43 protein-coding genes and 2 tRNA genes (2 of these 45 cut by a window edge) are annotated in these 57,671 nt (G+C 44.0%); 33 read left to right on the plus strand and 12 right to left on the minus strand.

Annotation, left to right across the window (positions count from 1 at the left end):
* The 7 genes from DW121_RS07710 to DW121_RS07740 all read left to right on the plus strand — a co-directional run.
* Window positions 1-1,115 carry the 3' portion of a fimbrillin family protein gene (locus DW121_RS07710; protein WP_118323448.1) on the plus strand. The gene continues 226 nt to the left of window position 1, outside the view, so 1,115 of the gene's 1,341 nt are visible here — the last part of the coding sequence; its start codon lies beyond the left edge, outside the window; its stop codon occupies window positions 1,113-1,115.
* 53 nt (window positions 1,116-1,168) lie between these two features.
* Entirely contained in the window at window positions 1,169-2,635 is a 1,467-nt protein-coding gene (locus tag DW121_RS07715) for a fimbrillin family protein (RefSeq protein WP_158573919.1), read from the plus strand.
* A 234-nt stretch (window positions 2,636-2,869) separates the two neighbouring features.
* Window positions 2,870-4,267, plus strand: coding sequence for a fimbrillin family protein (locus DW121_RS07720; protein WP_118323450.1), 1,398 nt, complete (start codon window positions 2,870-2,872; stop codon window positions 4,265-4,267).
* A 27-nt stretch (window positions 4,268-4,294) separates the two neighbouring features.
* Entirely contained in the window at window positions 4,295-5,335 is a 1,041-nt protein-coding gene (locus DW121_RS07725; protein WP_118323451.1) for a fimbrillin family protein, read from the plus strand.
* 9 nt (window positions 5,336-5,344) lie between these two features.
* Window positions 5,345-5,920 (plus strand): DUF3575 domain-containing protein, encoded by a 576-nt coding sequence (locus DW121_RS07730; RefSeq protein ID WP_118323452.1) that lies wholly within the window; start codon window positions 5,345-5,347, stop codon window positions 5,918-5,920.
* Window positions 5,921-5,931: 11 nt separating this feature from the next.
* Window positions 5,932-8,238 (plus strand): hypothetical protein, encoded by a 2,307-nt coding sequence (locus tag DW121_RS07735; protein ID WP_233514881.1) that lies wholly within the window; start codon window positions 5,932-5,934, stop codon window positions 8,236-8,238.
* 37 nt (window positions 8,239-8,275) lie between these two features.
* Window positions 8,276-10,108 carry an outer membrane insertion protein gene (locus tag DW121_RS07740; protein ID WP_118323555.1) on the plus strand — a complete coding sequence of 611 codons (1,833 nt, stop codon included), beginning with the start codon at window positions 8,276-8,278 and terminating at the stop codon, window positions 10,106-10,108.
* A gap of 13 nt (window positions 10,109-10,121) precedes the next feature.
* Here the strand turns inward: DW121_RS07740 and DW121_RS07745 are convergent, their stop codons facing one another.
* The gene (locus DW121_RS07745; protein WP_117711448.1) at window positions 10,122-10,655 is read right to left on the minus strand and encodes a TlpA family protein disulfide reductase; all 534 of its coding nucleotides are present in this window, start codon (window positions 10,653-10,655) and stop codon (window positions 10,122-10,124) included.
* 130 nt (window positions 10,656-10,785) lie between these two features.
* Window positions 10,786-12,219 (minus strand): aspartate ammonia-lyase, encoded by a 1,434-nt coding sequence (locus tag DW121_RS07750; protein WP_118323453.1) that lies wholly within the window; start codon window positions 12,217-12,219, stop codon window positions 10,786-10,788.
* Window positions 12,220-12,551: 332 nt separating this feature from the next.
* On the opposite strand from DW121_RS07750, the gene DW121_RS07755 reads away from it, so the two are divergent.
* Genes DW121_RS07755 through DW121_RS07765 form a run of 3 tightly spaced genes read left to right on the plus strand, consistent with a single transcriptional unit; the run spans window position 12,552 to window position 16,168 of the window.
* Window positions 12,552-13,862, plus strand: coding sequence for an anaerobic C4-dicarboxylate transporter family protein (locus DW121_RS07755; RefSeq protein ID WP_117711446.1), 1,311 nt, complete (start codon window positions 12,552-12,554; stop codon window positions 13,860-13,862).
* A 44-nt stretch (window positions 13,863-13,906) separates the two neighbouring features.
* Window positions 13,907-14,968: an L-asparaginase 2 gene (gene ansB, locus DW121_RS07760; protein WP_117711445.1), complete on the plus strand. Its 1,062-nt coding sequence runs from the start codon at window positions 13,907-13,909 to the stop codon at window positions 14,966-14,968.
* A gap of 15 nt (window positions 14,969-14,983) precedes the next feature.
* Window positions 14,984-16,168: a porin gene (locus tag DW121_RS07765; RefSeq protein ID WP_117711482.1), complete on the plus strand. Its 1,185-nt coding sequence runs from the start codon at window positions 14,984-14,986 to the stop codon at window positions 16,166-16,168.
* Window positions 16,169-16,745: 577 nt separating this feature from the next.
* On the opposite strand, the gene DW121_RS07770 is transcribed toward DW121_RS07765, so the two are convergent.
* The 3 genes from DW121_RS07770 to feoB form a co-directional block, all read right to left on the minus strand.
* Window positions 16,746-16,817, minus strand: a tRNA-Cys gene (locus DW121_RS07770).
* Window positions 16,818-16,868: 51 nt separating this feature from the next.
* Complete coding sequence (locus DW121_RS15835; protein WP_117711440.1) at window positions 16,869-17,084, minus strand: hypothetical protein; 216 nt, start codon at window positions 17,082-17,084, stop codon at window positions 16,869-16,871.
* Window positions 17,081-19,552, minus strand: coding sequence for a ferrous iron transport protein B (gene feoB / locus DW121_RS07780; RefSeq protein ID WP_118323454.1), 2,472 nt, complete (start codon window positions 19,550-19,552; stop codon window positions 17,081-17,083). Before feoB ends, DW121_RS15835 begins: the two co-directional genes overlap by 4 nt.
* 164 nt (window positions 19,553-19,716) lie before the next feature.
* On the opposite strand from feoB, the gene tilS reads away from it, so the two are divergent.
* Window positions 19,717-20,997, plus strand: coding sequence for a tRNA lysidine(34) synthetase TilS (tilS, locus tag DW121_RS07785; protein ID WP_117711438.1), 1,281 nt, complete (start codon window positions 19,717-19,719; stop codon window positions 20,995-20,997).
* Here tilS and DW121_RS07790 read toward each other — a convergent pair.
* Window positions 20,992-21,825, minus strand: coding sequence for a 4Fe-4S binding protein (locus tag DW121_RS07790; RefSeq protein ID WP_118323455.1), 834 nt, complete (start codon window positions 21,823-21,825; stop codon window positions 20,992-20,994). The two genes, tilS and DW121_RS07790, sit on opposite strands and share 6 nt — an antisense overlap.
* 236 nt (window positions 21,826-22,061) lie before the next feature.
* Here DW121_RS07790 and rho point away from each other — a divergent pair, with 236 nt between their 5' ends.
* The 8 genes from rho to DW121_RS07830 all read left to right on the plus strand — a co-directional run bounded on the left by rho (window position 22,062) and on the right by DW121_RS07830 (window position 32,885).
* The gene (gene rho / locus DW121_RS07795) at window positions 22,062-24,059 is read left to right on the plus strand and encodes a transcription termination factor Rho (RefSeq protein ID WP_118323456.1); all 1,998 of its coding nucleotides are present in this window, start codon (window positions 22,062-22,064) and stop codon (window positions 24,057-24,059) included.
* A gap of 244 nt (window positions 24,060-24,303) precedes the next feature.
* Entirely contained in the window at window positions 24,304-26,043 is a 1,740-nt protein-coding gene (locus DW121_RS07800; protein WP_118323457.1) for a sensor histidine kinase, read from the plus strand.
* Window positions 26,040-27,998, plus strand: coding sequence for a sensor histidine kinase (locus tag DW121_RS07805; protein ID WP_118323458.1), 1,959 nt, complete (start codon window positions 26,040-26,042; stop codon window positions 27,996-27,998). Before DW121_RS07800 ends, DW121_RS07805 begins: the two co-directional genes overlap by 4 nt.
* Before the next feature lie 95 nt (window positions 27,999-28,093).
* Window positions 28,094-29,416, plus strand: coding sequence for a signal recognition particle protein (ffh, locus tag DW121_RS07810; protein ID WP_118323459.1), 1,323 nt, complete (start codon window positions 28,094-28,096; stop codon window positions 29,414-29,416).
* A 137-nt stretch (window positions 29,417-29,553) separates the two neighbouring features.
* On the plus strand, window positions 29,554-30,435 hold the full coding sequence (gene folD, locus DW121_RS07815) for a bifunctional methylenetetrahydrofolate dehydrogenase/methenyltetrahydrofolate cyclohydrolase FolD (RefSeq protein ID WP_117711481.1): 882 nt from the start codon (window positions 29,554-29,556) through the stop codon (window positions 30,433-30,435).
* Between the two features lie 8 nt (window positions 30,436-30,443).
* Window positions 30,444-31,586, plus strand: a complete 1,143-nt coding sequence (locus DW121_RS07820; protein WP_187120019.1) for a CapA family protein — start codon at window positions 30,444-30,446, stop codon at window positions 31,584-31,586.
* Between the two features lie 90 nt (window positions 31,587-31,676).
* Window positions 31,677-31,753 (plus strand) — tRNA-His (locus DW121_RS07825).
* A gap of 499 nt (window positions 31,754-32,252) precedes the next feature.
* On the plus strand, window positions 32,253-32,885 hold the full coding sequence (locus tag DW121_RS07830) for an HU family DNA-binding protein (RefSeq protein ID WP_118323461.1): 633 nt from the start codon (window positions 32,253-32,255) through the stop codon (window positions 32,883-32,885).
* Window position 32,886: 1 nt separating this feature from the next.
* Here DW121_RS07830 and mfd read toward each other — a convergent pair whose 3' ends face one another.
* Window positions 32,887-36,273 carry a transcription-repair coupling factor gene (mfd, locus tag DW121_RS07835; RefSeq protein WP_118323462.1) on the minus strand — a complete coding sequence of 1,129 codons (3,387 nt, stop codon included), beginning with the start codon at window positions 36,271-36,273 and terminating at the stop codon, window positions 32,887-32,889.
* Window positions 36,274-36,382: 109 nt separating this feature from the next.
* Between mfd and DW121_RS07840 the strand changes: the two genes are divergently transcribed.
* From DW121_RS07840 to DW121_RS07870, 7 genes are all read left to right on the plus strand, one after another.
* The gene (locus tag DW121_RS07840) at window positions 36,383-37,135 is read left to right on the plus strand and encodes a polyprenol monophosphomannose synthase (protein WP_118323463.1); all 753 of its coding nucleotides are present in this window, start codon (window positions 36,383-36,385) and stop codon (window positions 37,133-37,135) included.
* Window positions 37,136-37,139: 4 nt separating this feature from the next.
* Window positions 37,140-38,501, plus strand: a complete 1,362-nt coding sequence (locus tag DW121_RS07845) for a dihydroorotase (RefSeq protein ID WP_118323464.1) — start codon at window positions 37,140-37,142, stop codon at window positions 38,499-38,501.
* Between the two features lies 1 nt (window position 38,502).
* Window positions 38,503-39,438: a vitamin B12 dependent-methionine synthase activation domain-containing protein gene (locus DW121_RS07850; RefSeq protein WP_117711427.1), complete on the plus strand. Its 936-nt coding sequence runs from the start codon at window positions 38,503-38,505 to the stop codon at window positions 39,436-39,438.
* Between the two features lie 69 nt (window positions 39,439-39,507).
* On the plus strand, window positions 39,508-39,993 hold the full coding sequence (locus tag DW121_RS07855) for an RNA polymerase sigma factor (protein WP_118323465.1): 486 nt from the start codon (window positions 39,508-39,510) through the stop codon (window positions 39,991-39,993).
* Between the two features lie 3 nt (window positions 39,994-39,996).
* Complete coding sequence (locus DW121_RS07860) at window positions 39,997-40,623, plus strand: hypothetical protein (RefSeq protein WP_117711425.1); 627 nt, start codon at window positions 39,997-39,999, stop codon at window positions 40,621-40,623.
* On the plus strand, window positions 40,611-41,840 hold the full coding sequence (locus tag DW121_RS07865) for a metallophosphoesterase (protein ID WP_118323466.1): 1,230 nt from the start codon (window positions 40,611-40,613) through the stop codon (window positions 41,838-41,840). Before DW121_RS07860 ends, DW121_RS07865 begins: the two co-directional genes overlap by 13 nt.
* A gap of 47 nt (window positions 41,841-41,887) precedes the next feature.
* Entirely contained in the window at window positions 41,888-42,646 is a 759-nt protein-coding gene (locus DW121_RS07870) for a lysophospholipid acyltransferase family protein (RefSeq protein WP_118323467.1), read from the plus strand.
* Between the two features lie 28 nt (window positions 42,647-42,674).
* On the opposite strand, the gene DW121_RS07875 is transcribed toward DW121_RS07870, so the two are convergent.
* Complete coding sequence (locus DW121_RS07875) at window positions 42,675-43,427, minus strand: DUF4369 domain-containing protein (protein ID WP_118323468.1); 753 nt, start codon at window positions 43,425-43,427, stop codon at window positions 42,675-42,677.
* A gap of 133 nt (window positions 43,428-43,560) precedes the next feature.
* Here DW121_RS07875 and DW121_RS07880 point away from each other — a divergent pair, with 133 nt between their 5' ends.
* The 5 genes from DW121_RS07880 (at window position 43,561) to DW121_RS07900 (ending at window position 50,008) form a co-directional block, all read left to right on the plus strand.
* On the plus strand, window positions 43,561-44,793 hold the full coding sequence (locus tag DW121_RS07880) for an anaerobic sulfatase-maturation protein (RefSeq protein WP_118323469.1): 1,233 nt from the start codon (window positions 43,561-43,563) through the stop codon (window positions 44,791-44,793).
* A 34-nt stretch (window positions 44,794-44,827) separates the two neighbouring features.
* Window positions 44,828-46,987, plus strand: a complete 2,160-nt coding sequence (locus tag DW121_RS07885) for a S46 family peptidase (RefSeq protein ID WP_118323470.1) — start codon at window positions 44,828-44,830, stop codon at window positions 46,985-46,987.
* A 17-nt stretch (window positions 46,988-47,004) separates the two neighbouring features.
* Window positions 47,005-49,167 carry a S46 family peptidase gene (locus tag DW121_RS07890; protein ID WP_118323471.1) on the plus strand — a complete coding sequence of 721 codons (2,163 nt, stop codon included), beginning with the start codon at window positions 47,005-47,007 and terminating at the stop codon, window positions 49,165-49,167.
* A gap of 64 nt (window positions 49,168-49,231) precedes the next feature.
* Window positions 49,232-49,528 carry a thioredoxin gene (gene trxA / locus DW121_RS07895; RefSeq protein WP_118323472.1) on the plus strand — a complete coding sequence of 99 codons (297 nt, stop codon included), beginning with the start codon at window positions 49,232-49,234 and terminating at the stop codon, window positions 49,526-49,528.
* 9 nt (window positions 49,529-49,537) lie between these two features.
* On the plus strand, window positions 49,538-50,008 hold the full coding sequence (locus DW121_RS07900) for a thioredoxin family protein (RefSeq protein ID WP_117711417.1): 471 nt from the start codon (window positions 49,538-49,540) through the stop codon (window positions 50,006-50,008).
* A gap of 37 nt (window positions 50,009-50,045) precedes the next feature.
* Here the strand turns inward: DW121_RS07900 and DW121_RS07905 are convergent, their stop codons facing one another.
* The 4 genes from DW121_RS07905 to DW121_RS07920 all read right to left on the minus strand — a co-directional run bounded on the left by DW121_RS07905 (window position 50,046) and on the right by DW121_RS07920 (window position 55,177).
* Window positions 50,046-50,897 (minus strand): histidinol-phosphatase, encoded by an 852-nt coding sequence (locus DW121_RS07905; RefSeq protein ID WP_117711416.1) that lies wholly within the window; start codon window positions 50,895-50,897, stop codon window positions 50,046-50,048.
* A gap of 36 nt (window positions 50,898-50,933) precedes the next feature.
* Entirely contained in the window at window positions 50,934-52,823 is a 1,890-nt protein-coding gene (locus DW121_RS07910; RefSeq protein WP_117711415.1) for an ABC-F family ATP-binding cassette domain-containing protein, read from the minus strand.
* A 63-nt stretch (window positions 52,824-52,886) separates the two neighbouring features.
* Window positions 52,887-53,696 (minus strand): DUF3805 domain-containing protein, encoded by an 810-nt coding sequence (locus DW121_RS07915; RefSeq protein WP_117711414.1) that lies wholly within the window; start codon window positions 53,694-53,696, stop codon window positions 52,887-52,889.
* A gap of 278 nt (window positions 53,697-53,974) precedes the next feature.
* Window positions 53,975-55,177, minus strand: a complete 1,203-nt coding sequence (locus DW121_RS07920) for a hypothetical protein (protein WP_117711413.1) — start codon at window positions 55,175-55,177, stop codon at window positions 53,975-53,977.
* Between the two features lie 539 nt (window positions 55,178-55,716).
* Between DW121_RS07920 and DW121_RS07925 the strand changes: the two genes are divergently transcribed.
* Window positions 55,717-56,406: a response regulator transcription factor gene (locus tag DW121_RS07925; RefSeq protein ID WP_117711412.1), complete on the plus strand. Its 690-nt coding sequence runs from the start codon at window positions 55,717-55,719 to the stop codon at window positions 56,404-56,406.
* Window positions 56,381-57,671: the 5' portion of an ATP-binding protein gene (locus DW121_RS07930; RefSeq protein WP_117711411.1), read on the plus strand. Its footprint extends 506 nt past the window's final position; the window shows 1,291 of its 1,797 coding nt (coding positions 1-1,291); the start codon lies at window positions 56,381-56,383; its stop codon lies off the right edge, out of view. The genes DW121_RS07925 and DW121_RS07930 overlap by 26 nt, the downstream gene beginning before the upstream one ends.

Consider the following 57,671-nt stretch of genomic DNA (forward strand, 5'->3'; position numbering starts at 1 on the left):
CCCCTGATGACGAAGGCTATCTGGAGAAATTGGAGAATGCCGACTTCCATGTTTATGCATTCCGTTCTGACACTCCCAAAGGAGGCATGAATTATGGTATTACACGAGAGAGTGACAAAGAGATTTGCCTCATAGACGGAAGTACGGGTATACAAGGACAAGATGCCAGCCTTAATATGCACGGGAAAAAAGCCAGCTATACAAGCGTCACCTCATTTGCCCAATGGCAGGATGAGAATGACCAACCTATGTACAGCCAATTGTCAACGGTGACACCTTTCGACTTTTTCGCATATTACATAGATGACCTTAAACAAGCCGCAAGCAACAGTGATGCAGATTTCTTACCCGGAACCTACCGTAACTTTACCCGCAATGAACAAGGTATCAGTTTTGAAGTGGCGGTAGATGGTTCACAAGACTTAATATCTGCTGTTGCAGAACTGACGGAAGACGAGAAAACCAATATAGCCGCCATGCCGGAGGAGGAAAGGAATAATGTAATGAAATACTATTACAGTACTTACACAGCTCGTCGTAACATCACTCCCGTATTCAACCTGCGTCATCAACTTGCACACGTACGATTTAACATTAAGGCTAACATGAGACAGGATGTCATGATAAAGAGTATCGGTATCGAAAGCATTTACAAAGGAAAATTCACCGTTGCCGGACATGACTTCTCGCAAATAGGCGTCAGCTTCAATGAAAAGGCGGGAACGCACCGGCTCGAACTAAAAGAAGCAGACGGCAGCCGGTTCGAGCCACGAGAATTGAAAATAGGAATGACCGAAATTATACCATCACTGAAAGGAACTTCACTACTTGTACCGCCATCCAACAGTGCAGTACTTATCGTCGAAGCCGAAGCACGTACGAAGATACTGGATAATCCGGAGGTATGGGATGACCATTATCCCTATACACTCACTTATCCGCTAAAAGATATGGTCAAAAACAGCTCCCAATCTTCTTATGGATTCCTGGCGGGTTGGAGATATACCATAAATATCACTATTTCCGGTCCGGAAGAAATGGAAATCAAAGTCGAAATAGAGGGCTGGGAGAACGGTGGCGATATTGAAGTAGATGGAGAAGATATGTTTGAATGAAACTATAAAAAGAGAATTATATAAATTGATTTATTAATTAAAATTTAATGATTATGAAAAAGCAATTTTTCTATGCAACATTGGCCATCGCATTGATGAGCAGCTGTTCAAAAGACAATGATCCGGGGACAACAACCGATCCGACTGATCCGACCGTTCCGGAAGTAATTGATGACACAACTCCGGCAGCAATCCAATTAGGAATTGGAAACCCGACCATTATTGCAACAAGAGGTACAGGTAGCGTAGGTGACATAACAGGAAGTAATGGCAACGTATGGAATGGACAAGAGCTTTCCATCTATATGTTTCCCAAAGGAACAGTAGCCGAGTATGCAGATAGCCCATTAGCGGGTTTAACGTTTAATGCTCCTGCTAATGCAGCTACCGGTGCAATCACTAACTCCACTCATGCGGTAAAATATTATCCTATGCAGGGAGCGTTTGATTTCTATGGTTATCATATGGATACAAAAAATAATGAAACGCCATCCACACCTACCGAAGATTGGACTACAGCCAATACTTTAAAAGTAAATGCTACGATTGATGGAACAAACGATGTTATGGCAGCGAAAGCCGATTTGACGATAGCTGACAAAGTAGTACTCATCAACAAAAAATTGGGAACAGATACATACAAAGCAAGTGATGATGGAACAAAAGTAGTAGCTGTCGCTAATGGCACAACAGAAATAGCTGGAGAAGATCTGGTTACATTAAATGCAGAAATAGCAAAAGCATTCAGTTCTTACGCCGCTCGTAGAACAATACAACCGAATTTAATCTTTAAGCACTTATTATCTCGCTTGAAATTCAATGTCATTGCAGGTGAAGAACAAGCTGCAATAGACCAATATGGTGCTGGCAAAAAATTCCCCGCAGTCCCCGGACATAAATTTGACTCCAATAATGCTAATGAAGCTGAAATGACTGACGGAGCCGTATACATCAAAAAAATTGCTTTAACAGACCCTAAGAGCAATGTAAGCATTGTTTTCACTCCAAACAACTTCACCTTAGAAGCTGCCGCAGCAACTCAGGGTACATCATTCGTATTGAAACAACGCGCAGCGGCAAATACTCCTGCAGCGGAATTGGAAGCATTATCACCTGTTGCACCTGCCAAATTTATTGCAAATGCCAGTAGAACAGATGAGAATAAAACGGATTGGCAGACTCCCGTTGGCGAGAGTATGATGGTTGTTCCCGGAGAAACCACTCTCAAACTTGAAATCGAAGTTGCGCAGTACAAGATAACAACAGAAGCGCATGATGGGCAAGAAGCTCAATACGCATGGATGCAAGAACCCAAGCCTCTTACAGCCACAGTGAAAGCGCCTACAAACACAATAGATGGAGCAACAATAAATACCTTTGAGGCCGGAAAATCATATAATGTCAACATTACAGTATTTGGTTATCAGAAGATCGAGGTTACTGCAACTTTGGAAGGATGGATTAATGGCGGTGACATTGATGTTAATCCTGAAGATGAAGCATTTACCCCTGTAATCTGATAATATTTCTTTCACTTTTTTATCTATGCTTTACCCCAAAGAAGATATAGAGTGAAAGTTAAAATACCCTGTGGAATGAAAGTTTTTTTATTCCACAGGTAATCTTTCTTGTTCACTCGCAAAAACCTATCAGCAAGGTAATGCGGGAAATAATAATAAAACAAATGAAAGATACAAATATACACTTTATGTAGAGATATAATAAATACGTTTTACTAAATACTCATTATAATTATGAAAAAGAATATATGGATTTTGGCATTGGCAGTAACCGCACTTTTTGCCGCCTGCTCTAAAAATGATGATCCTACAACCAATCAAGATTCACAAGAACCGGAACAAACTGTAACTGAAAATGATTTCGAAGGTCCCAACGGAGAAGTCGTTGTACAATTAGGGGCACTTAGTACACCATCGGCAATCATCACTCGCGGTACGGGCGTTATTACCGGTACTGATATCACTGTATTGGATAATTTAGGAATTTTTGCTCTGGCTCAAGGTGCAACCTATACAGCTGATGATATAACCAACTGGGGTACTGAGGCATCAAACAACAACTGCATTCTGATGAATGTAAAAGCTAAAGGTACTGCAACAGATCCGTACGATACAGAAGTACACGGAACTACCGTAAAAAGATTAACCCTTTTTGATCCTAAAGCTACAACTGATGGGGCTGTATACTACTATCCGATGCAAGGTGCGCAAAATTATAATTTCCATGGGTATTTTCCTCGACAAGATGACAGCAAAGTAAAAATCACCAATGGAGAAGTATATGTAGAGTTCAGCGGCCTGATCGGTGATGATGATATTATAACCGGTGTATCAACTCCCGCTCCCGTTATTACCTCATTATATGAAGATGAAAAGAATCTCACTCCTACCACCGGACTGAGTCTGAATGGGTATAATGCCAAATATATCCGTAAGATTAAATACAGCAATTGGATTATAGACCAATCTAATTCTGCAATTGCAAAAGATCAGAAGCACCCGTTTATTCCAAGTATATCATTTGACCATAAGTTAACAAAACTCAACTTTCAGATTATCACAGCACAGAAGCAGGCTGACGGTACAGACATACCATATAACGACCGTGTAGAAGCTGCAAAACTAAGAATCAGTGACATTGTAATGACCGATATTTCCAACCAGGCAAACTTGAAAGTATCTACAGGAGAGTTGGAATGGAATGACGCCAGCACGGCTGCATTAGATATGATTAAAGCTAATCCTGATGCAACATTCACCGTGGATGGTACAACAACCAATCTCTGGGATAAAAAAACAATAGGCGCTACAACCAAAGATGTCATTGCACCACAACTCTACAAGACAAACGAAGAATTAGTACAAACGCCTTACATATCCGCCGGTTATCTGATGGTAAGACCTCAAAACAACTACACCATCACACTGAACATTATAGCAAACTTGGCCGGGGCTACACCTCAAATTCAATCCGTTACTTTACCTATCAAATTAGCGAACAACAATCCTTTCGTTGCAGGAAGCGAATATGATATCCGCATCGGTGTCTATGCTTTACAAGCAATATTTATTGATGCAAGTCTGAAAGATTGGAACAAAAGTGACGAAAATGTAGATGTAGATATTGAATAAAAACATATTCAACAAACATTTATGTAAATGAGCAAACGAGTAAACATATCGTATCTCTTTAGTATCATACTCCTGCTGCTGACAGGGTGTGAACAAGAAAATTCACAGACTCCTTCCCCAAATAACGGGGAGGAGCCGGTGGAGATTCTTTTGAGCGCCAATGTCATGCAAGTAAGCGCCTCTATTATAACCCGAAACGACTTTGTAGACGAGACATCTTTCAAAGACGGTACAAAACAAGTCGGAGTATTTGGTTTACGAACGCAAGACGGTTCTTTCAATAATCAACCTTATGTGGATAATTTTGCCTTTACCAATACCAATGGCAAGTTATCCGGTGACGGACATATCTATTTTCCTCCAGGCTATGGAAAGATTACAGCATACTTGTACGGATATTACCCATATACCGACGACACAGAACTGTACCGTCAAGGCAATGAGGTACTTATCAGAGTGAAAGGCGGACTTAGCGGAACAACAGATGCCAAGTGGGCAAATGCCCAGACAGATCCGCTTCACGCTACAGCTTCGCACACTATTGAAAGAATTGAAGGTGCTACAAACGACCGTTCACAGATAACTCTTGCCTTACCCTTTTACCACAAAATGGCCCAACTGCAAATTACAGTCGAAACCCAAAGTGGCAATGAAGGCAAATATCAACTACAAGAGATTATCACAACTTTCAGTGAACACCAGCATGGATATATGAATGTACGTGACGGAGTGATAATTTCTGCCGATACCGGTAAGACAGAAATATGCACAGAGATACTTCCTAACGGGGGAGAATTCATCGGTGTATCTACAATTGAAAACCCTGTCGCTCCACAAAGCAAACATAGTGTACTGCCCGGCACCAATGCTATCAAGAGAATTCAAATCAAAGTAAACGGGAAAGAGTATGAAGCCTTCAATGCCACTACAGCCGGTAAAGGCATAAACCTGACAGCAGGCTACATTACAGCCATAAAAATTAATTTCAATCCAAGTACCGATGTTCAGGCTACTTTGGACGATACGTGGAACACTAAGGAAGAACATACTTTTGATACTACTAACTAAAAAACACTTATGCTAAGACACTACTATACTATCCCCATACGCGGTGTGCTCCTCTTGCTGCTGCTTTGCAGCCTACCCGCCTTGCACGCCCAACAAGTAGCCGTAAAAACCAATGGACTGATGCTTGCTGCCATGATGCCCAATGTTGGTTGCGAATTTGTCGTAGGCGAACGGAGTAGTATAGACCTTTCCGCTTTCGGTTCAATCAATATCTATGGCAACAAAGCCAAAATGATAGGCTTTCAGCCGGAATACCGTTATTGGTTCAACGGTCGCCCCATGACCCGCGAGTTTATCGGCGTAGCCGCTCTCGGCGCATCCTACGACATCACTTGGGGACGCCACATTTATCAAGGAGACGCAGCCGGAGCAGGTATAACCTTCGGCTATTGCTTCAACCTGAACAAACGTCTCAACATAGAATGTTACGGCGGCTTCGGAGCTGTCTATTTCAGACAAAAACAATATTACGTCAACGATAACTATGAAGACTATCAAGAGAATGGAACCGCACACGCTAACGCCACCGGCTATAAACTGTTACCTATTAAAATAGGAATTTCCATATCATATATTCTCAAATAAAAAACATCGCCATGAGAAGTTTCATCCAGACATTAGCTCTTTGCGCCGCAATGATGTATATGGCTTCCGCACCAGTCATGGCGCAACAAATATCTATCGTATCCGGTAAAGTACTGAACTTGCCGGAAGGAGAAAAAAAAGCACGCCCGTTTCCTGTAACCGAGAAAGTCTATGTTTTTGCTTTCAACACCGTAGCCGCAGCACGCGACGCACTTAAACAACTGGAAGGCGGTGGCGGTACTATGATGTCTGATGCAGATGCTGTGGCCGGTCCGGACGGATATTATGAAATACGAGTAGCAGAAAATGGCGCTCTCATCTTCCGCGTAGCCATGAAAAGCGAACTGCTGGAAGTAAATTATAAACAAACCATCGACCTCTCCATCGATGGCGGCATTGCCTTGGATGAAGTAGAAGTCGTAGCAGAAAGTAAGCGCCCGCAACCCAAGCCGGTAGCCGGAAAAATAGTGGGCAACAAACTCATTGTAGACAACTCCGTCACTATTCCCAACAATTACGGAGCTGCAAACCGCCGGCTCATCATGCAACCCTACGTACTGGACTGTACCACAGAAGATACAGTAAGATATATAGACCCTACTGTAATAGACGGTGTAGAATACGGATTGACGCAAGACAGACGTATGGCATATAACATGAAGAATGATATACTGGCACCTTTCATCAACCAACGACGTGCACTGAATGAGGAACGTTTTGACCTGATAGTTAAAGATTCCGTACCCGTACCCGATCCGCGCCGTATCTACAGTGTACTAACCAAAGTTATTATCGCAGATTATACACATCCCACCTATCAAGACGAATGGAAACTAACCACCTGCAAAATTAAACGCCCTTTGCAGTTTCTGGAATTCTCTTTTCCGGACTTTGCACTGGATCCCAATAAATATAAAGAGACTCCGCGTCGTGAACGACGGAATACAGCCGGAAATATCTCACTCACCTTTCTTGTAGGCAAAGCACAGCTTGATCCAGAAGACCCGAATAACGAGCTGCAGATGAACAAACTAAAAAACAATTTGCTGGAAATCATCAATGGAGAAGGTACTACACTGAAAGAATTCAAGATTACAGGTGTATCATCCCCCGAAGGTCGGTATGCCAGCAATCTCGCATTGGCAAAGGAACGTACGAACTTTGCTCTTCAACAGATAACTTCTGTAATCCCTGCCGAAAAATGGAAGCGTGTATACAAACATCCCACTGAGACGCGTGTAGCAACATGGGACGAAGTGGCAGACTTGCTGGAACAGGATTCTTTATTGAATGAGGCCGAAGAAATACGTGCCGTCACAAAGAAATTTAAAAATCCGGATGCCCAGTTTGCTACCATTTCACGTCTCCCTTACTACGCAACAACCATAAAAGAACGGTTGCCAAGACTACGTACCGTCCAATATGAATATAAACACGAGATTTTCCGGGAATTGAATCCGGATGAAATTCTGGACCGCTACCAAAACGATCCAAACTATCGTGAAGGGAAAAAACAATTCACCCGATACGAATACTGGCACCTTTTCCAAATGGTTAAAGACCCGAAAGAAGCGGAAAAAATATTCCGTCGCGCTTATAAGGAAACAATGGCCTATGATCTGAAAGGGAAAGAAAAGCCCTGGATTTTGGCCGCAAACAACCTTGCCATAGCATTGTTGCGCCGAGATACATTCGATATAGAAGTTTTGAAACCATTGGTAGACATTACACGTAAGGTGAACCTTGTTGATCGTTTCAACGATGGTATCAGTGTTATAGAAACAGAAGTAAATCCCGAAGTTGTCGTAGCCAATCAACTGGCCATGTACATACGCGCCTATAATTTTGATGACGCAAGTATATTGGCCGGGTTATTGCCCGATACGGAACGTTTCCAAATGATAAAGGCTTTTGCCAACTGCCTCGGCGGATATTATGACTACCGAGGTGCAGCTAACGTCAAAGAGTCAGAAGAACGGAAAAAAGTTTTCCAACTGGTAAAATCATCATCTCCCATGAACAACATAGTAATGTGTATGGCTATGGAAACCGACCTTTACAATCGAGAAGCGGAAAAAATTCTAAAAGAAATGCCAGTCAATGCACTGACTAAATACTTAAAACTCGTCCTATTTATACGCGCCAACAAACTATATGAATGGAGTTACGACAATGCGCTGGCATTTGACGAAGCCTGTAAGATGCTTGATGAAATCATAAAAATGGAGACCAAATATCACAAGATTGCCGAAAATGACGGTGAAATCAGCAAAGAATTCATGGAATACTTCGACCAGGGAGATTGGAAACTTTATTAAGGTGAAAGTTGAGAGTTGAAAGTTCAAGTTGAAAATTATGAGAAGACTACTAACAGGATTAATACTACTGACTACGGCATTGACAGCCACAGCACAGCAAAAAGACACAACGAATATTGGATTCGATGCGACAAAACGCGCTTTTGTCAAACGTTACAAACACCCGGATGCCGTTCCCTTTGATTCATTGTGGAAAAACAATGTCTATATTTCCATTTTGGGAGGAATGGACAAAATGATACCGCGCGGCGATGCCGACTTCAATATAGGACCGGTAGGAGGAATTGCCGTCGGTTGGCAATTCGCTCCCTCCCACTCCTTACGAACTACATTACTGGCGGGAAACTTCTCCCGAAAGATAGACAACGAAACGCTGACACGCATCGGCTTGCAAACTGACTATCTGCTAAATGTCACTTCCTTTATCAGTGGATACAATCCCGGAAGAATTTTTGAGTTCTCTACATTAGCTGGGCTTGGTTATCAATGCTCATCATTCGCAGGCACCACCAAACACATAGGCGAACTACATTTGGGTATGCAATTAAAGCTGCATCCGACAAGTCATGTAGATTTTTATATAGAACCACGTTTCACTATCCTGACTGACGGGATAGATCATTCTTTCCAAAAAAATTGGCACAAATATGATATGACTTACGGTGCAGTAGTAGGTATGAACTATCGTTTCAAAGCATGGAAACCTTTTGGCAAAATCCGGACTTTGGAAGGCGACAAATTCATGGATAACACCTTTATCAGTATCGCGGCAGGCGGACAGTTTCAAGCTTCTCGTCTGACTAACGAGATAGGGCTCACCAAATCTATCGGTCCTCATTTCAGCCTGTCAGTAGGTAAATGGCTGATACCGGCATTGGGGTTAAGGTTATCCGGATTCAGGTCTGATGATACATGGCACAAAAAGGAGATTGTCGCAACAGATGACAACCCGGGAGAAGAGTTTTATGAAATGTCCACCTATACAGGCGGGCGTCTGGAAGGTATGCTGGACGCAACTTACTTTTTCAATGGGCATCAACTGCATCCTCGTTTCTCTGCCAACATACTTGCCGGCGGAGAACTGGGTTACATAAAGAAAGAAAACGGATATCATCCAGCCAAAGGCGGGTATACAGGTTTTACAGGTGGAGTTCAACTCAAATATCGGTTCGCCGATGAGATTTCACTATTTATTGAGCCACGTACCACCTTTGCCTCTTACTCTTTAAAGACAAGTGAAAAAGAACAAGGACGAAACGTTGCTAAAAAGTACACAGACAATCTGTTTAATATCAATATAGGTATTGAGATACAGCGTGCCAATGAAGAAAATCGTATGGCTCGCTCCCTGAACCGAGAAGTATTCACACCCTCTTTCTTTGTTAGCGGCGGAATAGGTTTTTCCACTCCGATTCAAGTCAAACGTTATGCCCTTAAACGATACTTCGATTATCAAGCCATAATCACGGCAGGACGTATTTTCACCCCCTTATCCTCACTTCGTTTAGGAATTGATTTCGGTCCTTTCTCCGTAGACTTGAAGGAAGGAGAAGCAAAATATAATATGCCGAGCGGAAGTCTTGATTATATGCTGAACCTAACCAATCTGATGATGGGATATGACCCTGAACGTAAATACGATGTACAGCTATTTGCCGGAATAGTGGCATCTATGCGGCTGAAACAAGAAAATAGTTTCTTCATTGGCGGAGAAGCGGGACTACAAGCCTCTTATCAAGTAAGTCGCCGCTTCAAAGTTTTTCTTGAGCCCAAAATCCGCATTTACGGAAAGGAATTGTTGATGCAAAATAATGTACAGGGAAAAGATATCATGATGTCCCTGCATACCGGAACCTGTTTCTCTTTTTAGTCAGAAAGAAAGTTTATTTCAGAAGTTCATCAATCTTCTTAACCAATGAAGAGAACTCTTCCGGATTGTAAAGACGGGTAAGCATTACAATCTGCCCTTCTTTGTCTATTAAAACATTACGGGTTATACCTGCCTGACGCAACGCATATTTGGCAAAGATATCGGCTCCCGGATCCAATCCCAATGGGTATGTAACACCTGTAGCTTTACCGAAAGCAACAACCTTCTTCAGCGGTTCGTCACGATCGATACCCATTAACACAAAATTCGGATTAGACTTATGTTTCTGCCAAATATCTTTTTCAATAAAAGGCATTTCTTTACGGCATACACCGCACCAACTGGCAGTGAATTGCAGCATTACCACTTTGCCGCGAAGCTCAGAAAGTTTAACTGTCTTACCATCTGTCAACGTTACGGTAAAATCAGGAGCCATCTGTCCTACTTTCACAATATAACCGGCATTGTCCGCCTCCACTTCCTGTGCCATACTTATCATACTGCACAATGCAAACAAGCCGAACACCAATAATCTGAATTGTTTCATTTTCCTCTCATTTTAATAATTCATAAATATACATTTTATCGCAAAAGAAAGGAATTGGACATAACAAAACAAATAGAACATAAACTCTTTGTAAATCTTTAACTCATATTTCTAATAGAATTCCCGTCCCTTAGATATTAGGTTTTATATCCAACTTTACCGGCTTAACCATATTTTCCGGTTTCAGAATCGTATCCAAGTCTTCTTTGGAAAGAATATTGTGTTCCAAGACTAATTCATAAATACCTTTTCCCGTTTCAAGAGCTTCCTTAGCTATCTTGGTAGAATTTTTATAACCGATAACCGGGTTGAGGGCAGTAACTACACCGATACTATCATGTACATATCTGCGGCATACTTCTTCATTAGCGGTAATGCCATCGATACAAAGAGTACGCAAAGTATCGAATCCGTTCATCAACAAATCGGCTGATTCAAAACAACATTGTGCCATAACAGGTTCCATTGCATTCAGTTCCATTTGAGCCGCTTCACCACTCATGGCAACACAAAGATCATTACCTATTACTTTATAATCTATCTGATTCATTACCTCAGGAATAACAGGATTCACTTTGCCCGGCATAATGGAAGACCCCGGCTGCATAGCGGGAAGATTTATCTCTCCCAACCCGCAACGAGGACCGGATGCAAGCAGACGAAGGTCATTACATATCTTATTCATCTTCACAGCGACCCTTCTCATTGCTGAAGAATAACCTACCAAACAAGAAGTATCGGAGGTGGCTCCCACCAAATCATCAGACAGCTTAATATTCCATCCCGTAATCTTCTTTAAAGCCTTCACACATTTCTCAGCATATCCCGGTTCAGCCGTAATGCCTGTACCAATGGCAGTAGCTCCCATATTAACGGTAAGGAAATCCTCGGCTGCAAAATTCAGGTTCTTTATTTCATCGCGCAAAATACTGGCGAATCCATTGAATGTTTGTCCGAGAGTCATAGGTACAGCATCTTCCAACTGGGTGCGCCCCATTTTGATAATATGTTTAAACGCTTCCGCTTTACGCTGGAACGCGTTAATCAATTCCTCAAAATGTTTCACAAGTTTGAGGTGAGTATAATACATACCTATATGTATAGCAGTAGGATAGGCATCATTTGTTGACTGTGAGCGATTTACATGGTCATTCGGAGAACAATATTGATACTCGCCACGGTTATGTCCCATGATTTCAAGAGCACGATTGGCAATTACCTCATTGGCGTTCATGTTGGTAGTCGTTCCGGCTCCTCCTTGAATCATGTCTACCGGAAACTGCTCATGATGCTTTCCTTCAAGGATTTCATTACATGCCTTCAAGATGGCATCAGATTGTTTCTCGGTAAGCAAACCAAGCTCAAAATTAGCCATAGCCGCCCCCATTTTAGTAATAGCAAGAGCGTGGATAAACAAAGGATATTCGTTTAGATGAAATTTGCTAATACGAAAATTCTCAATACCTCTAAAGGTTTGTACTCCATACATAGCAGACTCGGGTATTTCACGACTGCCAATTAAATCACTCTCGACACGAGTTTTTTTGGATAGTTCCTCTTTCATAATATATATTTATTAACTGTTTTCACAGATAGTCATCAAAGGATAACCAAAGATATAACAAATTGTTTTGTAAACGTACCATTCAAATATTTAGTTAACAAACTTTAATAACAGACGATTAATGCACATAACTTTATATATAGTATATCAAAAAGAAACAAATCAATCCAAAATGCAGATGCTCAACAAAAAGTTAATAAATATTTTATTTAGAAAATATAAAGTAATATATACAACTATTCCACCCTTTTTTTGTTATATATAGAATATTTTTAGAAATTAGCCAAATCAAAACTTAGATAACCTTTCTCTAATCTTAAAATAACAAGTGTATGATCTTACAATTATTATTTGTACTGACTGCTATTATCATAGGCGCACGCTTAGGAGGCATAGGTCTCGGAGTAATGGGCGGCGTAGGCTTAGGTATACTAACTTTTGTATTCGGGCTACAACCCACGGCACCTCCAATAGATGTTATGTTAATGATTGCTGCCGTTATTTCCGCAGCATCTTGTATGCAAGCTGCTGGAGGGTTGGACTATATGGTAAAGTTAGCTGAAAAACTCTTGCGCAAAAATCCGTCCCAGGTAACTATCCTTAGCCCTATCGTCACATATTTATTTACTTTTGTAGCCGGAACCGGACATGTTGCTTACTCTGTCCTGCCTGTCATAGCCGAAGTAGCAACTGAAACCAAAATTAGACCCGAACGCCCATTAGGCATCGCAGTAATTGCCTCACAACAAGCCATTACAGCAAGTCCCATTTCGGCAGCCACAGTCGCATTGCTTGGTCTCCTTGCCGGATTTGATATCACTTTATTCGATATATTAAAAATAACAATTCCGGCAACAATTCTCGGTGTACTGGTAGGTGCATTTTGCTCCATGCGTATAGGAAAAGAGCTAATTGACGATCCAGAATATCAAAAACGTATGGCAGAAGGTTACTTTAACGGCAGAAAGGTGAAAATTGATGACGTAAAGAATAAGCGCCACGCCATGCTTTCAGTGCTTATATTTATTCTCGCTACTGCATTCATTGTTCTTTTCGGTTCATTTGAAGGTATGCGCCCCTCATTCCTGATTGATGGAAAAACGGTTACTTTAGGTATGTCCGCTATTATAGAAATCATCATGCTTTCAGCAGCAGCCATTATTCTATTGGTTACTAAGACTGACGGAATCAAAGCGACACAAGGCTCCGTTTTTCCTGCCGGAATGCAAGCTGTAATTGCTATTTTCGGTATCGCTTGGATGGGTGATACATTCTTGAACGGTAATATGTCCCAGCTTACCGCCTCTATTGAAGGCATTGTACGCCAAATGCCCTGGCTGTTCGGTATTGCTCTGTTCGTTATGTCCATTCTGCTATACAGCCAAGCAGCTACAGTACGCGCTTTAGTTCCACTGGGCATTGCTCTGGGGATATCACCATATATGCTGATAGCCATGTTTCCTGCTGTGAACGGATATTTTTTCATCCCGAACTATCCCACCGTAGTCGCGGCTATCAATTTTGATCGCACAGGAACAACCCGCATCGGTAAATATATACTCAATCATTCTTTTATGATGCCGGGGATTGTTTCTACAGTAGTCGCAATTGCCTTAGGATTATTATTCATACAAATTTTCTGATATAATATACTTCAACCTATTTTTTAATTTAAACAATTAAAGTTATGAAAAAATTAGAAAGACTTAGTATGGTAGCCGCTATGCTACTGTTTTCTGTAGTAATGGCTTTTGCACAACAGAAGCCTAACATCCATATCCTCGCCACCGGTGGAACTATTGCCGGAACAGGCACATCTGCAACAGCCACTAACTATACAGCCGGACAAGTAGCAATCGGAACCCTGCTTGATGCCGTACCCGAACTGAAAAACATAGCTAATGTAACAGGTGAGCAAATCGTTAAGATAGGTTCACAAGATATGAACGATGATGTTTGGCTAACCCTTGCAAAAAAAATCAACCAACTACTGAAACGCTCTGATATTGACGGGATTGTAATAACTCACGGAACTGATACAATGGAAGAAACAGCCTATTTTCTTAATCTGACGGTTAAAAGCGACAAACCGGTAGTTTTAGTCGGAGCCATGCGTCCTTCTACTGCCATCAGCGCTGATGGACCTCTCAACTTATACAATGCCGTTGTAGTGGCCGGAGCAAAAGAGTCTAAAGGGAAGGGTGTCTTAGTGGCAATGAACGGAAGTATACTTGGTGCGACAAGTGTATTGAAGATGAATACCGTTGACGTACAAACATTTCAGGCTCCCAATGCCGGTGCACTCGGATACATTCTGAATGGTAAAGTTACCTATAATATGTCATCGGTAAAGAAACATACAATCCTGTCTGTATTTGATGTTACCAACTTGAATGCACTTCCCAAAGTAGGAATCGTTTACAGCTATTCGAATATTGAAGCTGACATGGTAACTCCAATGCTGAATAACGGATATAAAGGTATTATCCACGCAGGAGTAGGCAACGGAAACATCCACAAAAATATATTCCCCGTATTAATGGATGCACGTAAGAAGGGTATCCTTGTAGTGCGCTCATCAAGAGTGCCAACTGGCCCCACCTCCCTTGACGCAGAAGTAAACGATGCACAATACCAGTTTATCGCATCACAAGAATTGAATCCCCAAAAATCACGCGTTCTTTTAATGCTTGCATTAACCAAAACCAATGATTGGAAACAAATTCAGGAATACTTCAACGAATACTAAAAACAGATAGAAATGATAAAGAAACTAACATTTATACTCTTGATAGCGGGCTGTGTACAAAATACGTATGCTCAAGATGCGAAGAAGAGTGAGAAGTTCCTTGAGAATAAAACTCTGTTTGAAGAACTCACCAACGTAAAGAAAAAGCAGGATAAATTCAACTTATTCCTCAATATGCAAGGTAGTTTCGACGCAAATTTCCGCGACGGCTTTGAAGAAGGAGCTTTTAAAATGAAGCAACTTCGCATTGAAGCCAAAGGAAATATCAATCATTGGCTTTCATACCGGTACAGGCAACGGTTAAACCGCTCGAATGACAGCAGCGGTAATATAGATAACCTACCTACTTCGATTGATATTGCAGGAATTGGTGTAAAACTTGGAAAAGGATTTTCCATCTTCGCCGGCAAACAATGTACCGCATACGGTGGTATCGAATTCGACTTGAATCCTATCGAAATATATGAATATAGCGATATGATTGAGAACATGAGCAACTTCATGACCGGCTTGAACATCGGCTATGACATTAATGCCCATCAACAGTTGAATCTGCAAATTCTGGATAGCCGTAACGGTTCTTTCAACAAAACATATGGAGTTGAGACAGAAGAAGGTGAACTCCCCACAATAGAAACCGGTAAACTTCCGCTTGTATACACACTGAACTGGAATGGTAACTTTAATGACGTCTTCAAGACACGCTGGTCTGCCTCCATTATGAATGAAGCAAAGGACAAGTATCTTTATTATTACGCATTCGGTAATGAATTAAATTTAAACAAGTTCAATATGTTCCTCGACTTCATGTATTCCAAAGAAAGCATTGACCGCAAAGGAATCATGACGGGAATAACAGGCAGTATGGAGGGACACAACGCTTCCGATGTCGGCTATTTTTCGATGGTAACCAAGTTGAACTATCGCTTCCTGCCGAAATGGAATGCTTTTGTAAAAGGAATGTACGAAACGGCTTCGCTCTCCAAACAACAAGGAGATTTAGAAAAAGGTAAATACCGCACTGCATGGGGTTACTTTGCCGGTGTAGAGTTTTATCCTATGGATACAAACTTACACTTCTTCCTTACTTATGTAGGACGCTCATATGATTTCACAGCTCGTGCCAAAGCACTTGGACAAAACAATTACTCTACAAGCAGGGTATCGGTAGGGTTCATCTATCAGTTACCGATGTTCTAAACGGGCTCAATAGAAATTTAGCGGGGATAAGCATATATACATTCTGTGCAAGAAGTATTCAGCCGGCAAAGAGCTGTTTTTGATGTATATCATAATTCATTTTGACGTGTATCAAAATGAATTATGATATACATCAAAACAGAGAATATTCTTGGATTTCAATCTGCATCTGTACCCCTTCCACCCTTCCGAACCCTCCTGTTTATAAGGGATAGCGGGTGGAACCTGCTTTTTACTCCCCCAATGACGCATCTCGGCTTCCCAAACCTCACACCTCAGTTCCCTTAACCACGGACGTTTGTCCTGCAAACCACAGGCATTTGAGGAGCTAAGGTGTGAGGTTTGGGAAGTTGAGGTGCGTCATTGGAATTACCGGAATTATAGTCTGCGATATGGGGTTCCACCCGCTATCCCTTATAAACAGGAGGGTTCGGAAGGGTGGAAGGAGCACAAGTACAAACTGTATTATTACATCAAACAAAATCTCCACGGATTTTCTACTGCTCCTGCATCCCCTTTACATTATTAGAAATAGAAAACTCCGAAATATCAAAGTAGATATTTCGGAGTTTCTTCGAGGTTCCTGGCGGATTCGAACCGCCGTACACGGTTTTGCAGACCGCTGACTAAGCCACTCATCCAAGGAACCAATCTTTCTCGTTTGCGGATGCAAAGGTAGTACATTTTTTGGAACTACCAACTATCCGCAACATTTTTTCTTTATTTCTTTTCTCTCAACGCTGCACTCAGAACGCTTCTTTTCGTACAATTGCTTTAATTCACAACCAGTTGCACAGTTCTCACAAGGATTACGCTTCTCCTTCACTTTACGAAAAAAAACATAAATACTCTGCCCTATACGGACAATGCACAGCAATAAAATGAGAGCTACCGCCCAATTCTGCCAATTATTCATCCAAACAGTCCTCCAATCTGATAAATAGCAAAGGACACTACCCAAGCAAGTGCAGTAGTGTACACTGCCGTAAACAAAGCCCACTTCCAACTACCCGACTCCCCCCTAATGGCTGCCAGCGTAGCAATACATGGAAAATATATCAGTACAAACACCATATAGCCAAAAGCTACCAAGGGCGTAATTGGAATACGTTCACCCAAACTCACAGCATCGGCTTCGGCATCATCAGCATATAGTACTCCAAGCGTACTTACCACCAATTCTTTAGCGCCTACTCCGGAGAGAATGCCGATACCCAACTTCCAGTCAAAGCCCAACGGTTCTATCACAGGCTCTACAGCCTTACCTATCCTACCAATATAAGAATTTTCCTGTTGTTCCGCCACATCTTGATACATGTCATGGTTAGGATAATACCCCAATGCCCATATTACAACGGAAGCTATCATAATGATACCACCCATTTTACGCAAATACTGCGCGCCTTTTTCCCATGTATGACGGAAAATGGATTTAGATGTCGGTATACGGTAAGGGGGAAGTTCCATTACAAACGGCGTATCGTCTCCTTTCACCAGAAAACGACAAAAAAGACGTGCCATAACTACTGCCAACAAGATTCCGATAACATAGATTGCTAACAATACCAAACTGGCATTGTTCGGAAAAAACGCCCCCACCAACAACAAATAGATAGGCAAACGCGCACTACATGACATCAACGGATTGATAAGCATGGTTACCAACCGGCTTTTACGATTTTCAATAGTACGTGAAGCCATAATAGCCGGCACATTACAACCGAATCCCATAATCAGAGGAATAAAGGATTTACCATGCAACCCCATTTTATGCATTATCTTATCCATAATGAAAGCTGCACGTGCCATATATCCGGAATCCTCCATTAACGATATGAAAAAATATAAAATCAATATATTAGGCAGAAAAACAATCACCCCGCCTACACCACCGATAATGCCATCGACCAGCAAATCTTTCAACGGACCTTCGGACATATTATTACGTACCAAATCGCCCAATACTCCTACCAACCATTCAATACCTTGCATCGGATAGTCTCCCAGTATGAATGTTCCTTCAAACATCAGATACAAGAACAGAAAAAAGATAGGATATCCCCATACACGATGTGTCACAATAGAGTCTATCACGCGTGTCGTACGTGCCGTATCTTCATGGTTGTCCACATAAGTTTCGCGAAGCGCACCCGAAATAAAACCATATTTGGCATCCGTAATAGCTTGTTCACTATCCTCGTTTATTACATTGCGCAAGCGTTGCTCCTCACGGTTGCGAACTTCAATAACATCCTTTCCATTAGGAAATTCCTGTACTGTATTCTCCAAATCATCATCATTTTCCAGCAGCTTGATGGCCAAAAAACGGGTAGAGTATTTATACCGTATATTCTCGTTGACACTGATAATGCGCTTCACTTCTTCAATACTCCGCTCCAGTTCCGGTCCATGATTGATGTGAATATGGCGATAAAAGCCCACAGGATGCTCTTTTTCCTCTTTATGAGTGCCAAAGTCATGGTCGGGCACATATTCCTTATGCCAGTTGCGTAAATCATTCAAGATTTCAGTACGTACCTTACCTTTTTTATCCAAAAAGTCACCGCCTTCATAAATATCAATAATAACATGGAAAAGCTGTTCAATTCCTTTTCCGGTACGGCTGATAGTAGGCAGCATCGGCACACCGAATAACTGGCCAAGTTTTACATAATCCAACGTATTTCCGCTCGCTTCCAGTTCATCATACATATTAAGCGCAATAACCATACGCACATTCATGTCAATCAGCTGGGTGGTGAGATACAGATTACGTTCCAGATTAGAAGAGTCCACTACATTGATAATGATGTCCGGAGTTTCGTTGATGATGTGGTGACGGACATAAATTTCTTCAGGAGAATAAGCAGAAAGCGAATAAGTACCCGGCAAGTCCACGATGCGAAAATGATAGCCCTGAAAATCGAAATAGCCTTCTTTGGCATCTACAGTTACACCACTGTAATTTCCCACATGCTCATGTGAACCCGAAGCAATATTGAAAAGAGATGTTTTACCGCAATTAGGATTTCCTACCAAGGCAACATTAATGGTACGACGTTTCCCCAAAGCAATGCGTTTCAGTTCTTCTTCACCCAAACACATATCTTCACTTAATCCTTTATGATAATCGAGCTGCACAGACTCCCGGTGCATTTCCTTTTCACCGACAATTTCAATCATATCAGCTTCTTGACGCCGCAAAGAGATCTCATACCCCATTACCTTATATTTAATAGGATCTTTCAGAGGAGCATTTAACAGTACCTCTACGGTCTTCCCCTTGATAAAGCCCATTTCTACAATTCGCTTACGGAAACCGCCGTGCCCCAGTACCTTAACGATTACACCTTTTTCACCGGTTTTCAATTCGGACAAACGCATAGTCTTCTGCCTTTCATTATTTTTGTCGCAAAGATAAAAGATAAGTTCATATCGCACAAATAATTTAGAATGTTTTTAAATAAGAGAGGTTAAGGAAACAAACGTCGGGCAACGTTTTCACGCAGAAATGACAGAAATCAAGAAGAAATATGTATATTTGCCCTATGGAAAAAGAAAAAGTAGCACAATATATTAACCAAAAGCAACTCTTTGTGCCAACAGACAAAGTACTCGTTGCCTTGAGTGGCGGTGCAGACTCCGTTGCTCTATTGTGCTTACTGAAAGATTTAGGCTATGATTGCGAAGCAGCGCACTGTAATTTCCACCTTCGCGGTGAAGAATCTGACAGGGATGAAGCATTTGTCCGCCAACTATGCGCAAAGCAGCAAATACGACTACACACCATCCATTTCGATACTATACGTACAGCCGAAGAACGGCACATCTCCATTGAAATGGCAGCTCGGGAATTGCGTTATGAATGGTTTGAAAAAATACGACAGGAAAGCAATGCCGACATCATTGCCGTAGCCCATCATCAGGACGATAGCGTAGAAACCCTTCTATTAAATTTAATCCGCGGTACAGGAATCAACGGATTACGGGGAATACGCCCCAAGAATGGGTACATCGTACGCCCTCTGCTCTGTTTGGACCGTAAAGAAATCACTAACTACCTGAACCGCATAGGACAAGATTACGTGATAGACAGCACCAATCTGCAAGACGAATATACCCGTAACAAAATACGCCTGAACTTACTTCCTATGATGCAGGATATCAACCCTTCCGTCAAAGAAAGTATTCTCAATACCGCTGAACATCTGAACGAAGCATCTGTCATATACCAACGGGGCATAGATGAAGGAATAAAACGGGTGCAAACCCCCAAAGGCATACTTATTGATGCCCTGATGCAAGAACCTGCTCCTGAAACATTATTGTTTGAAATTTTACACCCGCTTGGTTTCAATGCAGCCCAAGTCAAAGACATATACCGAACCTTAAACGGACAGTCGGGAAAAGCCTTTTCATCAAAACATTGGCGTGTTGTAAAAGACCGTAAATATTTGCTGATTGAAGCATATCAACAAGTAGCAGAACCCGTACTGACAATGAAAGAATATGCCTTTACCCCCGATTTTATTATCCCTCGTGATAAGGGAACCGCCTGCTTCGATGCAGACAAGCTTCTACATCCTCTATCTCTGCGACTCTGGCAACAAGGAGATTCTTTTATCCCATTCGGCATGAAAGGCAGAAAGAAAGTAAGCGATTACATGACCGACCGAAAATTTTCCCTTTTACGCAAAGAGCAACAATGGGTATTGTGTTGTGGCAAAGAAATCATTTGGCTGGTAGGCGAAAGAACAGACAACCGTTTCCGCATCGACTCCTCCACACGCCGCATACTCACAATCCATCTTCTCTCCCCCCTGTCATAAAATGACCCTGTTTTCCTTCTGTCTTTTAAAGCAATCGGCAAGTAAAACAGCAAATGGCGTATCAAAGGTACGGGCTTTCTGCGGACACCCCTTTACACAAGCACAACAACGGATGCACTTTTCTATATCAGTACTGCACTCATCACCTTTCCCAATAGCTCCTGCGGGACAATGTGTCGCACAATATCCACAGTGATTGCAAAGTTCCACATCAACTGCCGGAATACGAGGCATGGGCACACCACTTTTACGTAGCTTCACCACTTTTCGCAAAAAGCGGAATAACGGGAAAAATGCCTGATGAGGACGTTGAATACGATTAACATCAACAGTATACAACCTATCCATACCAGCGGCAGTTTCAATCTTAGTACGTATTTTTGCACCAAAATTTTCTGCAAACCGCAAATCATCTGCATCCGGCCGACCTACAGCTATAGGATTCTTATCTGTACTATATGAATGTTCTCCTACAAATGTAGCCCCTGCAATCACTTTAAAACCTCTTTCCGATATAAAAGCGTCCAGTTCTGCCAATGCTTTTTCATAAGCACGGTTTCCATAAACCACAGCCAGCACCACCGGAGCACCAGAAGTATGGATACACTTCATCCGCTCCAATGCCAGAGGTGCGACTTTTCCTCCATACACAGGAACTGTAACCACCACTAATGTAGTTTCGGGAATTTCCAACTTTTCAGCCGGATGCAAAGTCAAATCCGTTTTTGTGATTTCCGAAAGACCTGTACCGCGAACAATTGCCTCACCCACTTGTTTAGAAGTGCGGGTAGGTGAAAAAGTAATCAAATGAACTGCATATATATTCATAAATCTATTTCTTGATGATAATGAAGCAAAGATAAACTTTTAAAATTAAAAAAAAGACGATTTATTTATGAAACCAAAAATAATTATTACCTTTGCACCGTTGAAACATTCTGTCACTCTTTACTGAGGTAAGGTTTGTTAGTCAGATTTCCGGTTCAATAATAAATATCCCTATTAAATCATAATTTACAAGGTAGACTTACCAAATAAGTAAAAACCATTCACACATATACTGTATGTATAATATTATTCAATTAAACGACAAGAATTTGTCGGAATTGCAAGCTATTGCCCAAGAGTTGGGTATCAAAAAAACTGATTCTCTCAAAAAAGAAGAGCTCGTTTATAAAATACTTGACGAGCAAGCTATTGCAGGAGCAACCAAGAAAGTAGCAGCCGACAAATTAAAAGAAGAGCGTAAGGGAGACAAACAAAAACGTTCTCGCGTAACGGTCAAGAAAGAAGGAGCCGACAAGGTGTTCACAACCAACAAAAATGGAGACCTTACAAAAGGAAAAAACGAAGAAACGCCGGTCTCACAAGCTGCTGTACAAGCTGCAGAAGCCGCAAAAGAACCGGTTGCTGCTGCTCCTGTAGCAGAAGCTGAAACTCCCAAACGCAAACCGGGACGTCCTCGTAAAATAAAACAAGAAGCAGTTCCAGCTACCGAAGCGTCCAAGACGCCTAAAACCGTTCAGACAGAAGCTAAAGCAGAAATCACAGAGCCCCAAAAGGCAGAACTCAAAAAAGTTGCTGCAATCCCCCAACCCCAACCCACACCGGATGAAAGTCCTATCTTATCGGAAGTAGAAGACGATTTTATCCCTATAGAGGACCTGCCTACGGAAAAAATAGAATTACCATCAGAACTCATCGGAAAATTTGAAGCTACTAAAGCAGAAACTCCCGTTCCTGCTGCAGAACAACCGCAACAACAGCGTCCCCGTCTCCGTCCCCGCGAAAGCAATACTCCATATAACAATAATCGTAACAACAATAACAGTCAACGTCCTGCACAGCAGCAACAGCGTCCCACCCAGCAACAAAACAATAATGAAAATAATGTTGCTCCCGAACGCAAACCTGCAATAGAACGTGAAAAGGCATACGAATTCGACGATATACTTACCGGAACCGGTGTATTGGAAATCATGCAAGACGGCTATGGTTTTCTGCGTTCATCCGATTACAATTACCTTTCTTCTCCCGACGATATCTACGTTTCACAATCACAAATCAAGTTATTCGGCTTAAAGACCGGTGATGTTGTGGAAGGCGTTATCCGTCCCCCCAAGGAAGGTGAGAAATACTTCCCGCTGGTAAAGGTATCCAAAATTAACGGGCGTGATCCGGCTTTTGTACGCGATCGTGTACCATTTGAACATCTTACCCCACTTTTTCCTGATGAGAAATTCAAACTTTGCAAAGGAGGATATTCTGATTCCATGTCTGCTCGCGTAGTAGATCTTTTCGCTCCCATCGGCAAAGGACAACGTGCATTAATTGTAGCACAGCCCAAAACAGGTAAGACTATCTTAATGAAAGACATTGCCAATGCCATTGCAGCCAATCACCCGGAAGTTTACATGATTATGCTGTTGATTGACGAACGTCCGGAAGAAGTAACCGATATGGCACGTACTGTAAACGCAGAGGTCATCGCCTCCACTTTCGACGAACCGGCAGAACGTCACGTAAAAATCGCAGGCATTGTTTTGGAGAAAGCCAAGAGAATGGTAGAATGCGGACACGACGTTGTCATTTTCCTTGACTCAATAACCCGTTTAGCACGTGCTTATAATACTGTTTCCCCAGCCTCAGGCAAAGTACTGTCCGGTGGTGTGGATGCCAATGCACTGCACAAACCCAAACGTTTCTTCGGTGCTGCCCGCAATATTGAGGGAGGCGGTTCGTTAACTATCCTTGCAACGGCACTTATCGATACCGGTTCTAAGATGGATGAAGTAATCTTTGAAGAATTCAAGGGCACAGGTAATATGGAGTTACAGCTCGACCGTAACCTGTCCAACAAACGTATCTTCCCGGCTGTCAACATCGTTGCTTCCAGTACTCGTCGTGACGACTTGCTACAAGATAAGCAAACATTGGATCGTATGTGGATTCTCCGCAAATACCTTGCCGACATGAATCCGATAGAAGCAATGGACTTCGTAAAAGACCGTTTGGAAAAAACCAAAGACAATGATGAATTCTTAATGAGCATGAACAGCTAAGTTCTTATTAGAAACAAGAAATAGCAACAAGAAATAAAAAGAGCGGGATAATTGTATTATTCCGCTCTTTTTTAATTATTTTTGCCACACGTTATTATTTCTTTCGTGTAATGAAAAGAACAAGAAGGTGAAAACATATAGAACAAACATAATCTTAATCTTTTTATTGCTTGGGATATCCCCCTGGGCTTTTTCTGTTTCAAAAGCTACGAACAACCAGCATCTTCATCTTATCAAGGAGTTGATGGACAACAATCTGGCCTATTCCAAAGATGCAACACCAGCTGACATCATTCAATGGGAAGATGAAATCGTGGACATCTTCCGCCAAAAGAAAGATTACAAACATATGTTTCTCATGAAACAGATGGCTGTGTATGCTTATTCCTTTCGGGCTCAAATATCCGAAGCCTTGAAAAAAGCCAATGCCATGATGACCGAAGCTCGATTAATGGAATGCAACATAGGTATTTCCCTGTCTTATTTTGCGTTTGGAGACATCTACCTCAATGCCGGCATGAGATCTGAAGCCAAAGAGGAGTATGAAAAAGCAATCAAGATTTTGAAGAAAATACCCGATACGGAGAAAGTACAGGAGAAAATATTCATACAATTAATCCCTACTCTCATCAAACTCAAGCGTATGGACGAAGCCAAAGCCTATTTAGAGCGCATGAGTGAAATTTACAAGAACAGGCATCTGAATCCTTTTCTTCTTTATGCCTATCAGGCCTACTATTACCTGCGTAACAATGACTTGGATAAAGCCCGGCAATACATCAGTGAAGCTGAAAATACTAACAACCGGATGCCTTCTTCTTTCCATACCAGCATCTTGAGATATATGCAGGCTGAATATGCGCGAGAAACCGGAGATTATACAAAAGCAGCTAAAATATTTATAGAACTTGCCAGCAAATCCAACAATGTAGATGTATATAATAATTATCTAAAAATTCGAAAGAAGATAGCTTACATACATAAAGAATTAGGACAGTACAAAGAGGCTTGCGAAGCGTATCATACTATTAGGGCCACACGTGACTCTATCGATGCCCATAGTTACACTTCTCAAATAAACTTACTACATATTGTATATCAAGTAGACCGTCTTGAGTTGGACAATCAAGCACAGAGAAACCGAATATTATTTTATCTGATCATAGGCAGTATCATCATCCTGAGTATATTTGCGATCTTTGCTTTCCGCATAAAAAAGGGAAACAAACACTTGGCGGTATCCAGACAAAAGCTGGACAAAGCACAAAAAAATGCAGAGAATTCTATTCGCACCAAAAGCCTGTTCCTGTCGAATATGAGTCATGAAATACGTACTCCCTTAAACGCACTCTCCGGTTTTTCTTCCATACTGACCGATAGTAATATAGATACAGAGATACGCAAACAATGCAATGACATTATTCAGCAAAATTCAGATTTATTATTAAAGTTAATAGACGATGTAGTAGACCTATCCAGTCTGGAGAGAGGAAAAATGCAATTTCATTTCGGAATTCATGACGCCATTTTCCTTTGTCAAAACGTTATTGACACCGTAGACAAAATAAAGCAAACAGCCGCTACTGTTACGTTTCAAACTTCTTTAAAGAAGCTTGAACTATACACTGATGAAGCTCGCTTGCAACAATTGCTTATAAACTTACTCATCAATGCGACCAAGTTCACAACAGAAGGCAGCATAACTCTTACATTGGATATGCAGGACAATATGGCATTATTCTCAGTAACCGATACCGGATGCGGGATTGCTCCTGAAAAACAAGACAAAATATTTAACCGTTTTGAGAAGCTGGACGAGAATGCGCAAGGAAGTGGGTTAGGGCTGTCTATCTGCCAGCTGATTGTTGAGCACTTTGGCGGCAAAATTTGGATTGACACTGATTACAAGGATGGTTCACGGTTTGTATTTACGCACCCTATCCAACCTACCACCATCAATAATAAAGAGAAGGAAGCACAATGAGAAGATTACTATTCATACTGTTCTTTACCCTGCAAATATTTTCCGGTTGGAGCAAAGATTATACGTCATCAATTACTGACAGCTTACTGACAGTACTACCCACATTACCTCACGACATCACTCGCTTAAAAGTACTTCAACAAATAATATTATCTTCTCAAGGCACTTCTCACGCACTCAAATACGCTCAAGAGCTATACAAAGAAGCACAATTACAAAACAATAAACTGCATATGTGCGATGGTGCATATTTCCAGATTCTCTATTATTATAACAATGACGGCGAACAAGACAGCATAAGTAAATGGGTTGACTTGATAAAACCCATAGCCCAAAGTATTCAATACTGGAAAGTCTACTTCGATTCACAAAAGTTACTTATCAATACCTATATATACAATTACCAATACGAATATGCTTTTAACGAAGCATCCAAAATGTTGGAAAAAGCTCAAAGCATAAAGAGTGTGACCGGAGAAGTTTCCGCCTACCAATGCTTGGCCAACATCTACCACGAAACTAACCGCTGGAAAGATGAAGACAAAGTGCTCAAAAGGCTCTACGAGTTATTACCACAAGTTACTCATCCCGGTACACAAATTAATATTTTGAGTCAGCTTATCGCTTTCAGCAAACAAGTAAAAAACTATACCGACCTCAAAACATATTTAGACAAGACCCGAAAAGTACTGGACGATATAATACACAACAATCCGGCAGTATTAAACAGCATGTCCAGTCAATATCTGTACGTAGAAATGTATTACACCTATCTATATATAGAGACCGGCAATAAAAAACTGGCAGAAAAGCATTATGAAAAATGCTCTTCATACATTACTCCTAACACTTTCCCACCCTACTTGGTTATTTATCAGAATATGGCAATCGCATATCATCTCTCCCTCAAAGAATATGACACAGCTCTTGCCATTGCCGATAGCGCAATCCGTTTTGTACAAAAAAACAATTTCGACATATCTGATTATGCTGAAGAAACAGGCTATAAAGCCGACATCCTGAAAGCAATGGGACGGTATGCCGAAGCATTACCACTCTATGAAAAGGCTACTCAAATAGAGGACTCTTTAAGTGTCGCTGTATCCAGCCAACAATTGGAAGAAATAAAAGAATCTTATCACTTCAACCAACTAATATTGGAGCAAGGACGGTTAAAAGGATATATACAAATTATTATTTTAGCGGTAGTAGCTATCATATTAATATTATGTATCACTTACACAATACGCATTAGCCGAATACAACGAGAGCTTAAACTTTCTGAAAAAGAGACACAAGAAGCTACCCGGAAAACAGAAGAAGCCAATGAACAGAAAAGCCGCTTCCTATCCAACATGAGCCACGCTATTCGCGTACCACTTAACAGTGTAGTTGGCTTTTCACAACTCATAGCCACTGATACAGACATCAATGAGAAAAACCGTAAGGAATATTCTGATATCATACAACAAAACACAGAAAAACTGATGTTATTGGTAAACAATGTTTTGGATTTATCAAGGCTGGAAGCCGACATGATGAAATATCAGTTGACCAACTATGACGTAGTCCAACTTTGTAATGATGCCGTATGCTCCGCACAAATGCAAAATAGCAATCTGCACATTCGCTTCCAAAGTTCGGTACAAGAATATATTATACACACTGACTGCAACCGGATAATGCAAATGATAATCAGTACACTAACGGGCCCTTTAACAGTCCAAGAGCACAATGAAGTCCATTTCAGTTTAGATAAAAGTGAAGATATTTTATATTTCAAAGTAATCAACTCACCTTTAGCTGACAGAAAACATAATGGTCAGGAAAGTTCTATACGGCATGAAATCAACCGTTTGTTGCTAAAGCATTTTGGTGGTACTTATCAAGTTCTCGCTGATGCACCGGAAGGTCCGACCATTCTTTTCACCTATCCTGCTGCAAGGTTGCAATAATATTCTGCCTTTAAAAGAAGGCAGTTACAGGTATTTTTTGTACTTTTGCGCCTCAATAAGAGTAAATTGTAATTTAGTAATTGTAATAAGATAATATGTTCGATAATTTAAGCGAGAGACTTGAGAGGTCGTTTAAAATTTTGAAAGGTGAAGGTAAAATCACCGAGATTAATGTAGCGGAAACGCTGAAAGACGTGCGTAAAGCACTTCTAGATGCCGACGTAAACTATAAAGTTGCCAAGAACTTCACCGATACCGTTAAGGAAAAGGCTTTGGGACAAAACGTACTGACAGCCGTAAAACCCAGCCAATTAATGGTAAAAATCGTACACGATGAGTTAACGCAACTCATGGGTGGTGAAACAGCGGAAATCAATATAGACTCCAAACCGGCTGTTATTTTGATGTCCGGTCTGCAGGGTTCCGGTAAGACAACTTTCTCCGGAAAGTTGGCACGCATGTTGAAAACTAAAAAGAACAGGAAGCCTTTATTGGTAGCCTGCGACGTATACCGTCCCGCTGCCATCGAACAGTTACGCGTACTGGCAGAGCAGATTGAAGTACCCATGTACTCCGAACCGGACAGCAAAGACCCGATAGCCATAGCCCAAAACGCCATACAGGAAGCTAAAGAAAAAGGATATGATCTCGTAATCGTCGACACAGCCGGTCGTTTGGCGGTAGACGAAGAGATGATGAACGAAATTGCTGCAATCAAGGCTGCCATTAACCCAAACGAAATCTTGTTTGTGGTAGACTCCATGACCGGTCAGGATGCCGTAAACACCGCCAAAGAATTCAATGAGCGTTTAGACTTCAATGGTGTGGTATTGACCAAGTTGGATGGTGATACCCGCGGTGGTGCCGCTCTTTCTATCCGGTCCGTAGTAAACAAGCCTATCAAGTTTGTCGGAACCGGCGAAAAGTTGGATGCTATCGATCAGTTCCACCCTGCCCGTATGGCCGACCGCATTCTCGGTATGGGTGACATCGTATCATTAGTGGAGCGCGCACAAGAGCAATATGATGAAGAAGAAGCCAAACGTCTGCAAAAGAAGATTGCGAAGAATCAGTTCGACTTCAACGACTTCCTGAGTCAGATTGCGCAAATCAAGAAAATGGGTAATCTGAAAGAACTTGCTTCCATGATACCGGGAGTTGGCAAAGCCATCAAGGATATTGATATTGATGACAACGCTTTCAAGAGCATCGAAGCAATCATCTACTCCATGACCCCGGAAGAACGCAGCAACCCGGCAATTCTGAACGGATCACGTCGTCAACGTATCGCTAAAGGTAGCGGCACAAATATTCAAGAAGTAAACCACTTACTGAAACAGTTTGACCAGACCCGTAAAATGATGAAAATGGTGACCGGCAGCAAAATGGGCAAGATGATGCCGAAGCTGAAAAGATAAGAAAAAAGTCTCTGCACATACATCCCGCCGATTTCATATATTAAATGAAATCGGCGGGATTTTTGCTTTATTCGGTTATTTAGTCTACTTTTGCGAATAATGCTATGCAAATAATAACTAATACAACAATATTGAATATGACACTAATTGACGGAAAAGCAATTTCCGAACAAGTAAAACAGGAAATTGCAGCAGAAGTAGCTGATATAGTGGCACGCGGCGGAAAACGTCCTCACTTGGCAGCTATCCTTATAGGACACGACGGTGGCAGCGAAACCTATGTAGCCGCCAAAGTAAAAGCTTGTGAAGTATGCGGATTCAAATCCTCGCTAATTCGTTATGAGGCAGATGTAACGGAAGAAGAGTTACTGGCGAAAGTGCGCGAGCTGAATGAGGATGCAGATGTAGACGGTTTTATCGTCCAACTACCCTTACCCAAACATATCTCGGAACAGAAAGTGATCGAAACCATCGACTATCGCAAAGACGTGGACGGCTTCCATCCTATCAATGTAGGACGTATGTCCATAGGGCTGCCTTGCTACGTTTCCGCAACCCCCAACGGTATTCTCGAGCTACTGAAAAGATACAAAATAGAAACTTCCGGAAAGAAATGTGTTGTACTGGGACGCAGCAACATCGTAGGTAAACCTATGGCTGCCCTCATGATGCAAAAAGCTTACCCGGGTGACGCCACGGTAACCGTTTGTCACAGCCGCAGCAAGGATTTGGTAAAAGAGTGCCAAGAAGCCGATATTATTATCGCAGCATTGGGGCAACCCAACTTCGTAAAAGCGGAAATGGTGAAGGAAGGTGCAGTTGTTATTGACGTAGGTACTACTCGTGTACCGGACACAACCAAAAAATCCGGCTTCAAACTGACCGGTGACGTCAAGTTCGATGAGGTTGCTCCAAAATGTTCATTCATCACTCCTGTGCCCGGTGGTGTAGGTCCGATGACCATTGTCTCCTTAATGAAAAACACACTTCTGGCAGGCAAGAAAGCTATTTACCAATAACAAGGATGATGAAAGCCCTCATCACCCTTATCTCTCTACTATATAGTGTAACCCTTTCCTCGCAGGAAAGGATTACACTATTATTTGTAGGAGACTTGATGCAACATCAAGCACAAATAGATGCTGCCCGTACTTCCGGCGGGAAATATGATTACTCCTCTTATTTCTCCCTCGTAAAGAAAGAAATCTCCCGTGCCGATATTGCAATAGGCAACCTTGAAGTAACTCTCGGTGGAAAACCCTACCGAGGTTATCCCACTTTCAGTGCACCCGACGAATATCTGCAAGCTATCAAAGATGCAGGATTCGATGTTCTTCTTACCGCAAACAACCATTGTCTGGATCGTGGCAAGAAAGGACTGGAACGTACTATCGCGCAAATGGATTCTCTCTCCATACCCCATGCAGGCACTTACCGTAACAGCATGGAACGCAGGCAACACTATCCTCTTTTCATCCGGAAAAAAGGTTTTTGCATAGCTATACTCAACTACACTTACGGTACTAATGGAATCAAAGCATCTGCGCCCAACATTGTCAATTATATCAACAAAGAAACAATTCTAAAGGATATACATAGTGCTCAAGCCGTACGTCCGGACGCCATTATAGCCTGTATGCATTGGGGAGAAGAATATCAATCACTCCCTAATCACGCGCAACGCGAACTTGCTGACTGGCTGCTGGAACAAGGAGTAACCCATATTATTGGTTCACACCCACACGTAATCCAGCCTATGGAATTACGCAAGGATGGCAATCAACAACATGCTGTTGTCTATTCTTTAGGAAACTTCATCTCCAACATGAGTGCCGCAAATACGGACGGTGGCCTTATCTTTACGCTAGAACTTGAAAAATATCCTCTTCCCAATCCTATTCATCCATTGCAAAACAATTTGAGTTATTCACCGTCACTCAAGCCTTTTGTCTCTTCTTTTCCATTCTCCCGTGTCATCCGGTGTGGATATACCTTGGTGTGGACCGCTCGTCCCACTCTCACTGGAGAAAAAAATTACATTTTATATCCTTCCTACTCATCGGCTGACAACTTACCGGAATCGGCTCGTAATCGCCTGAATATCTTTATAAAAAACTCACGAAATCTCCTATTACAGCACAACACAGGAATTTATGAGAATAACAAATAGCTATTTTTAATTGAAAATATTCATCGAAATATTTGTAATATCAAAGATTATCCCTATCTTTGCACCGCATTTAAGAAATGCAACAACATGGTGACTGTAGTTCAGTTGGTTAGAGCGTCAGATTGTGGTTCTGAATGTCGAGGGTTCGAGTCCCTTCAGTCACCCCAAAAGATAAGAGGAAATTCAGAGATGATTTTCCTCTTTTTTATTGTAAATAAGGCTTTTACGGGTAGATTGACTCCACTAAAATATAATCTGAATGACACTATAATAAATTCTAAAATATTCGCATACAAAAACACGGGTATCAGGAGCTGATGCCGCCCCTATACATATAAGGATAAGAAGATACTAACCGTCAGCTATCCATAAAGAAACATACACACTCCTGTTTTCAAACACCCACTTCTTAGGAGAAAAGCTTGCTCATATAGGAAATAAGCCGTATCTTTACGCTCAAGATGAACATCTTTAGGTTAAAGACCGCCATCTCCAGCCTAAAGATACATATCTTTAAACTGAAGATACAGTTTAAAGCATAGGTTAAGCCTCCTCGGTAAGCAAGTCTGCCTACTTCTGTCCCTATCCCATGCCACTTCTTCCTTAGCCCTATGCAGGACGGACATCAATCACCGAATTATCAACCCGTAAACAACAAGAAATATCATGGCAGAATATCAAATGCAGACCTCTAATCTTCCCAACGAAGACGGCGAAAAAATACTCTTCCCCCGCATCAAGATTTGGGGACAAGTAGACTTGGATTACCTTGCACAACACATCAACCACGCCAGCACTTTCACTCCCGGCGACATCGTCGGACTGGTAAAATCACTCACCCAAGCCATAGCCCGTGAAATGGGGCAAGGGCACTCGGTGAAAGTGGACGGACTGGGTGTATTCACTCCCTCATTAGGGCTGCGCGAAGGCTTTGAACGGGAAAGCGCCGAACAAGGCGGACAAAAACGCAACGTAAGAAGTATCTGTGTGGACAACATCAACTTCCGTGCAGACAAGGATTTTATCTACGAGACAGGACGGAGTTGCATACTGGACCGCTCTAAATGGAAGTTCCGGCACTCTTCCTCACGCTACACCGCCGAACAACGGCTGAAACTGGCGCAGGACTATTTAGAGTCACATCCGTTACTGAAAGTAGGTGATTACTGCGAACTGACAGGACTACTGCGCAACGCCGCTGCACAAGAGCTGAAACAGTGGAGCGAAATGCCTGAAAGCGGAATCGGCCATACTGGCAGAGGGTCACACAAGATATATATCAAGCGAACAACAGACTAACCTATTCTTCCACCTGCATCGCCACAATCTCCTGCAACGCCACCACAGCCTCTTCCACGGTAGTGACATCCTTCACCACCATACTCCGCTTGTTATTCTGCTCCCGCAGGTCGCAACGGCGGGTGTATTTCATCATGTAGGCAATGACTTTGCCGAAAGCCCGGCTCTGATAGTAAGGGCTGTCCGGATTGGAGACAAAGAACAGCGTCATACGACCACCTTTGAGGAACACCTTCTCCGTTCCCAGACGTGCCGCAAGACGGCGTAGGGGAACGATACGGAGCAACTCTTCCGTTTCGGGGGGAATAGGTCCGAAACGGTCTTCGAGGCGGGCGCGGAAGGCGTCTACATCCTTGTCCAGCGTCAAACCGTCCAGTTCGCGATAGAGCAACATACGCTCACTGCTACCGGTGACGTAAGTGGCGGGCAGCAACAATTCAAGATCGCTCTCTACCTGGCACTCGTCTACAAATTGCTCGCCGCTGATAGTGCCGTCGCCTTTCAGTTCGTCGGCATAGAGATCGGCAAACTCGTCGGTCTTCAGCTCATGTACGGCTTCGGACAATATCTTCTGATAAGTTTCGTAACCCAAGTCGGCAATGAAGCCGCTTTGCTCTGCGCCAAGCATATTGCCCGCACCGCGAATGTCGAGGTCCTGCATGGCGATGTGGATGCCGCTGCCTAAGTCGGAGAAGTTCTCGATGGCCTGCAAGCGGCGTTTGGCTTCCGGCGTAAGCGAGGACAAGGGAGGAGCCAGCAAGTAGCAGAAGGCCTTTTTATTGCTGCGCCCCACACGACCGCGCATCTGGTGCAGGTCGCTCAAGCCGAAATTCTGCGCCTGATTGATGATGATGGTATTGGCATTCGGTATGTCGATGCCGCTCTCAATAATGGTAGTGGCGAGCAATACGTCATAATCATAATTGACAAAGTCGAAAATAATCTTTTCCAGTTCGGCAGGTTCCATTTGCCCGTGACCGATGCATACACGGCAATCGGGGATGTTGCGCTCTATCATCGCTTTCAGTTCAGAGAGATTGGAAATGCGGTTGTTTACAAAGAACACCTGTCCGTTGCGACTCATTTCGAAGTTGATGGCATCGGTGATAATCTCATCGCTGAACGTATGCACTTCCGTCTGAATGGGATAACGGTTGGGCGGCGGCGTCTGGATGACGCTCAAATCGCGCGCACCCATCAGGGAGAACTGCAAGGTGCGGGGAATGGGTGTGGCGGTCATGGTCAGGGTATCCACGTTCACTTTCAGTTGGCGGAGCTTCTCCTTGACGGAGACACCGAACTTCTGTTCTTCGTCGATAATCAGCAAGCCGAGGTCTTTGAACTTAACGTCTTTACCCAGAATGCGGTGGGTTCCTATAAGGACATTCACCTCACCGTCCGCAAGACCCTTGATAACGGCTTTGACCTGTGCCGCCGTCCGGGCACGGCTCAGATATTCCACACGGCAAGGCAGGCCTTTCAGACGTTCCTTAAAAGTCTGGAAATGCTGATAGGCAAGAACGGTGGTGGGAACGAGGACGGCAACCTGTTTATTGTCCGCCACCGCCTTGAAAGCGGCACGCACGGCAACCTCGGTCTTGCCGAAGCCTACGTCGCCGCATACCAGCCTATCCATGGGGCGGGCGCTTTCCATATCCGCCTTTACGTCGGCGGTTGCCTTGCTTTGGTCGGGGGTATCCTCGTAAATGAAAGACGCTTCCAGTTCCCGTTGCAGAAAACTGTCGGGGCTGTATTGAAAGCCCTTCTCCTCGCGCCGTTGCGAATAGAGCTTTATCAGGTCGCGGGCTATATCCTTAATCTTGGTCTTGGTACGGTCTTTCAATTTCTCCCATGCACCGGTACCCAGCTTGTTGAGGCGGGGGGCTTCACCGTCTTTGCCTTTGTACTTGGAAACCTTATGCAAAGAATGGATGGAGACAAAGACCACATCGTCATTCTGATAGACCAGACGCATCACTTCTTGCGTCGTATCTCCGTTAGGAATACGCACCAGTCCCGTGAAACGTCCCACGCCGTGGTCGGTATGCACCACGTAATCTCCGGGAGTAAACTGGTTCAACTCCTTCAGGCTCAAAGCCACCTTGCCGCTACGGGCTTTATCGCTTTTCAGGTTGTATTTGTGAAAACGGTCGAACAGCTGGTGGTCGGTAAAGATGCAGAGACGCAAAGTATCATCGGCAAAACCCTCATGCAAGGTACGCTCAACGGAGGTAAAGGATATATCATCTCCCCGGTCTTCAAAGATAGCACGGATACGGTCGGTTTGTTTCAGGCTGTCACTGCATATATAGAGGGTGTAGTTGCGGGAAAGATAGTCGTGGAAACTTTCCGCCACCAAGTCGAAATTCTTATGGAAGATAGGTTGTGCGGCGGTACTGAATGACACTGTCGCATCCGGTGTTCCTGTAGGCTTCGCGCCGAATTCCATACGGCGGAAATCGAGTGCACGCAAGGTAAATTCTCCCCCGTCAATCAACTTTCCTTCCAGAGAGATTGCACCGTTTTCTTCGGCCTCGCGGGCGGCAATGGCAGCAGCGGTCAGCGATTCATCGTGAACGGTCTGAATGCGCTCACGCAACCAGAGGAAATCACGCATCGCCAGCAAGGTGTCCGGCCGAAGGAAATCCAAGAAAGATACCATTCCGCCATTGCCGCCCTGCTCCAAGCTACGGCTCAAATCGGGGACTATGACAATATCTTCTTTCTTCTCTTTGGAAAGCTGGCTCTCCACCTCAAAAGTACGGATGCTCTCCACTTCATCTCCAAAGAAGTCTATACGGAAAGGAAATTCGGAAGAAAAGGAAAATACATCGATAATGCTGCCGCGCACGGCATATTGCCCCGGCTCGTACACATAATCCACGTACTCGAAACCGTAACTGCGCAGCACCTCCGTAACAAAGTTCATATCCACCTTTTCGCCCGTATAGAGTTTCAAGGTTTTATCTCCCAGTTCCTTACGGGAAACAACCTTTTCTGCCAGCGCATCCGGATAGGTAACTACACAAAGCCCTTCCTCGCCTTTCTGCAGGCGGCTCAGCACTTCCGTACGGAGAATCTCGTTAGCGGCATCTTTCTGCCCGTATTTTATGGCACGGCGGAAGGAGGAGGGGAAGAACAACACCTGTTCGGTTCCCAAAATCTGTGTCAGGTCGTGATAGAAATATCCGGCTTCTTCCAAATCGCCAAGGATAAAAACAAACGGACATTCCGCCCGCTGTACCAGCACGGACGAAAACAGCGAAGCGGCAGAAGCGCACAAGCCGCTACAATAAAGATGACGGACGGAATTGTCCTTTAGCAGCCTGCACACACCCTCTACATTGAGATGGGCGGCATATAATTGTTGCAGTTCGGTAATAATCATTGTTACGGTGAATTTCCGTTGCAAAAATACATAAATAATCCTTAGTTTTGTCTGTAAGTAATAGAAAAGCACTACATTTGTTCCCATTAACAAGCCCCATATATTTTCAATGAATATGCAGACATCAGACAGTATTGTCATCATCCCCACCTACAACGAACGGGAAAACATCGAGAATATCATCCGTGCCGTTTTTGCCTTGGAGCACGGATTCCACATACTTATCATCGAAGACGGCTCACCCGACGGCACAGCCGCTATCGTAAAAGACTTGCAGCAGGAGTTTTCCGACCGCCTGTTTATGGTGGAACGCAAAGGAAAGCTGGGTTTGGGCACGGCCTACATAGCCGGATTCAAATGGGCGTTGCAACGCGACTATGAATATATATTCGAAATGGATGCCGATTTCAGCCACAACCCCAAAGACCTACCCCGCCTCTACCGGGCTTGTGCCGAAGAAGGGGCGGATGTGGCTATCGGCTCACGCTACGTCAGCGGCGTGAATGTGGTGAACTGGCCTATGGGACGTGTACTGATGTCTTATTTCGCCTCCAAATATGTACGTATCATTACGGGGCTGCCCATCCACGATACCACTGCCGGCTTTGTGTGCTACCGCCGCAGGGTATTGCAGACCATCAATCTGGACGGCATCCGCTTTAAAGGCTATGCTTTCCAGATAGAAATGAAGTTCACCGCTTATAAATGCGGGGCGAATGTGAAGGAAGTAGCGGTTATCTTCATCAACCGCGAACTGGGAACATCCAAGATGAACAGCAGCATTTTCGGAGAAGCCGTGTTCGGAGTTATCCGGCTGAAGTGGAATAGCTGGTTTCATAAATATCCAAACTTAAAAAACTAAAGATATGAAAAGGACGCTGATACACAACGCTACGATTGTCAACGAAGGACAGTCCATCCAAGGTTCGGTCGTTATAGAAAACGGACGCATCGCCGAAGTTCTCACCAACTGGAAACCTCTCTCCGCTCCTTGTGAAGAAGTGATTGACGCAACAGGCTGCTACCTGTTGCCCGGCATCATTGACGACCACGTGCATTTCCGCGACCCGGGCCTTACCCATAAAGCGGATATCCTGACGGAAAGCCGCGCGGCAGCCGCCGGCGGTGTGACATCCATTATGGATATGCCCAACACCAATCCGCTGACTGTAACACTGGATGCCCTGAATGCCAAGTTCGACTTGCTGAATGAAAAATGTATCGTCAACCACTCCTGCTACTTCGGTGCAACCAACAATAACTATACGGAATTTGACAAGCTGGACAAACATCGTGTTTGCGGCATCAAGCTGTTTATGGGTTCCAGCACCGGCAATATGCTGGTAGACAAGATGAATAGTCTGCTGAAAATATTCAATGGTACGGATATGCTGATTGCCGCCCATTGCGAAGATCAGGAAATAATAAAAGCCAACATCGAGAAATACAAGACAAAATATCAAGGAGCGGACGAGATTCCCGTCAACGCCCACCCCGGCATCCGCTCCGTTCAGGCTTGTTATACGTCTTCCGATTTGGCTATCCGTCTGGCAAGGATTGCAGGAGCACGCCTGCATATTCTGCACGTGTCCACCGCCAAAGAACTGCGACTATTCAGTGATGAGCCTTTGGAAGACAAGAATATCACATCCGAAGCCTGTGTAGCACATTTACTTTTTTCACTATCTCACTACAACAGTCTGGGCGCACGCATCAAGTGTAATCCTGCCGTCAAACGAAAAGCGGACAGGGAAGCTCTGCGGACGGCTGTCAATTCCGGATTGATTGATGTGATAGCTACCGACCATGCCCCTCACCTGCTGAGTGAAAAAGAGGGAGGCGCACTGAAAGCGATGTCCGGTATGCCCATGATACAGTTTTCTCTCGTCAGTATGCTCGGACTGGTGGACGAAGGGGTTTTCTCATTGGAAACGATTGTCCAAAAAATGTGTCATGCCCCTGCCCGAATATACGGTATCTGTCAACGTGGATATATCCGCGAAGGCTATCAGGCAGACTTAGTGCTGGTACGTCCAAACTCTCCTTGGGAAGTTACTACGGACAAGATTTTGAGTAAATGCGGTTGGAGTCCTTTAGAAGGACATACGTTCAACTGGAAAGTGGAAAAGACATTTGCCAACGGACATCTTGTCTACAATGGCGATACGGTGGATGATTCTTATCGCGGTGAAGAACTGAGATTCGATTACCCGTCAGCCGGAGCGTAATATGTTAACCGATTCAGAGAATAACCTATATATACATCATCAATTGCCAACTATCAATTATAAAGTCCACGAGGTAAGTCCCTACATCAACTGGATTTATTTTTTCCATGCTTGGGGCTTCCAACCCAAGTTTGCGGCAATCGCCAACATTCACGGCTGTGATTCCTGCCGCGCCATGTGGCTTGCGGCTTTTCCACAAGAAGAACGTGCCAAAGCTGCCGAAGCCATGCAACTGTTTAAGGAAGCCAACAGGATACTCAACCGGCTGGATGAATCCCTTACGGTTCAGTGCATCTACAGGCTGTGCCGTGCTAATGCAGAAGGAGACAACCTCATTATTGAAGATACGGTGTTCCCCCTGCTCCGCCAACAGACTCCTCGTCCGGATGGAGGCCCGTTTCTCTGCCTGAGCGACTTCATACGCCCCCTTTCATCCGGAATAGCCGATACGATAGGCCTTTTTGCCTCTTCCATCAGCGCGGAGAGCGAAGGTTACTACCAAGACGACCCTTACAAACATCTCCTTGTACAAACTTTGACAGACCGGCTCGCCGAAGCTGCAACAGAGAAAATGCACGAATATGTACGTAAAGCGGCATGGGGATATGCTCCCGACGAGTCACTCTCCATCCCGGACTTACTGGCCGAGAAATTTCAGGGTATTCGTCCGGCAGTGGGTTATCCTTCCCTGCCCGACCAGTCCGTAAACTTCATACTGGACGAACTCCTGAATATGAAACAAATAGGCATCACGCTAACCGAAAACGGAGCCATGTATCCGCATTCCTCTGTCTGCGGACTTATGTTTTCACATCCCCGGTCACACTATTTTGCCGTAGGCAAGATTGGCGAAGACCAATTGGAAGATTATGCCCGCCGACGCGGTAAGCCGATTGATGAAATGCGAAAGTTTCTTGCAGAAAATCTGAAGAGTTGAATGCTAAAAGTGTGATTTTCCGGTTTCTGTTACGACAAACAAAATAAAAGCGATTCGAGAAACAATACAATGGAAAATATAGAACAAGAGTTTATGTCCGTCATACGGGAATATGAACGCGTTATCTATAAGGTGTGTTACTTATACACCACTCCGAACGCGACTCTTAGCGACCTATATCAGGAAGTAGTGCTCAACATCTGGAAAGCGTTTCCCAAATTCAGAAGGGAATGTAAAATCTCGACGTGGATTTACCGTATCGCCTTGAATACCTGTATCAGCTTCATCCGGAAAGAAAAGAACATTCCGGAGATTGTAACCCTCACACAAGAAGCCGACCGCAGCGAAGAGGATGACGAAACGCAAGCCATGTTACGGCAACTCTACCGGATGATAAACCGGTTGGGACAACTGGAGAAGTCCATCATCCTGCTTTATCTGGAAGAGAAAAGCTATGAAGAGATTACCGAAATCACCGGACTGACTGTAACCAATGTGGCCACTAAACTCAGCCGTATTAAAGACAAACTGAAAAAGATGAACAAGGAGGAATAATATATGGAACTGGACGAACTGAAAAAATCATGGAATGCATTGGATGCACAGTTGCAAAAGGAACCTATCGCCGATGAAAAACAAATTAAGGAACTGATTGCAAGCTATAAAACGAATACCCGCCGTAGCCTGGGACGACTCGTAATCCTGCAACGCTTCTCACTCGGAGTGGGTGCGGTCGGTCTGGCTATTATCTTGTTGATATGGCTCCTGCTCCCCACCTTCGGCTTCAACGAACACTTACAAACCAAGACAGCCCTATTCTTGGCCTTCATCACCGCCACTATCCTCGGCGGCATGTGGTGGGACTGGAAAACCTACCTTTGGAACAGGAATACGAGGGTAGACGAAATGTCCGTAGCCGAAGTAAGCCGGCGCATGACCACATTCCGCTGCTGGACTCGTTACGAAGTATGGGCAGTGGCTATTTGGGCAGTCATCTTCACCGCACTGTTCTACTGGGTGATGGATTACTATACGATGCCGCTCATAGTACAAGCTATCATGCTGGGATTCTGTATCATATGGGATGTAATCCTCATATATTTCATTTATAAGAAAGTCATCTACAAACACCTCGACAGCATTAAAAAGAATATAGAAGAACTGGAAGATATATGCACCGAATAACCCTTATACTTATCTTATTCCTGCTTTTACCGGATATGTACATCTATTTGGTGTACATTGTTAAGAAAACGCGTAATATCATCTGGCGCAGCGCCTATTGGCTTCCTACCGCCATACTGGTAGCTATATACATCTACTACATCTATCTGACAGGAGATAATGCCCTGTCACATCATCCTCAAAGCATCGGCAGACTGGCGGTGGCGGTAATGTTGTTTGCCGTTCCCAAAACGGTATTTATGCTCTGTTCACTGCTGGGCATATTGATGCGGGGAATCAGCCGGTTGCTGTCATTCATCATTTTCCATACGCCATTCAGGAACCCCCGCTATCCTTTCGTTGCCCACCGGCTTCCTTATACGCTTCTCGGCATAATATTAGGTGCAATCACTTTTACCAATATCCTTTATGGAGCAATGGCGGGTATTACACGTTTTGAAGTAAAGGAGGTGGAATACAGGTCGGCCAATATTCCCAAAGAATTTAACGGTTACCGCATCCTGCAACTGTCAGACATACATATAGGTAGTTGGCAGGGAAAAGAGGAAGCCGTTCAGCATTTGGTAAAGCTGGTGAACGAGCAACAAGCAGATATCATTGTCTTTACCGGTGATTTGGTTAATCAGCAAAGTCACGAACTGGATAATTTCAAAGAAATACTTTCGCAGCTTCATGCACCCGACGGAGTATATTCCGTTCTCGGCAATCATGATTACGGCACATATTACCGTTGGCGCAACAGGAAAGAGGAAGTTGCCAACTTGGAATATTTAATAAGTCAGCAAAAAGAGATGGGTTGGAAAATGCTGAATAACGAGTATGCCATCCTGCGTCACAAAGGTGACAGCATCGCGCTGGTAGGTGTCGAGAATGATGGTGAACCACCTTTCTCACAGTTTGCCGACCTGCCCAAAGCCCTACGGGGAACAGAAGGGATGTTTCGTATTCTGCTCAGCCATAACCCCACCCACTGGCGACGTGAAGTCTTGCCGGACTCTGACATAGAGCTTACCCTTTCCGGGCATACCCATGCCATGCAAATGGAAATGTTAGGGCACTCGTTAGCCTCTCTCATTTATCCGGAATGGTCCGGTATGTACTACGAAGGCAAACGTGCATTATATGTCAATGTCGGCATAGGCTACGTAGGACTGCCTTTCCGCTTTGGCGCATGGCCCGAAATCACCGTTATAAAATTAGTTAGCGAGAAAGAGTAGCAAAATACAAAAAAGGTCTATCTTTGTGGCAATAAAACCCAAAAACCATGAAGATACTCTATAATATTTATCAAGTTTGCTTTGCACTGCCTATATTATTGGTGTTGACTATCCTCACCGCATTAGTCACAATTATCGGTTCACTGCTGGGCGGCGCCCATATTTGGGGGTATTATCCCGGTAAAATATGGTCACAACTGATTTGTTATCTTCTGCTTATTCCGGTAAAAATAAACGGACGGGAGAAACTCCATAAGCGTACTTCCTACGTGTTTGTCCCCAATCATCAGGGTTCTTTCGATATTTTCCTGATTTACGGTTTTCTGGGAAGAAACTTCAAGTGGATGATGAAGAAAAGCCTTCGTAAGATTCCATTTGTCGGCAAGGCTTGCGAAAGCGCCGGACATATCTTTGTAGACCGTTCCAGCCCTCGAAAAGTATTGGCAACTATGAAGCAAGCAGAATCATCGCTTAAAAATGGAGTATCATTAGTGGTATTCCCCGAAGGGGCGCGCACATTCACCGGGCATATGGGATATTTCAAGAGAGGAGCTTTCCAATTGGCGGACGAACTTCAATTGGCGGTAGTTCCCGTTACCATTGACGGTTCGTTCGAGATACTTCCACGTACCGGCAAGTGGATACGCCGCCACCGCATGATACTGACCATCCATGAACCGATTGCCCCCAAAGGGCAAGGCGCGGAAAATATCAAAGCAACTATGGCTGAAGCATACGCAGCCGTAGAAAGCAGTCTTCCGGAGAAATTTAAAGGAATGATTAAAAACGAAGACCAAGACCGTTAAGGTTCCCAGTCCACACACAGGTTACAGTTTACTGACGGGGAGTGTCAGCCGAAGCGTTTTGCTTGACACGCTGATGTTCCTCAATCAACTGCATATTTTCTTTTGCTTTTGAAAGGAAATCCTTTACCAACTTATTCTGCTTGAACGTTAACGGAGCGGTTCGCATAATATCCTCTATCTGCGGGGTCATGATAGGATACGGCAATGTACTGCACATCATCATAAATACACTCGGACCCAAGACATTTTCATAATTGTCAATGATGAACTGCTTTACATAACTGTTCATTTCCTTCACAAGATTCTCCCCCTCCTGCTCCAACTCCCTATGGACATCTTCCAGATTGGCTCCGTCCAGCACCATACGCGCCTCCTTACGGTCAAGTTCCTCTATCTGCAATTCCAGTGCGTTCCGTTTTTCTATAAACTCATACAACTGGTTGTTGAGAAATGTGCCTTTAGCCGTCAGTTGCGTATTTGAGATGGAAACTTCTATCCTACCGTCTTCCAGCACAAGCGGCATAATCCCCTCATTGTCCATATAAAGAGTAACCATCATCACAGAGTCAACCCTGCCTTTCATGGAGAAAAGCCCGTGAATAACCTCTGCAGAATCAATAGTTACCCATTGACCGTCCCGAAGAGTTTTAAGAAATAACATTTTCCCGTCGAGGCTTGTGACCGAGGAGCTACCCTCCACCTTATACTTCCGGGTACAAGAAGTGAAAAACACGAGTAAAAGCAAAAGAGGCAAAATACGGTTTACACTCATTCTAATCATGCAGGAAACGATTTATGAATTACACGCAGCAAAGGTATTAATATTCCTTATAAACCGGATAGAAAGAAAGGAATTTTCATTTGGTTTACGTATTTTTGCACAATTATAAATAATAAAAAAACGGAAAAAAGACATGTCAACCTATGCTCCTTTTGCCAAACCTCTTTATGTAATGCTCAAACCCGTAGGGGCCGTATGCAACCTTGCATGTGATTATTGTTACTATCTGGAGAAGTCCAAACTGTACGTGAACAATCCCAAACACGTGATGAGTGATGAGTTGCTGGAAAAGTTCATTGAAGAATATATCAATTCGCAAACAATGCCACAGGTGTTGTTCACTTGGCATGGCGGAGAAACCCTGATGCGTCCGTTGGCTTTCTATAAAAAAGCCATGGAACTGCAGAAGAAATATGCCAACGGCCGGACAATAGACAACTGCATACAGACCAACGGGACAATGCTCACCGACGAATGGTGCGAGTTCTTCAAAGAGAACAATTGGTTGGTGGGTGTTTCCATCGACGGCCCGCAGGAGTTCCACGATGAGTACCGCAAGAACAAGCTCGGAAAACCGTCTTTTGTCAAAGTAATGCAAGGCATCAACCTACTGAAGAAACATGGAGTGGAATGGAATGCAATGGCGGTAGTGAATGACTTTAATGCCGACTATCCTCTCGAATTCTATAACTTCTTCAAAGAGATTGGTTCCCGCTATATCCAGTTCGCTCCTATTGTAGAGCGAATTACGCCTCATCAGGACGGACGTCATTTGGCATCATTGGCAGACAAAGAAAAAGCAACGGAACTGGCTGATTTCTCCGTCACCCCGGAACAATGGGGAAACTTCCTCTGCACCCTGTTTGACGAATGGGTGAAGCAAGATGTGGGCACTTACTACATCCAACTGTTCGACTCCACCCTTGCCAACTGGGTAGGCGAGCAACCGGGAGTATGCTCCATGGCAAAAACCTGCGGACATGCCGGCGTAATGGAATTTAACGGTGACGTATATGCTTGCGACCACTTTGTGTTTCCGGAATACAAATTGGGAAATATCTATCAGAAAACATTGGTAGAGATGATGTACAGCGAACAGCAGCAAGCCTTCGGACTGATGAAACAAAAATCACTCCCTACCCAATGCCGGGAATGCGAATGGCTGTTTGCCTGTAATGGCGAATGCCCCAAAAACCGTTTTGCACATACTGCAAGCGGCGAACCCGGCTTGAACTACCTATGTGCCGGCTACCGGAAATTCTTCAAGCATGCGGCCCCTTACATGGACTTTATGAAACAGGAATTACTGAATCAGCGTCCGCCTGCCAATATCATGGAAGCTATTCGGGAAGGAAAATTCAAATGAAACAATATAGTACATTAACAATAAACTAAGAAGGATGAAATTAACGAAGTATTTGATTGCGGCTATTGCCGTGCTGACAGTCTGCTCCGTACGCGCAGACGAAGGAATGTGGTTACTGCAACTCATGAAACAGCAGAATTCCACCGACATGATGAAGAAACAAGGATTGAAGCTCGAAGCAGATGACTTATATAACCCGAACGGTGTATCGTTGAAAGATGCCGTAGGCATATTCGGCGGCGGTTGTACCGGCGAAATCATTTCGCCGGAAGGATTAATCCTTACCAATCACCACTGCGGTTACGGCGCTATCCAGCAGCATAGCTCCGTAGAACACGATTACCTGACAGACGGTTTCTGGGCAAAGAGCCGCAACGAAGAATTGCCTACTCCGGGATTGAAGTTCCGTTTTGTGCACCGCATTGTGGACATCACCGACCTCGTAAACGAAAAAATTAAATCCGGAGAAGTAACGGAAGTCAACGCACTGACCGCACCGTTCCTCAGCAAACTTGCCAAAGAAGAACTGGAAAAAAGCGATCTGAAAGGCAAGCCGGGCATTGAAGTAAAAGCCCTGCCTTTCTATGCAGGAAATAAATTCTATCTGTTCTATTATAAGGTATATAGCGATGTGCGCATGGTAGCCGCTCCCCCCTCCTCGGTAGGAAAGTTCGGCGGTGAAACCGACAACTGGATGTGGCCGCGCCATACGGGCGATTTCTCCATGTTCCGTATCTATGCCGACAAGAATGGAGAGCCTGCCGAATACTCCAAAGACAACGTGCCTTTGCAAACTCCTAAATTCCTGCCGATTTCCATCAAAGGACTGCAAGAGAATGACTACGCCATGATTATGGGCTTCCCCGGCAGAACCAGCCGTTACCTTACCCAGTCGGAAGTAAAAGAACGCATGGAAGCCGACAACCAAGCAATGATTGATATGCGTGGCGTTCGTCTTGACGTATTGCGCAAATACATGAATGCCAGTGACAAAACCCGCATCCAATATGCCAGCAAATTTGCCGGAAGCAGTAACTACTGGAAGAACTCTATCGGCATGAACAAGGCAATCGTAGACAATGATGTGCTGGGCGCCAAAGCGGAACAGGAAAAGAAATTCGCCGAATTTGCCAAAGGCAAGCCTGAATATGAAGGCGTAGTAGACAAAATAGACGGTGTTATCGCCAAAAGAATGCCTGTTACCCGTCAGCTCAACTACTTGTACGAAGCATTGAGCGGCGCCATTGAATTTGGCAGCCCGTACATGATTATGGACAATATTAAAACAGCATTGGAGGAGAAAAACGATTCATTGCTCACTGCCGGCAAAGCACAACTGGAAAAAGTGTTCAATGATATACACAACAAAGACTATGACCACGAAGTAGACCGTGCCGTAGCCAAAGCTATTTTACCCGCCCTTGCCCAAAAGCTGAGACCGGAAGAGCTGCCCGGCTTCTACCTGACTATCCGCGACAAGTACAAAGGCGACTATAACGCTTATATAGATGATATATATGACAACTCTATTCTCTCCAACCGTACAAACTTCGACAAGTTCATGAAGAAGCCTACGGTAAAGGTCATTGAGAAAGACCCCGCTACCGCCTACTCACGCTCGAAAGTAGAGAAAATAAGAGCCGTTGCCTTGGAGAACAACGCCCTGAGCGACGGACTTGACCTGCTGCACAAAGCATATATCCGCGGTTTAGGAGAAATGAAACTCCCCGTACCGTCTTATCCGGACGCTAACTTCACGCTTCGCCTGACTTATGGTAATGTGAAGTCATACAGCCCGCGCGACGCAGTGCATTACAACTACTACACAACCACAGACGGTATTCTCGAAAAGGAGAACCCCGAAGACCGTGAGTTCGTAGTACCGGCCAAACTGAAAGAACTTATTCTCAACAAAGACTTCGGCCGCTATGCCATGGCAGACGGTATAATGCCCGTATGCTTCCTGACCACCAACGACATCACCGGCGGTAATTCCGGCAGCCCTGTCATCAACGGCGAAGGCCAGCTCATCGGTTGCGCATTCGACGGTAACTGGGAATCCCTGAGCGGTGACATCAACTTCGATAACAACCTGCAACGTTGCATCGCGCTGGACATCCGCTACGTACTCTTCATTCTGGAAAAACTGGGAGACTGCGGACATCTGATAAAAGAAATGAATATTGTTGAGTGATTCTAACGCATATTGATATGAAACGAATTATATTTGCAATATTCCTTGCATCCGGTATCCTCTCGGCATATGCCGACGAGGGTATGTGGATGCTGACCGACCTCAAACAACAAAACGAGGTCGCCATGACGGAACTCGGTCTGCTGATTCCCGCCGAAGAAATATACAATCCCGGCGGCATAGCCTTGAAAGATGCGGTAGTACACTTCGGAGGCGGTTGCACAGGCGAAGTTATTTCTGCAGAAGGGCTGGTACTGACCAATCACCACTGCGGTTACGGAGCCATCCAACAGCACAGTAGCGTGGAGCATGACTATCTGACGGACGGTTTCTGGGCGATGTCACGTAGCGAGGAGTTACCTTGTAAAGGCCTCACCGTTACTTACATCGACGAAATAATGGACGTAACGGACTACGTCAACGAACAGTTGCAGATAGATTCCGACCCGAACGGAACGAATTATCTGTCTCCCAAATACCTTACCATGGTAGCCGACCGTTTCCTTTCCGAGCAAGGCATCACGCTGACGCCCGGCCGCAAAGCGGAACTGAAAGCATTCTATGGCGGAAACAAATACTACTTGTTTCTCAAGACCACTTACAGCGATATTCGCATGGTAGGCGCGCCCCCCTCTTCTATCGGAAAGTTCGGAGCCGATACGGACAACTGGATGTGGCCGCGCCACACAGGAGACTTCTCCCTATTCCGCATCTATGCCGACAAGAACGGACAGCCTGCAACTTACAGTCAGGACAATATACCTTTGCAAGTAAAGAAGCACCTCACTATCAGCCTTGCCGGTTACCGCGAAGGTGACTTTACATTTGTCATGGGATTTCCCGGACGCAACTGGCGCTATATGATTTCCGACGAAGTGGAAGAACGTATGCAAACCACTAACTTTATGCGCCACCACGTGCGCGATGTCCGCCAGAAAGCCCTTATGGAACAAATGCTGAAAGATGATGCCGTACGCATTCATTATGCAAGTAAATACGCCTCGTCCGCCAATTACTGGAAAAACGCCATCGGCATGAACGAAGGACTTGTCCGCTTGAAAGTACTGGACACCAAACGCACCCAACAGGAACAACTCCTTGCACGCGGTCGTGCCTTGAACGACAGTTCTTACCAAAAAGCCTTCGAACAAATACGCAGCATCGTAAAACACCGCCGCAATGCTCTTTATCATCAGCAAGCCATTCAGGAAGCCCTGATTACAGGTCTTGACTTTATGAAAATTCCGAGTACTACGGCTCTGGTCACTGCATTGCAGAGTAAGGACAAAGCCAAAATAAAAGCTGCAGCAGACAGCCTGCAAATTGCCGCCGACAAGTATTTCGCCTCTGTCCCTTTCCCCGAAGTGGAACGTATTGTAGGCAAGAAAATGCTGCAAACCTACATGAAATATATCCCTGACGAACAACGTATCGGTATTTTCAAAGTTATCGACAAGCGTTTCAAGGGAGACAGTGATGCTTTCATCGACGCTTGCTTCAAGTATTCCATCTTCGGCAGTAAGGAAAACTTTGCCAAATTCATCCGCAAACCCAGCCTGTACAAGGTTGGCAATGACTGGATGACGCTGTTCAAATACTCTATCACCGATGGTCTGCTACAAACCACCATTGCCATGATGGATGCCAACCGTAACTACAATGCCGCCCATAAGGTATGGGTAAAAGGCATGATGGACATGAAACAAGAAGCCGGTACGCCTATCTATCCCGATGCCAACTCTACCCTGCGCCTGACCTACGGACGCGTATTGCCGTATAAGCCTGTCGACGGTGTGGAGTATGGATATTACACCACACTGAAAGGAGCGATGGAGAAGGAAGATCCCGACAATTGGGAATTCGTAGTTCCCGACAAATTAAAGCAATTGTACCGGACTAAGGACTTCGGACGATATGCCATGCCCAATGGAGAAATGCCCGTCTGCTTCATCGTAAACACAGACAATACAGGTGGCAATTCCGGCAGCCCGGTATTCAATGCCAAAGGCGAACTGATAGGTACAGGATTCGACCGCAACTACGAGGGCCTGACCGGTGATATCGCTTTCCGCCCCTCGTCACAACGTGCAGCTTGTGTGGACATCCGTTACACCTTGTTCATCATAGACAAGTATGCCGGCGCTTCGCACATCATCAAAGAACTGACGATTAGCGAATAATGCTTAGTGAACAATTCTTCCATTTATCTGTTATATACTCATAAACTATTATAAAACAAAGATTATGGAAAAGTTTGAAGAATTAATACAATCAGAAAAACCTGTTTTAGTGGACTTCTTTGCTACATGGTGTGGCCCTTGTAAAGCAATGCATCCGGTACTGGAAGCGTTGAAAAGTGAAATCGGCGAAAGGGCACGTATCGCAAAAATAGATGTAGACCAGCATGAAGAACTGGCTGCAAGCTATCGCATACAAATGGTTCCTACTTTCATCTTGTTCAGAAAAGGTGAAGCGGTATGGCGTCATTCCGGTGTAATCAGCAGTAAAGAGCTTAAAGCCATTATCGAACAAAACTCATAATTAGAACAAATGAAGAAAATTATAACTATGGCGGCTCTCATCTTCTCAAGCATACTTACTTATGCCTGTACCGATGGAGCCAAGCAAAAACCGGCGGAAACGCAAGAGACCACCCAAGAGGGTAGCGTAATCGTAATGAATAAAGATATGTTTATCAAGGACATATTCGACTACGAGAAGACCAAAGAGTGGAAATACAAAGGTGACAAACCCGCCATCATCGACTTATATGCCGACTGGTGCGGACCCTGCCGAATGACTGCTCCTATCATGAAAGAGCTGGCGAAAGAATATGCCGGGAAAATTGTGATATACAAAGTCAACGTGGATAAGGAAAAAGAACTGGCTGCCTTGTTCAATGCCACCAGTATTCCTTTATTCGTCTTTATCCCGATGCAAGGCGAACCCCAGTTGTTCCGCGGAGCTGCCGACAAGGCAACTTACAAGAAAGCAATTGATGAGTTCTTGTTGAAAAAATAAAACAAAGTGTGTCAAAGCAGGAAATGGCGATTTATGCTTATAAGACTATCGGCATTTCCTGCCATACACCGTCATATATTTCCATTACGTTTTTATAGCCGGCTTTCTTCAATGCCCGTAATGCTTCCGGGCGGCCGCTATTTATCCGTTCCGGATAATGAGAATCACTATTGACCTGAACACGAATACCTAAGTTACGCAATAACGGGAAATAGCGTTCATTGGGATAGAAAGTTCCCAAATCATGGTAAGACTTGGTATTGATTTCCACCTGATAGCCATGTGCGGCAATATCCTCAAAGTATTCTTTTACGAGTGTATCATACCAGTGTTCATCGAGCAGACCGGGACGGTAACAGGCAGCGTTATAGTGCATCTTGTCCGCGTGTCCCACTATATCAAAACCGCCTAACTCCAACATACGTCTCAACCGCCCGTAATACAGATGAACAACCTGCTCCAAGTCACCGCAGAAATGTTCATCCACTATATGCCTGAAGGTATCAGCCGGAACATCTACATCAACGACCTCTGATTTATCATTATACAACATATGTACGGACCCGATGCGGTAGTCCAACGGCAGTTCCCGAAAACAGGTAACGGAGGGGTTGCTCTCCTCATTCAGATAATCTATTTCCAAGCCGAGGTAAAGTTCTATCTTACCGGCATATTTCTCTTTCATCCGATGAAATTCCGCCAAATAGTCGTCCATACTATCCCACTCCATCGTCCATGCCGTAGAAAAAGGCAAAGGGGCATGGGATGAAAAGCCATACGAAGTAAATCCCTCGCTCAAAGCAAACCGTACGAAGTCTTCCATGCCTGCACGTCCGTCACAATACAGACTGTGACTATGATAATTCGTCAGATTTTCACTCCTGCTCATCCTCTTATTCTTTCATTAAATTATTATTCCCGAACTTCAGTTCGACTCTATTTCGCTTAATTCCAACCAGCGCATTGTCTTCTCATCAATTAAGTCCGCCAATTCCGGCAGGCGTTTCGACTTCTCCGTCAATTCATCTACGGACAGCGTACCACTGCACAAGGCATCTTCAATGGACTGCTTTTCGGCTTCCAATGCTGCAATATCCTGTTCGAGTTGCTCAAATTCGCGTTTTTCTTTAAAAGACATACGACGCTTTTCATTCAAACGAACTTTCGCAGTCTTCTCTTCCTGAGCCTTTGCAGCTTCTTTCTCCTTCTCTTTCTCTTGGGTGGCTTTCACGTCTTTCCAGTCGCGATACTGAGTATAGTTGCCGGGGAAATCGCGAATATCTCCCTGACCGTTAAATACCAGCAAGTGGTCTACCACCTTATCCATGAAGTAGCGGTCGTGGCTCACCACAATGACGCAGCCCTTGAAGTTCTGCAAATATTCCTCCAGTACATTCAATGTTACAATGTCAAGGTCATTGGTAGGCTCATCCAGCACCAGGAAGTTCGGATTGCGCATCAATACCGTACACAGATAGAGACGACGACGCTCGCCACCGCTCAGCTTATAGACATAGCTATGCTGCGTTTCGGGTGTAAAGAGGAAATGTTGCAGGAACTGCGATGCCGTGAGGCGCTTGCCGTTACCCAGTTCTATCACTTCCGCAATGTCCTGCACCACATCTATGACCTTCATCTGTTCGTCAAACTGCAAGCCGTCCTGCGAATAGTAACCGAAGCGAACGGTTTCGCCTATATCCAGCGTACCGCTGTCCGCTTGTTCATGTCCCATCAGTATCTTGATGAAAGTGGACTTTCCCGTACCGTTATTACCTACAATACCCATCTTCTCATAACGGGCAAAGATGTAAGAGAAATCGTCCAGTATCTTCAAGTCACCGAATGACTTATAAAGATGGTCTGCTTCAAATATCTTGCTGCCGATGTAAGACGCCTTTACATCCAGCTTTACATTATCATTGTTGAAACGTTGCTTGGCCACTTTCTCCAACTCATAAAAAGCATCTTCCCGATAGCGCGCCTTATGACCTCTGGCCTGCGGCATACGGCGCATCCATTCGAGCTCCGTACGATACAGGTTGTTGGCGCGTTCTATCTCCACCGTCTTGGCTTCGATACGTTCTTCGCGTTTTTCCAGATAATAGCTATAATTGCCCTTGTACTGGTATATCCGGCGGTTGTCTATTTCAACAATCTCCGAACAAACGCGGTCGAGGAAGTAACGGTCGTGCGTCACCATCAACAGGGTCAGGTTGGTACGGCGCAGATAGTCTTCCAGCCACTCGGTCATGTCGAGGTCCAAGTGGTTGGTAGGTTCATCCAATATCAGGATATCGGGTTCGGTGATAAGTGTATTGGCAAGCGCTACGCGCTTCAGTTGTCCGCCTGAAAGGGACTTCACCTGCTGGTTGAAATCACGGATTTTGAGTTGTGAAAGGATTTGTTTGGCTTTCTGCTCGTACTCCCACGCTTTCTCATGGTCCATACGCACCAGAATCTCGTCCAAACCGGGATGCCCTTCCGTCTCCATGCAACGCTCGTACTCTTTAATCAGTTCCACGGTGCTGTTGCCATGATGGAAACAGGCTTCCAATACGGTCAGTTCTTCCGGATATTGAGGGTCTTGTTCCAGATAGCCTACCCTTATATCACGTCTGAAAGAGATTGTACCGCTGTCATAGCCTTCCTTTCCCGAAAGGATATTGAGTAATGTGGACTTTCCGCTGCCATTCTTGGCAATGAGTCCTACACGCTGCCCTTCGGACAGTCCAAAAGATATATTTTCAAATAACACCAAGTCACCGAATGACTTGGTCAGGTTTTCCACTTGGAGGATTGAATTTACTGCTGCCAATGTTTTGATAGTTGAAAGTTAATAGTTGCCATACGGAGAGAAATCTGTCCTGCGGACAGGGACTTATGAAAGTAGATTCTTATAGATTTCCGCAAGGTCGCAGGGTTCTCCGGCTTTCACTTTGCTCCATACTAATTTCATCGGGTCTATCATCATGTCGTTTGCCGTATTCACAAGAACGGGAGCTTCACGGTTGCCGTCGACCAGCGTACGCCACTCCAAACCGTCTATCTCATTAGCCAAAATGACGCAAAGCGTAATGCCCAACGCCAACCATGCCTCTTTTTTCTTGGCACTGATGCTGCCGCTGTCCATCATCTGCTGCATATTGGCTATATCTTCCTCCTGCCCCTGAAAGTCTTTTTTCAATTGTTCTTTCACGGTGGCGCTCACCCACTCGTACGCCTCGTTTATTTGATAAATTTCCGAAAGGCGTACCGGGATTATCTCTGCCGGATATTTCCGGTTGGCTGTGCGGACTTCCAATGAAGCTATGACGCTCTCCGCCTCTGCCACCGGTTCTCCTTTGCGCACCGTAAACGAACATTCAAAAGCGACATCGCCTATTCCTGCTATCCAAAGATGAGAGGTATAGTACGCGCCTTCTTCCTCGAACATTTCTTTGCTGTAAGCACAATCCAAGTGCCCTACCTTTACAGGCGCAGCCGAAGCATTCTCCTTTAGTTCCTGTCTGACGGCTTCCTTGCCGTATGCCGTACTGCCTTTATAGGCCGATATACGGAAATTGCCTGTCCACTCATTAGGATTATAAAACAGGAAAGAGCCTTCCCCGTCTTCAAATTCGTTCCAGTCTGCCGGATAAACCATAGAGAACCATGCTCCCGGAGAAATAAATTTCTTACCTTGTTCCATACTTCATTGACTAAATGACTTCTTTCTTGCAAAAGTAACATTACAACCGTTGATATGCAAACAATGCAACAAAAAAACAACCGATTCTCACGAACCGGCTGTTCCAATCATCATCTATGAATGAAGACTTTGTAGGTCTCCAATATCGTATTATATTTTAACTCTATTTTTTCGAATGCAAAGATAATCAATGAAACAATATGTGCATCAATATTTTAAGATATTTAATTTAACATTCTATAAACTAATGAGTTTCCGACACGGTTAGTTTATCCTGATTATTTACCAATAGGCTGTATCTTTCTTCTTACGTCCTTGGATATTTCCAGAAACATATAATTCAATCTGCCGGAATGAATGCCTTTTTCGTTGTCTCTATATTTCTTGCTTGCATATTCTTTACTTTTCTCAAAAGTGATGCGGGACATCTGGTTCTGCGTCTTTCCCACCATAGTAGAGTCCAGCTGTTCGTCGGGAAAGAAATCATCCAAGTCCACATCGCCAATCATGGTAGTCTCAAGGAACTTCATGTCCTTATGGCTCGCATCGGTGTAATAGCCCACAAACATATGTCCGGGCGTACGCACCAGTATCGGCTCTATATTAATGGCACGAAGCAAAGAAGCAAACAAGACGCTTCCGTCCACACAATTTATTTGTGATGACTCCAAAGCATCGTCGAACGTACGCACCCGCTGGGAAAAGACCACATTGCTGGAGAGGCTCGTATTGGAAACGGAACTATAACGGAATTTACGTTTCTGCAAAACATTCCACAAGGCATACACTTGGTTATCCACAGCTTCGGGGCTGCCCTGATAGCCCAAAAATCGGTTCACTATACGGGTATTCAGGGCTTCACGCAATAATTGGTCTATCATAGGATTTTCCTCATTTACATATGCCGCAAAGAAGATTCCGGTATCATGGAATTTTGTACCTCCCGTGACATACCCCAACAAACACTCGTTGATGCTGCGCACCGAAAACGTACGTACCCGCTGCCCCAGTTCCTTTCCATTCATTTCCACCGTAATGGCAACACTTATCGGCTCCGCCTGATTATTGTTTTTCAACGCTTCATAGTTCCAGATAATATCGGGGTAAATAATATATTCGGTACGCGGCTTCGCCAATACGAACTCCGAAACGGAACGGGAGAAGAAAGGCGTTTCCGCAACCTCCACCCTCACCCTGCTATACGCTTTTGCAGAGCGTACCTTCACTGCGATGCAAGACTTGGGGTTTCCGACAAACATCGAGTCGACCGGAACAATGACCTGAGCATCCGTTGTTGCAACAGACAAAATACTGGAAGGGAATATATTTCCTCCCAATTCATCCGTTATCTCAAAACCGGAGCGAAAAGGAGCAACATTCAACCAAATTGAACCGATAACTACAATCGCCAACACAGCCACCGCTAATGACATACGCCATTTGGATTGCTTCCACCTCATCATGCTCATAAGTTCTTTCATACAGTCATTCCCATTAAAACCACACAAATTTAGCATATAAATCTCTATTTATATGCTAATGGGATAAGAAAACTGTTACTCGTTTGGAATTGTCCACTTTATTTAAGGGTAAGGTTGCTCTGTTTAAAGTGTTTTGAGCGAAGCTAATGACAGGACAGATGATGTATCCTAACGAAACAGATAATGCGTTTTAACAAAACAGATAATGCGTTCTTATAAAACAGATAATGCATTTTGTTATGATAATAATCCCGTTTGATATACTTGAAAAACTTGTTTGATACGCTTGAAAAAGTCATTTGACACGCTTGAAAAAGTCATTTGGTACGGATAAGCCTAAAAGAGAACAGTGAAATCCGCGTCATCCGTGCCTAAAAAAGCACACAACCTATTGCCACCGGAATTTTGTAATCACAATGTAATACTTGTTTCACTCTATCGTAACAAAAATGCCCCAATTTTGTCGAAGAAAAGAAATAAAGTTTAACTTTGTAATAAAGAGGCGTTGCAGTCTCTCATTACATTAATAAAGAAGTACAATGAACGAATACCGGATTTTAGTAGTAGACGACGAAGAAGATTTATGCGAAATCTTAAAGTTCAATCTCGAAAACGAAGGTTACGAGGTAGATACTGCGAATTCTGCCGAAGAAGCCTTGAAAATGGACATCAGTGCTTACAACCTGTTGCTGCTGGATGTGATGATGGGAGAAATCTCCGGATTCAAAATGGCAAGTATGCTGAAGAAGGAGAAAAAAACCGCCCAAGTGCCCATCATCTTCATCACCGCCAAAGACACTGAAAACGATACGGTAACGGGATTCAATCTGGGAGCGGATGATTATATCTCCAAACCGTTTTCCCTGCGCGAAGTAGCCGCACGCGTCAAAGCAGTGCTGCGCCGCACCCGGCAAGGAGAAACGGAACACGCACCGGAACAAATCGTCTACAAGTCATTAGTGCTCGACATCATCAAAAAGAAAGTAAGCATAGACGGTGAAGAAGCGCCCCTCACCAAGAAAGAGTTCGAGATATTGCTCCTGTTACTGCAAAACAAAGGACGCGTATTCTCGCGTGAGGACATATTAAGCCGCATCTGGAGCGACGAAGTATATGTACTGGACCGCACCATAGACGTAAACATCACCCGTCTGCGCAAGAAAATAGGAATATATGGCAAATGTATTGTAACTCGTTTAGGATATGGTTATTGCTTTGAAGCCGAATAATGACGGGCATTTCCTGTCGTTCAGCCGGAAGTTGTTTCTTTCGGTGATTTCATTGTTTCTTGTTTTTGCCGGCTGCTTTATTGCTTATCAATACCAACGGGAGAAAGAGTATAAAGTGGAGTTGCTTGACACACAGCTGCAAGACTACAACGAACGCCTGCAACAGGAATTGAGGAGTACTCCCGACAGCCTGTGGAGTGCCGCTTTGGATAAATACATCACCAAAGGCTCGCACAAGAATCTGCGTGTCACCATCATAAATTTGCACGGAGACGTGCTTTATGACAGCTATAATGAAACGTTCCAAGAAGCGTTCAGCAACCACATCAATCGTCAGGAAATTCAAAAGGCGCTAAAAGACGGGAAAGGGTATGATTTAAGACGTACTTCCGAAACAACCGGCATCCCTTATTTCTATTCGGCAACCCTCTACCCAGATTATATAATCCGCTCGGCGCTGCCCTACAACGTAAACCTGATAAACAGTCTTGCCGCCGACCCGCATTACCTTTGGTTTACAGCCATTGTAACCTTATTGCTGATATTCGTCTTCTACAAGTTTACATCCAAACTTGGTACGGCAATCAACCACCTGCGCGAATTTGCCAAGCGCGCCGACAAGAACGAACCTGTGGAAACCGATATACAATCCGCCTTTCCGCACAACGAACTTGGCGAGATTTCCCAGCACATCATACAGATATACAGACGTCTGCGCGAAACAAAAGAAGCGCTGTACATCGAACGTGAAAAGCTCATCACCCACCTGCAAACCTCTCGCGAAGGACTGGGAGTGTTCACCAAAGACAAGAAGGAAATTCTTGTCAACAACCTTTTTACCCAATACGGCAACCTCATTTCCGACTCTAACCTGCAGACCACAGAAGAGATATTCTCCATCTGTGAGTTCCAGAAGATAACCGACTTCATCAGCAAGGCGCAAAAACGGCCCTCGGATAAAGAAGAAAAACGGCTGTCCATCAATATCAATAAGAACGGACGCATATTCATTGTAGAATGCATCATCTTCCAAGACTTGAGTTTTGAAATCTCCATCAATGACATCACGCTGGAAGAAGAACAGATACGCCTGAAACGGCAACTCACGCAGAACATCGCCCACGAACTGAAGACTCCCGTAAGCAGCATTCAGGGGTATCTGGAAACTATCGTCAACAACGAGAATATCTCGCATGAAAAGATGCAGACCTTCCTCGAACGGTGCTATGCCCAAAGCAATCGCCTCAGCCGCCTGCTGCGGGATA

Origin of the sequence: Bacteroides sp. AM10-21B (genome assembly GCF_003472565.1) — a bacterium.
Lineage (GTDB): Bacteria > Bacteroidota > Bacteroidia > Bacteroidales > Bacteroidaceae > Bacteroides > Bacteroides propionicigenes.

Bases quoted from the DNA above. Each gene is read 5' to 3' on its own strand.
- DW121_RS07875 (WP_118323468.1), bottom strand. From the start codon at position 43,427: ATGATTAGAATGAGTGTAAACCGTATTTTGCCTCTTTTGCTTTTACTC.
- DW121_RS07845 (WP_118323464.1), top strand. From the start codon at position 37,140: ATGAAAAGGACGCTGATACACAACGCTACGATTGTCAACGAAGGACAG.
- ffh (WP_118323459.1), top strand. From the start codon at position 28,094: ATGTTCGATAATTTAAGCGAGAGACTTGAGAGGTCGTTTAAAATTTTG.
- DW121_RS07885 (WP_118323470.1), top strand. From the start codon at position 44,828: ATGAAATTAACGAAGTATTTGATTGCGGCTATTGCCGTGCTGACAGTC.
- DW121_RS07730 (WP_118323452.1), top strand. From the start codon at position 5,345: ATGCTAAGACACTACTATACTATCCCCATACGCGGTGTGCTCCTCTTG.
- DW121_RS07790 (WP_118323455.1), bottom strand. From the start codon at position 21,825: ATGAATATATATGCAGTTCATTTGATTACTTTTTCACCTACCCGCACT.
- DW121_RS07900 (WP_117711417.1), top strand. From the start codon at position 49,538: ATGAAGAAAATTATAACTATGGCGGCTCTCATCTTCTCAAGCATACTT.
- DW121_RS07820 (WP_187120019.1), top strand. From the start codon at position 30,444: ATGAAAGCCCTCATCACCCTTATCTCTCTACTATATAGTGTAACCCTT.
- feoB (WP_118323454.1), bottom strand. From the start codon at position 19,552: ATGCGTTTGTCCGAATTGAAAACCGGTGAAAAAGGTGTAATCGTTAAG.
- DW121_RS07850 (WP_117711427.1), top strand. From the start codon at position 38,503: ATGTTAACCGATTCAGAGAATAACCTATATATACATCATCAATTGCCA.
- DW121_RS07720 (WP_118323450.1), top strand. From the start codon at position 2,870: ATGAAAAAGAATATATGGATTTTGGCATTGGCAGTAACCGCACTTTTT.
- DW121_RS07740 (WP_118323555.1), top strand. From the start codon at position 8,276: ATGAGAAGACTACTAACAGGATTAATACTACTGACTACGGCATTGACA.
- DW121_RS15835 (WP_117711440.1), bottom strand. From the start codon at position 17,084: ATGAATAATTGGCAGAATTGGGCGGTAGCTCTCATTTTATTGCTGTGC.
- DW121_RS07745 (WP_117711448.1), bottom strand. From the start codon at position 10,655: ATGAAACAATTCAGATTATTGGTGTTCGGCTTGTTTGCATTGTGCAGT.
- DW121_RS07865 (WP_118323466.1), top strand. From the start codon at position 40,611: ATGCACCGAATAACCCTTATACTTATCTTATTCCTGCTTTTACCGGAT.
- DW121_RS07890 (WP_118323471.1), top strand. From the start codon at position 47,005: ATGAAACGAATTATATTTGCAATATTCCTTGCATCCGGTATCCTCTCG.
- folD (WP_117711481.1), top strand. From the start codon at position 29,554: ATGACACTAATTGACGGAAAAGCAATTTCCGAACAAGTAAAACAGGAA.
- mfd (WP_118323462.1), bottom strand. From the start codon at position 36,273: ATGATTATTACCGAACTGCAACAATTATATGCCGCCCATCTCAATGTA.
- DW121_RS07725 (WP_118323451.1), top strand. From the start codon at position 4,295: ATGAGCAAACGAGTAAACATATCGTATCTCTTTAGTATCATACTCCTG.
- ansB (WP_117711445.1), top strand. From the start codon at position 13,907: ATGAAAAAATTAGAAAGACTTAGTATGGTAGCCGCTATGCTACTGTTT.
- DW121_RS07755 (WP_117711446.1), top strand. From the start codon at position 12,552: ATGATCTTACAATTATTATTTGTACTGACTGCTATTATCATAGGCGCA.
- DW121_RS07915 (WP_117711414.1), bottom strand. From the start codon at position 53,696: ATGGAACAAGGTAAGAAATTTATTTCTCCGGGAGCATGGTTCTCTATG.
- tilS (WP_117711438.1), top strand. From the start codon at position 19,717: ATGGAAAAAGAAAAAGTAGCACAATATATTAACCAAAAGCAACTCTTT.
- DW121_RS07925 (WP_117711412.1), top strand. From the start codon at position 55,717: ATGAACGAATACCGGATTTTAGTAGTAGACGACGAAGAAGATTTATGC.
- DW121_RS07880 (WP_118323469.1), top strand. From the start codon at position 43,561: ATGTCAACCTATGCTCCTTTTGCCAAACCTCTTTATGTAATGCTCAAA.
- DW121_RS07870 (WP_118323467.1), top strand. From the start codon at position 41,888: ATGAAGATACTCTATAATATTTATCAAGTTTGCTTTGCACTGCCTATA.
- DW121_RS07830 (WP_118323461.1), top strand. From the start codon at position 32,253: ATGGCAGAATATCAAATGCAGACCTCTAATCTTCCCAACGAAGACGGC.
- DW121_RS07800 (WP_118323457.1), top strand. From the start codon at position 24,304: ATGGACAACAATCTGGCCTATTCCAAAGATGCAACACCAGCTGACATC.
- DW121_RS07750 (WP_118323453.1), bottom strand. From the start codon at position 12,219: ATGAAAGAGGAACTATCCAAAAAAACTCGTGTCGAGAGTGATTTAATT.
- DW121_RS07735 (WP_233514881.1), top strand. From the start codon at position 5,932: ATGAGAAGTTTCATCCAGACATTAGCTCTTTGCGCCGCAATGATGTAT.
- rho (WP_118323456.1), top strand. From the start codon at position 22,062: ATGTATAATATTATTCAATTAAACGACAAGAATTTGTCGGAATTGCAA.
- DW121_RS07905 (WP_117711416.1), bottom strand. From the start codon at position 50,897: ATGAGCAGGAGTGAAAATCTGACGAATTATCATAGTCACAGTCTGTAT.
- DW121_RS07855 (WP_118323465.1), top strand. From the start codon at position 39,508: ATGGAAAATATAGAACAAGAGTTTATGTCCGTCATACGGGAATATGAA.
- DW121_RS07920 (WP_117711413.1), bottom strand. From the start codon at position 55,177: ATGAAAGAACTTATGAGCATGATGAGGTGGAAGCAATCCAAATGGCGT.
- DW121_RS07860 (WP_117711425.1), top strand. From the start codon at position 39,997: ATGGAACTGGACGAACTGAAAAAATCATGGAATGCATTGGATGCACAG.
- DW121_RS07715 (WP_158573919.1), top strand. From the start codon at position 1,169: ATGAAAAAGCAATTTTTCTATGCAACATTGGCCATCGCATTGATGAGC.
- trxA (WP_118323472.1), top strand. From the start codon at position 49,232: ATGGAAAAGTTTGAAGAATTAATACAATCAGAAAAACCTGTTTTAGTG.
- DW121_RS07840 (WP_118323463.1), top strand. From the start codon at position 36,383: ATGAATATGCAGACATCAGACAGTATTGTCATCATCCCCACCTACAAC.
- DW121_RS07805 (WP_118323458.1), top strand. From the start codon at position 26,040: ATGAGAAGATTACTATTCATACTGTTCTTTACCCTGCAAATATTTTCC.